Here is a 54,209-nt window from a genome sequence, read left to right as displayed (position 1 = left end):
TGATGACGATGGCCCCGATGCTCGTCGCCACGGAGCCGTTGAGAGCCAAGGTGCCGCTTGTGGCGACAGGGTTTCTGCGATTGATCGGCGCTTGTGCGGTAACGCTGAATGATGCAGCGCAAAGTGTGCGCGCCGGTTTTCGCGGCACGGAACTTTCACAATCGTGGCAACTGTCAGGTGGAACGCCCGTGATGGAGGGCCGCAGAGGCCTGTTTACGCAAGGTTTTGTCGGCGCCAGCATGCCCGACACGAAATGATGCACGACGCAATTGTCATCGGTGCCGGTCCTGCCGGAAGTTCCACCGCCATTGCACTCGCCCAACATGGTTGGTCGGTGGCAATGGTGGAGAAGGTGGTATTTCCTCGCCGCAAGGTCTGCGGCGAATTCATGTCGGGCACCAGCCTTGCCTTGCTCGATCAGCTGGGCGTCGGCGAGAGCTGGCGCGCGGAAGCCGGCCCCGAGATAAGGCGCGTCGGGTTCTTTTCGGGCGATGTCTCGGCGCAGGCGCGAATGCCGAGCGCCAAGACGAGTCTCGGCCGCGCGCTCGGCCGCGATCGTCTGGACACCATCCTGCTGCAGGCTGCCGAACGTGCGGGTGTCGAGATTCTCCAGCCTTGCAAGGCAGTCGCCATCTGCCGGCGCGATGACTTGCAATTTCTGACTGTGGAATCCGACCAGCAACAGAAGCTGCTCAGCACACCCGTCATCATTGCCGCGCACGGATCCTGGGAAACCGGGAAACTTCCGAGCCAACTTGAAAGAACCAGCCAACCCTCCGACCTTTTCGGCTTCAAGGCGCATTTTACCGGCGCCGCGCTGGCGCCCGATCTGATGCCGCTGCTGGTATTCCCAGGCGGATATGGCGGGATGGTAACTGCGGACAATGGTCGGGTTTCAATCTCCTGCTGTATCCGCCGCGATGTTCTATCCGGGCTGCGCCGGCGCTTAGGGAATATTGCGGCGGCGGATGCGGTGTCGCGCCACGTCCTGGCCTCGTGCCGAGGCGTGCGAACTGCGCTGGCAGGTGCCGAATTGGATGGCCCATGGCTGGCTGCGGGACCGATTCATCCGGGCATCCGGGCCGGTTACGATCAGGGCATCTTCCGTGTCGGCAACATCGCGGGCGAGTCGCATCCTGTCATCGCCGAAGGGATTTCGATGGCGCTGCAATCGGGCTGGCTGCTTGCGCGAGAACTGATCGTATCGGGCAAACGTCGCGAGGACCGCGACGCCGCCGGGCATCGCTACGAACGCGAATGGCGTCGGCAATTCTCGACCCGTCTGCGTGCCGCGGCCTTGATTGCCAAAATAGCGCTTGGGCCAGGTGGCGCGTCGGCCATGCGCGCCGTGATCAAGAATTTTCCGGCCGCTTTGACGCTTGGCGCTCGGCTGAGTGGAAAGGTCCAGCCGGTTCCAGGCTTTTGACGTCTAGCGCGTTCACCGTTTCACGGAAACGGCGAAACGCCCTATCTCCTTGTTTTTTACGCAATTTCGGACGGAAAACCGCTCACACTTTTCCTGGAATTGCTCTAAATCGCAGCGACAAAACCTTTCCAAGGCCCGGCATCGAAACATCGTTTCGCGCCGGGATAGCCGCGATCGGCTGTGACCGCCGGTCAGCTCAGCTTGTATGCGCGACCAGCCTGTTCACCGTCTCGGGAAAGAAATCGGGCGCCGAGAGCCGCTTGCCGAACATCATGTCGTATTGGATGAGTCGGAAATCGTTGATCTTCGGATCGATCTGCTTCTGCCTCGCCCAATCCGGCGTTGCTTCGCCCACGGGCGACAGGAGCAGGTTGCGGTCGACCACCCGGTAGTGTTCGCGCAGCGCGCCGAGGAAGCCGGTGTAATAGGGGTGGCTGATGCCTGCCGTGGTCAGGATATGATAGGGCAGGAAGGCCGGGCTCACCGAGCCGATGTTCTCGACCGGACCGGAGCGGTTCGACCAGATAACCAAAGGCGTATCGTGGTGTTCGAGCGCGGCGACCGCCGGCTCCTTGCGCGGCGCGACATTGTCCTTGAGGAAGCCGGTCTCGACATAGACGGGTCCGAGCGGCGGCAGATGGTCGCCGAAGAAGGCGATGATGGTCGGCCGCTGGCGGGCCTTCGCCCAGTCGATCAGGCGCTGCAGGCCGCGGTCGGCGTCGGCCGACCCCTCGGCATAGGAAAGCAGCGATTCCCGCGCCCAGGAACTGATCGGCGCGTCGATCGAATGCGTCGGGTTGTAGTAGCGGTAGGGCTCGTAAGGACCGTGGTTCTGCAGGCTGACGGCGAACAGGAACACCGGATCGTCGCTGGTGTCGGCCTCGCGGATGATCTCGTCGGTCATCGCCGCGTCGGAAGCCAGCGGCCCGCGCTTTTCCATCGGCGGCAGCGTCTCTTCGGAGCGGAAGTCGTTGAAGCCGAAATCGGCATAGACGGCGCCGCGGTTCCAGAACCAGTTGGTGCCGGGATGGATGGCGCGCGCCCGGTAACCCTGGCTCTTCAGGAAGGTCGCCAGCGACGGGGTCGGGGTGCGCACATATTGCTGATAGGGGATCGAGCCGGCCGGCAGGAAGGCGTTGGAAAAGCCGGTCAGCGCCTCGAACTCAATATTGGCGGTCATGCCGCCGAACTCGGGCGAGAACATCGAGCCGGAGCGCAACGCCCTGACCGTCGGGATCGGGTCGGGCTTGATGGTGACGCCGGGCAGGTGCGTCGGATCCCAGAAGGATTCGCTCATCACCACCACGATATCCGGCTTCTCGTCCGGCATGGAAGCGGCGACGTCGGGGCGCTGGATCGCGGCCATCGTCTTCTCGGAATAGCCGGGCGGCGCCGCGACATGCGCCATCGGCACGTTCATCGCGAAGGCCAGCGCAAAGCCGTTGGAGGCGTAGTTCTCCTTCTGGTCCCACATAATCGGGATGATCTGCAGCCGGTCGCGCGTCCACGAGAAGGTGGCGTAGTCCATGATCGAGACGAAGAAGGCGAGCAGCGGCACGGCAAGCGCCAGCCGCGCCAGGCGGCCCTTGCGGCTGAGGATGGGTACTCGCCGGCGCCAGGTCCGCCAGCCGTAGACGAGCAGCGTCAGACCGCCGACGATGCCGACCGCCAGCATGACGGCCGTCCACGGGCGCTCGCGCACCAGGAGCGGCATCAGCGCCATGATCTGGCGGGCGAACAGGAAATCCGTGGGATAGAGCGGGTCGCCGAGGTAACGCGATTTCTGGTGGCCGACAAAGGCCAGCGCCAGCGTCAGCGGCGCCACGATCATCAGGCTCTGGTGGCTTCGGCCGAGTATGGCGTCCAGCCCGAGCAGCACCAGGGCGAAGACGATGATGGTGGTCCAGCCGGGCTTGAAGGGCTGCATAAAGAAATCGACTGTGCCGAAGAAATCGCCGCGTACGATCAGCTCGATCGCGAAGACGAGCAGGGCTGAGGCAAGAAGCGTCGACAGGCCGTAGCGTACGGTCGGCCAGGCTCGTCCCGGCAGATAGCCGGTGGACGGATCGTCTTCCAAAAATTGCGGCGCGGGTTTGGCCGCGCCTTTCCTGATCCTTGCCACTTTACTTCCCCGGCCCTTGTCACGCGTCTTCCACCCGCGTCACGCCACTGTCATCGAAATGTCACGCAAAGCTAGCGCCTGTGGCGGAAATAAGAAGAGCCAGCAAACTAAACGTGAGCGGTTTTCATCAGGTGTGATCAAGTAAAAGGCCTTTTGGAACAGGCAGTCAGCAGGATTTCCGACCGAAATGCAGGCCGAAGAGACGCCTGCGGGCTTGACTTGGCTGTCCGCCTTGCGCCAGAGGCAGACAAAACCAGCCTCTGGAGAGACCTCAAAATGGCCGTCGCATTCACCTTTCCGGGACAGGGCAGCCAAGCCGTCGGCATGGGCAAGGACCTCGCCGATGCATTCCCCGAAGCGCGTCGCGTCTTCGAGGAAGTGGACGCAGCGCTCGGCGAAAAACTGTCGAAACGCATCTGGGAAGGGCCGGAAGAGACGCTGACGCTGACCGCCAATGCCCAGCCGGCGCTGATGGCGGTGTCGCTGGCGGCGATGCGCGCGCTCGAAGCGCGCGGCTTCTCGCTGAAGGACAAGGTGGCTTATGTCGCCGGCCATTCGCTTGGTGAATATTCCGCGCTTGCTGCGGCCGGCTTCGTTTCGGTCGGCGACGCGGCGCGGCTGCTTCGGACCCGCGGCAACGCCATGCAGGCGGCGGTGCCGGCCGGCGAGGGCGCCATGGCCGCGATCATCGGGCTGGAACAGGCCGACGTCGAGGCCGCTTGCGCCGAGGCAGCTCGCGAGGTCGGCAACGGCTCCGTCTGCCAGGTCGCCAACGACAATGGCGGCGGCCAGCTGGTGATCTCCGGCGCCAGGCCGGCGGTCGAGCTGGCGGCGAAGCTGTGCACCGAAAAAGGCGCCAAGCGGGCGCTGATGCTGCAGGTTTCCGCCCCCTTTCATTCGGCGCTGATGACGCCTGCCGCCGACATAATGCGCGAGGCGCTGGCCGGTGTCGCGAAATCCGCGCCGGTGGTTCCGATCGTCTCGAACGTCACCGTAACCCCGACCAGCGACCCCGATGAGATCGTCCGCCGCCTGGTCGAGCAGGTGGTCGCCCGCGTACGTTGGCGAGAGACGGTGGAATGGTTTGGCGCCAACGGCGTCGCGAGCCTCTATGAAGTCGGCGCAGGCAAGGTGCTGTCGGGCCTGGCGCGCCGCATCAACCGCGACATCGCCACCGGCGCCGTGGGCACGGCGGCGGAAGTCGAGGCCGCGCTGGCGGCTTTGGGGTGAGGCCCCGTTTTCGTCATTCTAGGGCGGAGCAAGGAGCGAAGCGACGCAGCGCAGACCCTAGAATCCATGCCGTGACTTGGAAGTGCCGCCGCGGTGCAGAATTCTGCTCCGTTGCATCCTTCGGCCAATGTCACGGCATGGATCCTCGGGTCTACGCGTCCGCTTCGCTCCCGCTCCGCCCGTGGATGACGACGGGAAGGAGGCCTTCGCCAATGTCCGACGCTTGTCTAGCGTGACTTGGACGATATGACGTATACGGAACGCGACTGCTTGCAGCCGTCTGGAAAAATGAGGTTGAAGATATGTTCGAACTGACCGGCCGGAAGGCGCTCGTCACCGGCGCATCGGGAGGCATCGGCGAGGCGATCGCCAGGGTGCTGCACAGCCAGGGCGCGATCGTCGGCCTGCACGGAACCCGTGTGGAGAAGCTGGAAGCCTTGGCGGGCGAATTGGGCGACCGCGTAAAACTGTTTCCGGCGGACCTGACGAACCGCGACGCGGTCAAGGCGCTCGGCCAGAAAGCGGAGGCCGATCTCGAAGGCGTCGACATCCTGGTCAACAATGCCGGCATCACCAAGGACGGCCTGTTCGTGCGCATGTCGGACGCCGACTGGGATTCGGTGATCGAGGTCAACCTCACTGCCGTGTTCCGGCTGACCCGCGAGCTGACGCATCCGATGATGCGCCGCCGCCATGGCCGCATCATCAACATCACCTCGGTGGTCGGCGTCACCGGCAATCCCGGCCAGACCAATTACTGCGCCTCCAAGGCAGGCATGATCGGCTTTTCCAAGTCGCTGGCGCAGGAGATCGCCACCCGCAACATCACCGTCAACTGCGTCGCCCCGGGCTTCATCGAATCGGCCATGACCGACAAGCTCAACGACAAGCAGAAAGAGACGATCATGGCCGCGATCCCGACCCGGCGCATGGGCACCAGCGTTGAAGTGGCGTCCGCCGTCGCTTATCTCGCCTCCAACGAGGCGGCCTATGTCACCGGCCAGACCATTCACGTCAACGGCGGCATGGCAATGATCTGAGGCAGGGCGGGCGCCTGTGAAAACAGCCATTTCGGCTTGGACGCCCGTCATTTTTCGTGTAATGCGGCCCGCAACCCGGCGGTTCGGGCAAAAACCGGTCCTGTGGCGTTGCGTTGCCCGCAAGACCATCTTTCAGCTTGATTAGCGGCATTCCGCCCGCTAACGAAGATAGACAACCTAAGACGAGGATTGCCCCAAATGAGTGACACCGCAGAGCGCGTCAAGAAGATCGTCATCGAGCATCTCGGCGTCGATGCCGACAAGGTGACGGAGCAGGCGAGCTTCATCGACGATCTGGGCGCGGACAGCCTCGACACGGTTGAACTCGTCATGGCGTTCGAAGAAGAGTTCGGCGTCGAGATTCCGGACGATGCGGCCGAGACCATCCTCACCGTCGGCGACGCCGTCAAGTATATCGACAAGGCCTCGGCCTGAGTTCTTTCGCAGGCATAACCGGGGAGGACCTGCGATGAGGCGTGTCGTCGTCACGGGCCTTGGCCTGCTTTCGCCGTTCGGCATGGGCGTCGAGCATAGCTGGCGGGAATTGCTCTCCGGCCGCAGCGCCTGCCGGCGTGTCACCGAATTCGAGGTGGACGATCTTGCCTGCAAGATCGCCCACATCATTCCGCGCGGCGACGGCTCGAACGGCACCTTCAATCCGGAGGCTGTGCTCGAGCCGAAGGAACTGCGCAAGATCGGCGAATTCATTCTCTATGGCATCGCCGCCGCCGACGAGGCGCTGGCCGATTCCGGCTGGAAGCCTGAGACACATGAGGACCAGTGCGCCACCGGCGTTCTGATCGGCTCCGGCATCGGCGGCATCGACGGCATCGCCGAGAACGCGATGATCCTGAAGGAACGCGGCCCGCGCCGCATCAGCCCCTTCTTCATCCCCGGACAGATCATCAATCTGGTCTCGGGCCAGGTTTCCATCCGCCACGGCCTGAAGGGCCCGAACCATGCGGTGGTCACTGCCTGCTCGACCGGCGCGCACGCCATTGGCGACGCCGCCCGGCTGATCATGTGGGGCGATGCCGATGTGATGCTGGCCGGCGGCGCCGAGGCGCCGGTGACCCGGCTGTCGATTGCCGGCTTCGCGGCCTGCCGGGCGCTGTCCACCGAGCGCAATGACAGCCCCGAAACAGCGTCGCGTCCTTATGATCGCGACCGCGACGGCTTCGTCATGGGCGAGGGCGCGGGCGTCGTCGTCCTGGAAGAGCTGGAGCACGCCAAGGCCCGCGGTGCCAAGATTTATGCCGAGGTCACCGGCTATGGCCTGACCGGCGATGCCCACCATATCACCGCGCCGGCCGAAGATGGCGATGGCGCCTTCCGCTGCATGATGGCGGCGCTGAACCGGGCAAAACTCTCGCCGGCCGACGTCGACTACATCAACGCGCACGGCACCTCGACCATGGCCGATACGATCGAGCTCGGCGCCGTCGAGCGGCTGGTCGGCAATGCCGCCTCGAAGATCTCGATGTCGTCGACCAAGTCGTCGATCGGCCATCTGCTGGGCGCCGCGGGTGCCGCGGAAGCGATTTTCTCGATCCTCGCCATCCGCGACAACGTCGCGCCGGCAACCATCAATCTCGACAATCCGGAACGCGAGACGGCGATCGATCTCGTGCCGAACAAGCCGCGCCAGCGTCAGATCGATGTCGCGCTGTCGAATTCCTTCGGCTTCGGCGGCACCAACGCCTCGCTCGTGTTCCAGCGCTACAATGGCTGAAAGGTCAACGGGCGCAATCCCGGAAAGAGTGCTCAGCGCTTTCCGCCCCGGGATTGCTCAGAAAAAGACAACCAGCCGGCAGTCCCGCCACCTGCCGTCATTTTTGCCAAATTCTCCCCTAGTTTGTAGCTAGGGGATTCGTTGCAAGATCAGACGGTAGGGCGCCATGAGCACAAATCCTGGGAGCACAAATCCGGGCGGCGACGGGGATTTCGCACGGCAGGGCACAAAGGTGCCGATCATGCCGAAGACTGCGGCCGAGGCGTTGCGCCCGGAAGCCGGCACGCCGCCGCCGTCGAAGCGCTCGCGCGCTTCGCGCAGCCAGTTCGTCGTGTTCCTGAACTTCTTCCTCTCCATGGTTATCCTTGCGGTCATCGCCTCGGGTGCCGCGCTCTATTTCGGCATGCAGGCTTTCGTCGAGCCCGGCCCATCCACCAATGGCGACACCTTCATGATCAAGCCGAACACCGGCGTGCAGGAGATCGCGGACCAGCTGGAACGCCGCAGCCTGATCAGCGATGCCCGCATCTTCCGGCTCGGCGTGCGCGCCACGGGCAATGAATCGGCGCTTAAGGCCGGCGAATATGCCATCAAGCCGCGCGCCTCGATGCGCGACATCATGGAGCTCTTCAAGAGCGGCAAGTCGGTGATGTACTCGCTTACCATTCCTGAAGGGCTGACGGTCGAGCAGGCGCTGCAGCGCGTCGCCGATCAGGAGGCGCTCACCGGCGACATGCCGCCGACCTTGCCGCCGGAAGGTACCATCGCCACCGACACGCTGCGCTTCACCCGCGGCGCCACCAGGCAGCAAATGGTCGACAAGCTGGTTGCCGACCAGAAGAAGCTGGTCGAGGATGTCTGGTCGCATCGCGCGGCCGACCTGCCGATCGCCAACATCGACGACTTCGTCACGCTCGCCTCGATCGTCGAGAAGGAAACGGGCAGGAGCGACGAGCGCTCCCGCGTCGCCGCGGTGTTCCTCAACCGCCTGGCCAAGGGCATGCGGCTGCAGTCCGACCCGACCATCATCTACGGCCTGTTCGGCGGCAAAGGAAAGCCGGCGGATCGGCCGATCTACCAGTCCGACCTCGACAAGCAGACGCCCTACAACACCTACATGATCAAGGGCCTGCCGCCGACGCCGATCGCCAATCCGGGCCGAGCGGCGCTTGAAGCGGTCGCCAATCCGTCCAAGACCGACGACCTCTATTTCGTCGCTGACGGCAATGGCGGCCATGTCTTTGCAGCGACGCTGGAAGAGCACAACCAGAACGTCGCCCGTTACCGGGCGCTGCAGAAGAAGCAGGCTGATGCCGCCGCCAAGGCCTCGGGCCAGACGACGGCGCCGGCAGCCCCCGATGACAAGGCCGACAGCAGCGACGCCGGGGCCAATGGCGAGAATGGCGACGCCGGCGGCGACGACGCGCAATAGGCGCAATGCATTCGCCCAAAAGTGCGCCAGCGGTTTTGGGAAACGACATGCACCACGCAGAAGATCGCGTCCTTTGACGCGAGGCCATATTCATGTTTTGAGGGGACGCCGGCCGATCATCCGGCGATTTTTGGGCGCGCAGCGCTGGGCAACGCATGCCTTGGCTGCGACAGGGGGACGACAGGGCAATGAGCCTGCAAAGCATGACCGGTTTTGCGCGGTGCGCCGCTGAAAGCGAGGGCACCTCGATAGCCTGGGAGGTGAAATCGGTGAACGGCAAGAGCGCCGAGGTGAGGCTGAGATTGCCGCAGGGTTTCGACCGGCTGGAGACGGCCGTCCGGCAGACCGTTCAGAAGCGTTTCGCGCGCGGCAATTTCCAGGCGACGTTGACCGTCGGCCGCGCCGCCGCAAGGCAAATCCAGCCGGTGGTCAACGAGGCGTTCCTCAAGGACCTGGCAGGGCTGGCCAGGCGTTTGCAAGAGCAGTTCGGCACCGAGCCCGCCACGGCCGACGGCCTGCTCTCCCTGCGCGGTGTGCTCGACATTCCCGAAGCCGTGGAGACGGAGGAGGAGCGGGCCGCTCTCGACGCCGCGATTCTGTCTGCGCTCGAGATGGCGCTCGCCGGGCTGGAGCAGGCGCGCCGCAGCGAAGGCGCGGCGCTGGGCGCGCTTCTTGCCGGCCATGTCGATATCATCGAGGCGCTGACGCTGAAGGCCGAGGCCGACCCGTCGCGCGAGCCCGCGGCAATCCGCGAGCGTATCGCCGAGCAGGTGCGCCTCTTGACGGATGCTTCGGCCAATCTCGACGCCATCCGGCTGCATCAAGAAGCGGCCTTCCTCGCCAGCAAGGCCGACATCCGCGAAGAGATCGACAGGCTGAAGACGCATGTCGCTTCGGCGCGCGCGTTGCTCAAAAGCGGCGCCGCCGTTGGCCGCAAGCTCGATTTTCTGGCACAGGAATTCAATCGCGAATCGAATACCTTATGCTCCAAGTCGAACGCTGCCGCGGTTACCGCAATCGGGCTGGAGCTCAAGGCGGTGGTCGACCAGTTTCGCGAGCAGGTCCAGAATCTGGAGTGACGGGATGGTTGCCAAGGAGCCGACGGCCGCCAGGGATCTGGGGTCCCGCATCCGCCGCCGCGGATTGATGCTGGTGCTGTCGTCGCCGTCGGGCGCCGGCAAGTCGACCATCGCGCGCAATCTTCTCGAAAGCGATGGAAGTCTCGAGCTTTCGGTCTCCGTCACGACAAGGCCGCGCCGCGGCTCGGAGATCGAAGGCGTCCACTATCACTTCCGCACCATGCGCGAGTTCGAGCGGCTGCGCGATTCCGATGCGCTGCTCGAATGGGCCGAAGTGCACGGCAATTGCTATGCGACGCCGCGCGAGCCCGCTGAAATCGCGCTGGCCGAAGGCCGCGACATGCTGTTCGATATCGACTGGCAGGGCGCCCAGCAGCTCAAGGAGAAGATGCGCGCCGACATCGTCTCGATCTTCATCCTGCCGCCGTCGATGAAGGAATTGAAGGCGCGCCTGAAGCGCCGCGCCGAGGACCAGGAATCGGTCATCGAGACCAGGCTGAAGAACGCCCGCCTCGAGATCGAGCATTGGAAGGAATACGACTTCGTCATCGTCAACGACGATCTCGACCGCGCCTTCGCCGAGGTCCGTGCCATCGTCACGGCGGAGCGGCTGCGGCGCGATCGGCGGCCGGGGCTGTTCGACTTCATTTCGGGATTGCTGGACGAGAAGACGGGGTGACTCTTCCTTCTCGCCGCTTACGAGGGGAAGGTGGCCCGAAGGTCGGATGAGGGGCAGCGCCGGCCTGCGGCGGTACAAAAAGCAAAAGTGAACCAGACCTCTATTTGCGACCCGTTGCCCCCCGTTTCTCGGCAAAAAGCGCCTCAGCTTGATCGTGCGCGGCCGTTTTCGGGCAATTCGCCGCGTCACGAACTGATCCCGTCGATCAGAATGAGGTTGCGGCTAAGCGCAGCGTCGCGAACCTCAAGTGCGGCCGCGTAATCGCCGGAGTGATACCAGCGCTGCGCGGTCTCGATGTCGGGAAACTCGACGACGATGAGCGGCCCGGGTTTCCAACTCCCCTCCAGTGTCTCCACCTCGCCGCCACGAACGAGATAGCGTCCGCCATGCGCGGCGATGGAGGCGGCGGCGCGAGTTCGATAGGTTTCGAACGCCTCCCTGTCGCGGATAGTGACATCGGAAATGACATAGGCAGGCATTGCAGGCTCCGGCTGGTTTCGCCTGACTATCTATGGCGCCGGGTTCTGGATTCCAGTGACGCTGGCGGTCAAACCGCGTTGGTCAGCCTTACAAACTCTTCCACGCTGAGTGTCTCGGCCCGCCGCGTCGGGTCAATCCCGGCCCGCGTCAGCAACGCCTCGCCGCCAAGGCTCTTCACGCTTTGCCTGAGCATCTTGCGGCGCTGGCCGAAGGCGGCCTCGGTGACGCGGCCCAGCTTTCTGGCGTCCACGGGCAGGGGAGATAAGCGCGGCACCAGATGCACCACCGATGAGGTGACCTTCGGCGGCGGCGTGAATGCCTGCGGCGGCACGTCGAAGGCGATCTTCGCCTCGGTGCGCCAGCCGGCCAGGATGCCGAGCCGGCCATAGGCGTCGCTGTCCGGGACCGCTGTGATGCGCTCCGCCACCTCGCGCTGGAACATCAGCGTCATCGATTGGTAGAAGGGCGGCCAATCGGCCACCGTCAGCCAGCGGATCAGAAGCTCGGTGCCGATATTGTAGGGCAGGTTGGCAACGATCTTCACCGGCCCGCCGTTCGCCGCGCCGGCAAGCGCGGCAAAATCCGTCTTCAACGCATCGCCGGGAATGACCTCCAGGCGACCGGGATAGTGGCTGGAGACCTCGGCCAGCGCTTCGAGGCAGCGCTCGTCGCGCTCGATGGCGATCACGCGCCGCGCGCCGTTGAAGAGAAGCGCCCGCGTCAATCCGCCCGGGCCTGGGCCGACCTCGATCACCGTCGCCTCGCCGAGATCGCCGGCGGCGCGCGCGATCTTGCCTGTCAGGTTGAGGTCGAGCAGAAAATTCTGCCCGAGCGCCTTCTTGGCCTGCAGGCCATGCCGCTCGATCACCTCGCGCAACGGCGGCAACCCGTCGATTGTGGTGCGCCCGCTCAATGGATCCTCACGCGGCGGTGGCCTGCCGTCCGCTGTCGGCCAGCCGGCGCGCCAGCCTTAGCGCGGCGATCAGGCTGTCGGCGCGCGCAATACCCTTGCCGGCAATGCCGAAAGCGGTGCCGTGATCGGGCGAGGTTCGGATAAAGGGCAGGCCCAGCGTCACGTTCACCGCCTCGTCGAAGGCTAAAGTCTTGGCCGGGATCAGCGCCTGGTCGTGATACATGCAGAGCGCCGCGTCATAGGAAGCGCGCGCGCGCGGATGAAACATCGTGTCAGCCGGCAGCGGTCCGATCGCGTCGATCCCTTCCGCTTTGAGCATCTCGACGGCCGGGGTCACGATCGCAGCATCCTCCAGGCCCATGGCGCCGCCTTCGCCGGCATGCGGGTTGAGTCCGGCGATCGCAAGCTTCGGCCGCGCAATGCCGAAGCGGCTCTCGAGATCGGCGGCGGTGATGCGCGCGGTCGCGACGATCAGCTCCGTCGTGAGCAGCTTCGGCACTTCGGCCAAAGCGATGTGGATGGTCACCGGAACGGTGCGCAGATCCGGTCCCGCCAGCAACATCACCGGCGTCACATCCCTGCCGGTGTGGCGCGAAGCCAGGTGTGCCAGATATTCGGTGTGGCCGGGAAAGCCAAATCCGGCATCATAAAGCGGCTTTTTGGAGATCGGGCAGGTGACTATCGCCGCGGCGTGGCCGGCGAGACAGTCGGCGACGGCGCGGTCGATGGCCTCGATGGTGCCGGCGGCGTTGGCCGGGTTCGGCTGTCCCGGGCTGTCGAAATGACGCGCATCGAGCGGAACGACAGGCAGAGCCCGGGCAAAGTGGTGCGCCGCCTGTCCGGGCAAGGTCTCGGCGATCGTCACATTCGCGCCGACCAGGTGGGCACGGGCTTCGATCAAAGCGGGGTCGGCAAGCAGATAGAAGGGCGGCACACCGGCGCTGTCGCCAGCTTGCCAGGCGGCGATGGCGATCTCGGGCCCGATGCCCGAGGGATCGCCGACACTGAGCGCCAGCGGCGCGTGGGTCTTCTGCGTGCTCATGCGGTCGGCTGGCTGCGGCATCGCACGCTTGTCGCTCAGAGCATGATGCCGAAAAGTGTGCAGCGGTTTTCGGACGACATCATGCTCTATCTCTTTGATTTAGAGGCGGATTCAGATTTCAGGTCGACTCGACCTGAAATCATCCGGCTCTAGCGTTCGACGATCTTGGCCTTCTGGCGCAGCTCGGCGACATATTTCTTGCTGAGCTCGTCGGCGTCCTTGTCGTTGCTGCCTTCAGCCTGGAACACCATCTGCGCGGCCTTGTCGTCGGAAACCTCGCGCGAGGAGCAGATGCCGATGAACTCGACGCCGCGCTCGGTCTCGCGCGTCGGCGTCGCGGCGCCGACCTTGGTCGCCTTGATCTGCTCGGCCCAGTCGGACGGCAATTGCGGCGCCAGCACGCGGCCGAGGTCGCGCACGGTGACGTCGATCAGGCCCTTGGCGAATTCCCGCGTAGTGTTGCAGCCGCTGAAGCGGGCGCGCATGGCGTCGGCCTCGCGCTTGCGCTTGGCGAGCGTGCCGGCGCGCTCCGATGCCGGAACCACGAAGATCACCTGCTGCAGCATGTATTCCGTCGCGGTCGGCTTGGCGCCGCCCTTGTCCAGCATGCGCCGCACGGCGTCCTGCTCGGTCACCGAGCCGCCTTCGCCGGAGCGGTAGCGCGAGCTGAGCGCCTGGTTCCAGGCCATCTGGGCACGGATGAATTCCTTGAAATGTTCCTTGGTGACGCCCGACTGCGCCATGATCGCGTCGAGTTTCGCCAGTGGCATCTTGTTGCCCGAGGCAAAGCGCTGGTAGGCGGCGTCGACCTGCTGGTCGGTGATGTGGATGCCGAGCCGCTTGGCCTCGGCCAGGCGCAGCGTCTGGTCGATCATCTCCTGCGCGGCATCGCCCTTCTTGTGCTGCAGCTTGAAGAAGGCGGCGCGGTGCGCGATGTCGCCGGTGGTGATCGGCATGTTGTTGACGACATACTTGATCTCAGCGGCGAAAGCAGGCCGTACGACAGCCGTGACCGAAATGGAGGCCGCCACCAGAAGCGCGAATCCCGCTGAAAACAGGTATTTCCTCATCTTACCTTCCTAATTTTTCCCCATCTCGAGTTTCCCGCCATCGCGGCGCCGCGCGTCCTCCGAACGCCTGCCGGATGCAGTCGACCCCATGCCCATCTTATGCGGCGAAACGATGTCGCCGCCGCATGGCCCTGGGAAACGCGCCCATTTTCGAAGGAACACGCTCCAAATCAAGACCAAAGCCCATCAGCGCCCCAGCCGGCGCACGGCTCGGAGACCGCGCGCCCGCCGCTTGATCACTGGATGGTATCGACCGCGCTTGTTGACGAACCGAAATCGCCGAGCGTGCGGAACGACAGGTTGAAACCGATGTTCTGCGACACTTCCTTGGTGACGGTGTCGCGCGTCTGCGAATACGTCATGATGTAAGTGAAGCAGCTATCGTTGTAGGCGAAGCCGACGCCGTCCTTGACCAGCACATTTGTCTCGATGTCGTAGGTGCCGGTGCCGAACAGCCGCCAGTTCTGCGCCAGATGGGTCGAAGCGCCGAGCGTGAGCTCGTGGCGGTCGGTGGTGAAGCCGTAGAGCGGTTGCGCCTCGATGAAGGCATATTTGGCGCTGAGCGATATCGGCAGGCTGGAATAGGCGGCCTTCACTTCGGCGCGCCTGACCTCGAATGTCTGCTCGTCGAAACGCCCGCTCAGCGAACCGGAGAAGCCGCTCGGGCTGTTGAAGCCGACAAGGCCGACATAATCCGAGGTCTGCTTGTCCAGGCCGGACTCGGCCCCGACATTGACGAGGTCGGGCGCGGCAAAGGAATTTTCGCCCGCAAGCTGGTAGGACTGGCCGAAAATTGCATTCGTGGCCCAGCCATTGTCATAGGCGCCTGAATACCGGAAGCCGACATTGGCGCGCGTGCCGCCTTCTATGCGGTCATAGCCCGAGAATTTGTCGCGTTCGAACAGCGTGGTGGCGTCGAAGACGAAGCTCTGCGCGTCTTCGTTCGGGACGGCCAGTCCGCCGACATATTGCTCGTTCGGGCGCACGAAGACCTGCGCCGTCGGCTCCAGCACATGGCTGGAGTTCGCCATCGAGAACAGGAGCGGCCAACGCGCCTCGAGGCCGAGAGTGGCCATGTAGCGGGCAAGCGAGGAACGCATGTCGTCGTCCTCGCCGAGATTCGTCCCCATCTGGTTGACGGCGGCGAGCGAAGCCGAATTGGCGTTGACGTAACCGGCATCGCCGCGGAAGGCGAGCAGCGGTGTCAATTGCAGGCCGCCATCCGTGGTGAAGGTGCGCTTCCACTCGGCTTCCGCCGTCAACCGGCTCGACTCGCCTTCGATGCCGCGCACATTGTTGATGGAAGTGCTGTCGATTGGATTGGCCAGCACAGCATCCAGCCGGTTGCGGCTGATCACGCGTGTATTGACGTTGAATGACAACTGGCCGCCGGCCACCGACGTGTCGGGAATATAGGCGTAGTCGAGCGACGGCAGCACCCAGGGCTGCTTGGCCGAGCGCGCCGTCAGGTCGCTGGAGAGCGTGTCTTCCTGCACCTCGAAGCGCATCGCGCGAACGTCGAAATGATTGCGGTCGCTCAAGCCCGTCAGATAGATCGACGACTGATGGACGAGGTCGTTGTAGCCTTCGATGTTGTAGGTGCGCGAGAAATTCTTGTCGGTCTGGAGCAGCACGTCCCAGCCGAAGTCCCAGCGCTCATTGATGGCGAATTGGCCCTTGGTGCCCATCATGCCGCGAAACTTGTTCGGATCGTTGGCAGGCCCCGAATTCACATTATGGCCGGCGGAATCGACAAATGCGCCGGGATCCTGCTGGTTGATGCCGGCAATCTTCAGCGTGTACTGGCCGTTGTTGAAGCGCTGGCGCCACTCGGCCTCGCCGAGGAAACCCTGCTTGGTATAGCCGCTGCCGGTGACGGTCAGGTCATAGGTCGGAGACAGAGCGAAATAATAAGGGACTTTGATGCCGACGCCGAGATGGTTGTTGTAGACGATACCGGGGATCAGGAAGCCGCTCTTGCGCTTCACCGTCGGGTCGGCGATCTCGAAGGCCGGCAGATAGGCGAGCGGGAAGCCGAAGAACTCGAAATTCGAGTTTTCGAAGCGGACCGTCTTCTTCTCGCCGTTCCAGATGATCTTTCGCGCCTTGATGCGCCAGGTCGGCGCTTTGTCCGGCTTGTCTTCGCAAGGCTCGCAGGCGGTGTAGACGCCGTTGTGGAAGGTGGTGAGCACGCCGCCCATGCGCTCCGCGCTCTCGGCGGCGAAATAGGCTTTGTCTATCGTCTCGACGCGCAGCGCGTTGACAAAGCCGTCGGCGAAGTCGTCGGTGATGTCGATATGGTCGGAATTGACCTTGGTGCCGTCGCTGTTGATCAACTCGACGGCGCCGCTGGCGACGAGGCGCTTGGTGTCGCGGTTATACACCACGCGCTGGGCGACCAGCTTGTTGCCGCCATAGTCGATCTGCACGCCGCCGACGGCCGTCACCGTGTGCTTGTCGTTGTCGTAGACAAGCGTGTCGGCGGCCAGCAGCATCTGCGTGCCGGAAGGGACGGACTTGGCAGTGATCTGCTGCGCCAGCGCGGATGCCGTCGGCACCGCGCAAGCGAACAGACACGCCAAGGCAGTCGCCCCATAGAGGCGTGCCAAACCGGCCTGCCTATGGCTGCGCAAAACCGCCTCCCTCACTAGCCGTCTTCCTTGTATAGCAGAAACGTCACCCCAAAGAACATAGCCACGACAACCGGAACCCATGCAGCCACTACAGTAGGCACGAATCCGGCTACACCGAATGCCTTGACCAGTACCGAAACGACATAAAGCAGAAAGCCGGCCACGACGCCACCCAGAATCATCGTTGCCGACTGTCCCATTCGTGCAAATCGCATTGAAACCGTTGCAGCAATCAGCGTCATGGCGACGAGAAGGAACGGCAAGGCAACCAGCGAATCAAACTGCATGGCGAAGGCATTCGCCTTGAGTCCGAAGGAACGGGCAACCTCGATCTTTCGCGGCAGCTCGTAGAAGGGGATGGTTTCCGGGCGCGCCAGGCGTTCCTGCACGAATTCCGGCTTGAGATTGGTCGGCACCCTGTCGGACGCCAGCGTCTGGATATTGCCTCCCTTGAAGACCTTTACGTCCTGCAATTCCCAATAGCCGTCGCGCAGGAGGGCTTTGGCCGCATCCTTGCGTTCGGCGATGTTGCCCTGCGGGTCGAGGATGAAAAACACCGCGTCCGCCATCTCCAGCCCCTGATTGAGGATGGCGCGGGCGCCGATGATGGTGTCGCCCGATTCGGTCTTCTGCCTGAGCCAGGGCGTGACGTTGGTCGTGACGGCATTCGATTTGCCGGCCCTGAGGTCGTTCTCCATCTGCTCGGACCAGGAAAAGCCATGCGCTGCGATCGGATTGATCACGGCGACCGACAGCACACCGAACATCAGCGCGCCGACGCAGCACGGAAACAGGAACTGCCAGGCCGAGACGCCGGCCGAGCGGGCGATCACCAGCTCGTAACGGCGGTTGAGCGACACCAGAGTTGCCATTGCCGAGAACAGTCCGACGAACGGCACCGTCTGCAGCATGATCATCGGCATCCTGAGCGCCGAAATGGCGAAGGCTGTGCCGTAGGTGAAGCCGGGCAGCCCGGTCGTGCGGCCGGAAAGCTCGGTAAAGTCGATCAGGAACACCAGGGCCAGCAGGCCGAGGAAGAACCAGAAGGTGATCGAGACGTAACGGAAAAAGAAATAGCGGCCCAGCGTCCAGCCCATGGTCAGGCTCCCTGGCCGGAAGTGCGCCGGACGAGCCAGAGCTTGAATGTTGTCCAGTTGTCGCCGGCACGCTTGGCGAGGCCCGTCAGCCAGTCTGCCCAACTGACCGGCAATTCCATGGTGCGCGACGATACGATGAACCAGATCGAAACCGCGGAGGCGATGAGCGGTATAGCGTAGAGCAGGTAGACATAGTACCAGACCCTGTCGGCCTTGCCTGCGGCGAAGAAGCCCAGCCACCGCACGAAAAGCGCTATCGCGATTGCCGTGATCAGCGGATTGATGCGCGCCTCCCGGTGCGAGCGCGCGTCGCCCGCAACGGCAAGCGCGATCAGCGCGAACACCAGCGAATAGGACCATTCGGCGAGACGCTGGTTGAGCTCCGCCCGGTAGCTGCCCGGTTCTCGCTGGAACATCTTGTCGTTGGGATCCGGGCTGAGCAGATATTGCGTCGTGCGGTCCTTGGGCAAAAGCGTGATGTCGTTCGCCGCCGACATGAACGCCGACATGTCGAAAGCATAGGAGGTGAAGCGGATGACGGAGAGGTCGCCTGTCACCGATTTGCGGTTGATGACGCCGTCATTCATCATCAGCACCTTCTCGTCGCCCTTTTCGACGATGCTGCCGGTCTTGGCGTAGTAGGTCAGGCTGGCGCCTTCCTCGCGTGAATCGGCCACGAAGATGCCGCCGAGCCGGTTGCCGGGAAGCCGCTCGCCAACCTGCAGGAACAGGCCTTCGTCGATCTTGCGGAACGTGCCTTCCTGGATGATCAGCGACAGAAGGTCGGCGCGCGATGCTGCCACCAGCTGGCGGTTCTTCTGCCTGGCATAGGGATCGATGGCGTTGTCGACGATGAAGGAAAACGCGCAAGCCGCTATCGCGAGCAGCAGGATCGGCCGCGCGATCGTCCAGCGTGAGGCGCCGGCGGCGCCGAGCACGGCCAGCTCCGAATCAGTGTTCATGGCGCTCAGCGTCTGCGCCACCGCCACCACCAGGGCGAACGGCACCACGATCGGGATGATCGAGGGGATGATGAGTGCCGCGACTTCGAAGAAAGTCAGCGCCGACTGGCCATTGTCGGTGACGAGGTCGATCTTGGCCAGCACCTGCGTGGTCCACACGATCGCCAACGTCCAGACCAGCGCCGCGAGGAACATCGTCAGCGCGCGGCGCATGATGTAGCGTTCAACGACCTTCATGAAGGCTTTTCTCGATTTTGCCGAACGGCATCATGCCCGCCGACAAGGTAGTGATCCGGCGGCGCCCGCACAACTGCGTCATGGGCGGCTCGCTCCGGTTTGTCGCCCCACGCCACGTGCCCCGGCGTGGCGGAGTCTCCGCGCCAATGAATAAGAAATGCGAAACATCGATGGTTAACAGCAGGTTGCGGCAGCAAGCTAAGGCCGTGCCGAGGCGAATCCTTTGTTTATGGTGGCGCCGATATAGACCGCGATTTCGGCCAAAGTCTTGCCAAATGGCGGAAAACGACCAAATGTCGCGCACTCTTGCCAAACCTCTCGCCCGTTGAAAATTACCTTTGCCGGCACCTTACGGCCATCCCCGAAAGCAGGACCTGATGACGTCGAGACCATCCATTTCCTTCGCCAAATTCGCCGCGCCCAAAAAGGGCAGCGTCTTCGTCTTGGCGGCCGATGACGGCGGGCTCAGCGAGGCGGCGAAGGCCTGCGATCCGGCTGGTGCATTGGCTCGCGCCTTTCCGGTCGCCGATTTCTCCGGCAAATTCGCAAGCTCGGCCGAGGTGCTGGCGCCGGAAGGAACGCCGGTCGACCGGCTGGTGGCGGTCGGCGCCGGCAAGGTCTCGAGCCTCGACGACTATGCCTGGCTGAAGCTCGGTGGCGCCGTTGCCGCTTCGCTGCGCAAGGCGACCGAGGTGGCCGTCATCCTCGATCTGCCGGAGTATCAGCCCGACGGTCGCCAGGCGGCGAGCCTTGCCGCCGGCATCCTGCTGCGCAGCTATTCCTTCGACAAATACAAGACCAGGAAAGACAAGGAAGACGGCCAATCCGACACGAAGTCGGGCAAGCCCGCCAGGGTAACCGTTCACTGCGCCGATCCCGCTGCCGCGAAGAAGGCTTTTGCCGGCGAGGAAGCGGTGGTCGACGGCGTGCTGCTTGCGCGCGATCTGGTCAACGAGCCGGCCAATGCGCTTGGGCCCGTCGAATTCGCCGAGCGCGTCAAGGCGCTGGAGCAGCTCGGCGTCGAGGTCGAGGTCCTGGCTGAAAAGGAGATGAAGAAGCTCGGCATGGGCTCGTTGCTTGGCGTCGCGCAAGGCTCGCCGCGCGGCGCGCGCCTGGCGGTGATGCGCTGGAACGGCGGCAAGGCCAAGGACGCGCCGCTCGCTTTCATCGGCAAGGGTGTCACCTTCGACACCGGCGGCAATTCGATGAAGCCGGCCTCGGGCATGGAGGACATGAAGGGCGACATGGGTGGCGCCGCCGCCGTCACCGGCCTTATGCGTGCGCTCGCGGCGCGCAAGGCGAAGGCCAATGTGGTCGGCGTCATCGGCCTGGTCGAGAACGCCGTCGACGGCCATGCCCAGCGTCCCGGCGACATCGTCACCTCGATGTCGGGCCAGACGATCGAGGTGCTCAACACCGATGCGGAAGGCCGCCTCGTTCTGGCCGATGCGCTCTGGTACGCCAACGACCGTTTCAAGCCGAAGTTCATGATCAACCTGGCGACGCTTACCGGCGCCGTCATGGTGGCGCTAGGCCAGCACTATGCCGGCCTTTTCTCCAACAATGACGAGCTTGCCGGCCGGCTTTTCGGCGCCGGCCAGGCATCGCAGGAGCGGCTATGGCGCATGCCGCTCGGACCCGAATACGACAAGCTGATCGATTCCAAGAACGCCGACATGAAGAACATCGGCGGCCGCTATGGCGGCGCCATCATCGCCGCGCAGTTCCTGCAGCGCTTCGTCAAGGACACGCCCTGGGCGCATCTCGACATCGCCGGCACCGCGATGGGCGCGCCGTCGAGCGAGATCAACCAGTCCTGGGGCTCGGGCTTTGGCGTGCGCTTGCTCGACCGCCTGGTCCGCGATCACTATGAGGGTTAGGTTTCCGGGATGACCGACATCCTGTTCTACCATTTGACCGAATCGACGCTCGAGGAGGCGCTGCCGGGCCTGCTCGAGCGCAGCGTCGAGCGCGGCTGGCGCGCGGTGGTGCAGACCGGCACGGAAGATCGCCGCGACGCGCTTGATCAGCATCTGTGGATTTTTCGCGACGATTCCTTCCTGGCCCATGCCACCGACCGCGAAGCCTATCCGGCCGAGCAGCCGATCCTGCTCACCACGGGCGAGGGCAACCAGAATGCCGCGCAGATCCGTTTCCTGGTCGACGGCGCGACGCCTCCCGACTTGTCCGGCTACGAGCGCGCCGTCTTCCTGTTCGACGGCCATGACGCGGCACAGCTCGAAGCCGCCCGCGGCCACTGGAAGACGATGAAGGAAGCCGGCCACGCCGTGACCTACTGGCAGCAGACCGCCGACCGGCGGTGGGAGCGCAAGGCTTAGCTCGCAAGTCCGGCACTATCCTGAAGATGCCGCCACAACGCCTCGGCCACAGGTCCGTGCGGCTTGTCGCGTCGCCGCACCGCGGCGACGGTTTCGGTGCGGCCGGGAATGTGCCGGCCGGCAATCGAGATCAGCCGTCCCTCGCGCAAGTCGTCCTCGATCAACCAGTCGGGCAGGTGGCCCCAGGCAAGCCCGTGCAGGATCAGCTCCTTCTTCATCATATGGTCGGGCACCGAGCAGGAATGCGCGCCGTCGATAACGAAGAAGTTTTCGGATGAGGGGCGCCGCGCCGTGTCTCGGATCACGCATTGGGTGAAGGGCCGCATCGCTTCTGGCGTGACGTCATTCCTCGGGTCGAACGGCAGGAAGCCAGGCGCCACCACCGGCACGAAGGCGACTTCGCACAGGTTGATTCTCTCAAGATGCGGATCGGACGAGTTAGCGCGGTGGAAGACGAGGTCCGCTTCGCCGTCCATCAATCGCTCGACCGGCCCGCCGATTGCTTCATAGTCGAGATGCAGGCGCGTGCGCGGCCGCTCGGCGAAGAAGCAGCTGAGCAGGCCGAGTATTCTGGGCCGAGGGCAGACGTCGCCCATGACGAGGCGCAGCATGGTTTCCTCGCCGCTCGCCAGCTGGCCGGCATAGGTCCGAAGATGCTCGAACTCGCGGATCGTCAGTTGCGCCCGCGCATGGAACAGGCGGCCCTCGTCGGTCAAGCTCACCCGGTAGCCGCTGCGGTCCAGCAGCCTCAGGCCAAGTTGCTCTTCGAGCCGGGCGACGGCCGCGAACACCGAGGGATGCGTCCGGTGCAAGGCCTGTGCCGCGGCCTGGAAGCTGCCTCGGCGGGCGACGGCATCGAAGCATCTGAGATCGTGAAGTTTCACGCCATCCATAGTCGACAGATCCTACAAAGATTGTCACATCATAGTAATTTTCTTCGATGGTTACGATGCTTACTTTGCCTCATCGAAAGCCTTCCAAAAGCGCCGAAAGGATGAGGATCCAAAATGACCGACACGCTGCACTTCACTGCGGGCGATGGCGCCCGCATCGGCTATAGGCTGGACGGTCCGGAAGACCGTCCGGTGCTGATGCTCTCCAACTCCATCGCCACGACGTTCCACATGTGGGACGGCCAGGTTCCGGAATTTGCCAAATCCTTCCGCGTGCTGCGCTATGATTTTCGCGGCCATGGCGGCTCCGACGCGCCGGCCGGCGCCTATTCGCTCGACCGTCTCGGCCGCGACGTGCTGGAACTGCTCGATTTCCTCGGGCTTGCCCGCGTGCATTTCCTCGGCCTGTCGCTGGGCGGTTTCGTGGGCCAGTGGCTGGGCATCCACGCGCCGGAGCGCATCGAGCGCCTGATCCTCTCCAACACCTCGCCGCATCTCGGGCCGGCATCCTATTTCGACGAGCAGATACGCAACGTGCTTGCGGCCGACGACCTGTCGGCGACGTCGGACATGTTCATGCGCAACTGGTTCCCGGCCGCCATGCTTGCCGGTCAAAACGAGACCGTCGACAAATTCCATGCTGCGATCCTCGCTATGTCGCCGCAAGGCCTAGCGGGATGCTTCGCCGCGGTCCGCGACGCCGACCTGCGCCGCCCGATTTCCCTGATCACCGCGCCGACGCTGGTCATCGGCGGCGAGGACGACAAGGTGACGCTGGCAAGCCACAGCGAGGTGATCGCGGCGGCGATCCCCGGCGCGGAACTCCTGCTTTTGCCCGGCGTCCACCTGCTCAATGTCGAACGCCCAGCGGAGTTCATGGAGGCGGTGACGGGTTTCCTCCCGAAGCGATGACCTGGCAGTGCCGCATGAGCGTGGAAACGTCGCTATCGGTCGCTTTTTGCGCTAGATAAGGCCAAGCTCATGCGGCGGGGGGAGAATGCGGATCAGGATCGTCGGAACCGGCAGGACGGTACCGGCTGAGCGCGTCACGACGCGGACGCTGGAGAAGCGGCTTGGCCTCGGCGAGGGCGCGCTAGAAACCGCGACCGGTGTCGTCGAGCGCTATGTCTGCGAGGGCGAATCGCAAATCGATCTAGCTTGCGCCGCGGCGACGCTGGCGCTTGAGGATGCCGGCCTCGATCCCGGCGCCGTCGACCTGATCATCGGCGGCTGCGGCGTGCCTTACCAGCCGCTGCCGGCGACCGCGCCCTTGGTCATGCAGCGCCTTGGGCTGGCCGACGGCTCGGCCGCCGCCTTCGACGTCAACAGCACATGCCTGGGCTTCCTCACCGCCTTCGAGACCGCCGGCCGCATGATCGAGGCTGGGCAATGCGAGACAGCGCTGGTGTTTTCCTCCGAGATCGCCTCGCGCGCCTTGCCGTGGCAGGATGCGCCAGAGATCGCCGCGCTCTTCGGCGACGGCGCCGCGGCCGCCGTGCTGCGCAAAGGCGGCCAAGGCGAGGGCAAGGTGGCGGCCAGCCTGATGCGCACTTATCCGTCGGGCTGGGAAGCCTGCGGCATCGGTTCGGGCGGCACGCGCTTCGATTTCCGCAAGGAGCAGGAAGCGTTCGCCGCGCACAGCCTGTTCCACATGGACGGCAAGGAATTGTTCAGGCTCACCGCGCGCCATTTCAACGGCTTCGTCGCCGCTCTGCTCGAGCGCGCCGGCTGGCGGCATGGCGATGTCGATCTCGTCGTGCCGCACCAGGCGAGCCCGTTCGCGCTTGCCCATATGGCGCGCCAGACCGGCTTTGCGCCGGAAAAGCTCGTCGACATCTCCGCCCGCTTCGGCAACCAGATCGCGGCTTCCATTCCCTTCGCGCTGGACGTCGCGCGCCGCGAGGGCCGCGTGGCGCCGGGCATGAAGCTGCTCATCCTCGGCACGTCGGCCGGCGTCTCCTTCGGCGGCATGGCGCTGGAGGTCTGAGGATGGCCGTGCTCGTCACCGGCGCCAGCGGTTTCTTGGGCTCGCATGTGCTAGAGCGGCTGGCTGCGTCAGGCACGCTGGCGCTCGGGCTCGGCCGCGATGAAGCGTGCTGCGCCGCGCTGGAGGCCGCCGGCCATCGCATCGTCCGCCACGATCTCGCGCAGCCGCTCGACGCCGCGCTCGATCCGAGGCTTGGCAGGGTCGAACGGATCATCCATTGCGCGGCGCTCTCTTCGCCTTTCGGACGCCTCGCGGATTTCGAGGCGGCCAATGTCACGGCAACGCGCAACCTTGTCGATTTCGCACAGCGGCAAGGCGTCAGCCGCTTCGTCCACATCTCCACCCCGTCCGTCTGCTTTGCCTTCCGCGACCAGCTTGGGCTCAGCGAGGACGTGGCCTTGCCGGAGCCCGTCAATCACTATGCCCGCACCAAGCGCGAGGCCGAAAAGATCGTGCTCGGCCAGCCCGCCATCCATCCGCTGGCGCTGCGGCCGCGCGGCATCTACGGTAAAGGCGACCACGCGCTGCTGCCGCGCCTGATCAAGGCGGCAAAAAGCCGGCCGCTGCCGCTGTTTCGCAATGGCCGGGCGGCCATCGACCTCACTTATGTCGACGACGTCGTCGACGCGGTGATGGCGGCGCTTGCCGCGACCGTGGAAGCGGAGTGCCAAATCTTCAACATCTCCGGCGGCGAGGTGCTGCCGGTCCGCCGCATTGCCGACGAGGCCTGCGCCCGCGCCGGTCTCGAGGCGCGCTGGCGGCCGACGCCGCTCATGTCGGCGATGCTGGCGGCGGGCCTGATGGAAGCAGTGGCGCTCCGGTTGCCTGGCAGCCCCGAGCCGCCGGTCACCCGCTATGGGCTCGGCCTCTTCGCTTATGCGCAAAGCCTCGATATTTCCAAGGCGAAGCGGATGCTTGGCTGGGCACCGAAGATCTCGTTCGAGCAAGGGCTTGACCGCACGTTTTCCGGTGATGCGCAGGCATGAGGATCGTCTTCGCCAACAGCGCCTGGGTAAGCGCCGCCGAACGGCTGATCCTGCGCGGCGGCCGCTGGCAAAGTGTCAGGCTGCGTGTCCGCTATGGGCTGATCTTTCACCCAACTGCCGGGCCTGTGCTCATCGACACCGGCTACACATCTGAGGCGCTGAGCGGTGAGCAGCGTAGCCGCACGCTTCGGCTCTACGGTGCGCTGCTGAAACCCGAGCTCAACGCCGCCGAGCAGGTCCTGCCGGTGCTGCGGCGTTTCGGTCTGTCGCCGGACGACATCCGCACAATCATCGTCACCCACTTTCATGCTGACCACATTTCGGGCCTGTCGCTGTTCCGCAACGCGCACTTCATCGCCAGCGATGCGGCCTGGGCTCGGGTCAAGGCGCGAGGCCCGGAGCGGAATCTGCGGCATGGCGTCTTCACCGAACTCTTCCCGCCGGATTTCGAGGCGCGGCTGGAGGCGTTGTCCGCTAAGCGGCGAGTCGAGGCGCGCGAAGGCGCGCCAGGCGGCGCCGATCTCTTCGGCGACGGCAGCGTCATCGCGGTCGATCTTCCAGGACATGCCGACGGCCAGTTCGGCCTGCTGTTTACCGAACCGGCCCGGCCGCTGCTCTACGCCGTCGATGCGCAATGGCTGCTCGCCGCATTGACCGAGAGCCGCACGCCAGGTTTCCCGGCCACGTTGATCGCCGAGGATGCCGCGGCGATCGAGCCGACCAGCGCTATGCTGCGTCGCTTCCTCGCCTCAGGCGGCGAAGTGATGCTCTGCCATGATCCCGCTCCGACATCTTACGACCTCGCACCGGAGGCCGCATGAACGGGCTGGCGGAAGCGGCAGGCTCCTTCGCCTTGACGCGCTGGGTCTCGCGGAAGAGCCGCGCGGATTTCGAGCGCTGGCAGGCGGCGGCCTTGCGGCGCTTCCTGAACGGCGACCTGCCGCGCGCGCCCTTTTACGGCAAGGCGCCGGCGCGCCTCATCGATTTGCCGGTCACCGACAAGGCGCTGCTGATGGCGCGCTTCGACGATTTCAACATCCACCGTCTCACCGCCGCGCAAGCCTGGGCGGCCCTGGCGGGCGAGGGCCGCGCCGGACCGCTCACTATCGGCGCCAGCACCGGAACATCGGGCAATCGCGGCCTGTTCGTGATTTCCGAGGCCGAAAAATACCGCTGGCTGGGCGCGATCCTGGCCAAGGCGGCGCCCGATCTTCTATGGCGCGGCATGCGCGTCGCCGTCATCCTGCCGCAGAACACCGGGCTTTACGACAGCGCCCGCAAATCGCGGCTGATAAGGCTCGCCTTCTTCGATCTGATCTCGGGCCCGGAAAGCTGGCGCTCCGCGCTCGAAGCCTTCGATCCGACGGTGATTATCGCGCCGCCGAAAATCCTGCGGCATTTCGCAAGCGAGGGTTTCCGTCTGCGTCCGAAGCGTGTCTTCTCGGCGGCTGAAACGCTGGATCCGGTTGACCGTCCGGTTATAGAGGATTTCTTCCGGCTGCCGCTCGATCAGATCTACATGGCGACCGAAGGCTTGTTCGCGGTCACCTGCCGGCAGGGCGGACTGCATCTTGCCGAAGACGCCGTATTCTTCGAATTCGAGCCGGCGGGCGAGGGGCTGGTGACGCCGTTGGTGACAACCTTTCGCCGCCGGACACAGATCATGGCGCGCTACAGGATGAACGACCTGCTGCGCTTGTCCAAAGCACCTTGCCGATGTGGTTCGCCGCTGCGCTGCCTCGACGAGATCGTCGGCCGCATGGATGATGTGTTCCGGCTCATGTCGCCGGACGGTCCGGTGCTCGTCACGCCGGATGTGCTTCGCAACGCCGTGCTCAAGGCCGATCGCCGCATCGACGATTTTCGTCTTGTCCAGACCGGGCCGGACAGGGTCGAGCTCAGCCTTCCGCCAACGTTCGCGGATGATGCGGCGGCGGCCGCGCATCAAGCGGTGCAAGCGTTGCTGGATGCGCGAAAGGCGCTCGCCACCGTCACGCTTGTCCGCGCGCCGCTGCCGCTGGAGATAGGCCGCAAGCTGCGTCGCGTCGAAGCCCGCCTGGAGCGCGCGCGATGAGCTGCGCGGCGATGGCGCAAAGGCTTGTGCAGCAGGCCGACCGGGTCGAGAACAAGCCGGCAAAGGTCGAGGCTTTTGTAAGGTTCTTCAACGAGATGCCGGTGCGCCATCTCATCGCCAATCTGGACACGAAAGTCGAGACGCTCGAAATCGCCGGAGGCATTTTTCCGCTGACGTTGAACGACGGGAGTGAAGCGCACAACTGCTATATCTGCTGCCCGACCAGCGCCTATATCGACTACGCGATGGATGAGACGCGCAACTTCGCCGCCCATCCTCTGTTGCGGCGCGCGCTGAGTACCTTGATTGGAGCCTGCGCGCCGCTGGTCAGGGCGAGCGGCCTCGACCGTCAGGCGCAGGTCAACAATTGGCTCTATTCGACCAATCCGATGCCGCTGCTCGACCGGCCGGCGATCGCGTCGCTGCGCGCGGCCTTGACCGCGCGTTTCCCCGATCGCGCCATCGTCATCCGCTCGTTGAACGATATTGCCGATCCGGCGACCATGGCCGCCTTGAGGGCCGAGGGGTTCCGCATGCTGGCGGCGCGCCAGATCTACATCTTCGCCGACCGCAGCTCGGCGCCCGCAATGACGCGCGACATGAAGCGCGATCGCGCCTGCCTGCGCAAAACGCCGTTCGAGCGAGTGGGCACTGAAGATTTCACCGAGGCCGATTATGCGCGCGCCGCGCAGCTCTACACCTTGCTCTATCTCGACAAATACACGCCGCTCAATCCTCACTACACGGCACGCTACATCGCCGAAATGCACAGGCGCGGCATCATCAGCCTGGCGGGATTGCGCCGGCCGCGGCGAGCTGGTTGCCGTCACCGGCCTGTTCGAGAATGGCGGCACGCTGACCCAGCCCATCGTCGGCTATGACGCCAGCCTGCCGGTCGCCGACGGGCTTTATCGCATGATGATGGCGGTAGCGCAGGACCACGCGACTTCGCGCGGCCTGTTCTTCAACATGAGCGCGGGCGCCGCCGATTTCAAACGCCGGCGCGGCGCGGTCGCGGCGATCGAATACAACGCCGTCTATGCCGGGCATCTTGCGCTTCGCCGACGCATGGCGATCCGCGTCATGGAGGCCGTGCTGGCATGGGTCGGCATCCCCCTGCTCAGGAGGTTCGAACTGTGAGCGAGCGCGGCGGGGAAGCCCATTGGCAGGCGGTGGCGTTGTCGACCGACCTCGGCAGGCGGCCGAAGCGCATCCTGTTCGACGGCGCGCCCGTGGTGCTGTTCCGCTCGGCGCAAGGCATTGCGGCACTTTTCGATCGTTGCCCGCACCGGCTGGTCGAGCTGTCGACCGGCAGGATCGTCGGCGGGGAGATCGAATGCCCCTATCATGGCTGGCGTTATGACGGCGAGGGACGCTGCACCGCGATCCCCGGCCATGTCGGCGCCATGCCGCATTACCGGGTCCGCCGCTACGCCGCGATCGAGCGCGACGGCGTCGTCTTCATTTCTTCCGGCTCGCCGACGAGCGAGCCCTACCTGCACTGCATGCAGGGCAAGGATGTCATCGTGCGGCGGGTGCGCTCATCGACGCAGTCGACGGTCATCGATGCGGCGGAAAACATCCTCGATGCCACCCATACCCATTTCACCCATAAAGGCCTGCTGCGCGGCCTGACCTCGAAGCGCCATCTGGTGCGGGTCGAGGTGACCGGCGGCGAGGGCTGGGTCGAGGCCTGCTATACCGGCGAGGACCGTCAGCAGGGCCTGATCAGCCGGCTTTTGGAAGGCGAGCGTGCGAAGACCATCGGCCGCTTCCGCCATCCCGGCATCGCCGAGCTCGAATATTGGGGCAGGGACGGGCTGGTCTTAGCCACCACCTTCCATCTGCGCCAGGCCGACGAGCGCACCGTCGAGGGCGTCGGCTGGCTGATCGGACGGCGCCAAGGCCTGCTCGGCGAGCTGAAGGCGCTGGCCTTCAGGCCGCTTTTCAACATCGCGCTGCACCAAGATCGCCGGGTGCTGAAATCGGCGAGCGACAATGCCCGGCTACCGCCCCAAGCCCTGCCGGTGATCGGCCCGCTCGATTTCCTGCGCCGCGACATCGCCGCGATCATGGATGGGAAGATGCCAGCGGCTGCGAGTGAGACAAGGGTGCATGAGATTGAGCTGTGATTGTTTGCCGATAAGGCGGCAGGTCGCGTTCCTTCGCGCCCCCGTCTGGCCTGCCGGCCATCTCCCCCACGAGGGGGGAGATTGGATGTCGCGCCGGCTTTGCCAATCGCCGGCATGGCAGAAGGAGCGAGGCGCCCGAGCTGCTGATCTCCCCCCAAGTGGGGGAGATGTCCGGCAGGACAGAGGGGGGCGCTGTCCCGCCAGCTTCTACAATATGCATGCTTAGCCCGGCCCATTCCATTCGATATCCCGCGTCGAAGCCGACTGCAGGGTGAACCGCTCGCGCAATGCCACACGCGCGATCTCCGCCAGCGCTGGCCATTGAGCCCGGACAGGGGCGGGGTCGCGCGGCCAATCGAGCAACTCATCGCCCTCGCGCATCGCCCTTCGGAATCCGCCAAGCCCGCCCGAACGCAGCGCCACCGGCAATCCGTAAATCCACATCGCAAGCCGCACCGTTTGCGGGGCGATAACGTCGGGCGTGACTTCCTGACCGTCGCCGAGCACGGCATCCACGAAGCGCGCGGGGTCGCGAAAGAAATGGAGGCCGCTCACCGCGCGCGGATTGCATTCGAGCGGCAGCACACGGCCGCCCGGCTCCCGCATCAGGTCGAAGGAAATCTGCCCGGTCCACGTGGTGCCGGCCACGATCCGCTCGACCAGCTCGCGCGCGGCCTCGTTCGCGACCCGCTCGAAGAAGATGCCTGCTCCCTTTCCGGCACGATAGAGCGAGCGGTAGAGCGCGAGCGCCTTGAGCCTGCCCTGGCGCGCCACCGCATAGGCGCTGATCTCCTCGCCCTCGACAAAATGCTGTGCCACCCAGGGCATGGCGGCCGAGGGCGCGATCGAATCGAGCGCTTCGGGCGGCGGACGCAGCAGCGTATGGCTGGCAAAGCGCGACCAGACCGGTTTGAACGCCAGCTCGCGAGAGCGGCCGCGCACGACCTCCATATTGCTACGCGAGCTGAGCAGCGTCGTTTCCGGCACCTCCAGCCCGAGCCGTTCGGCGAGCCGGATGAAGCTGTGCTTGTTGTGGACCTCCGCCAGCAGCTCGATATCGGATGCGAACAGAGGCGCCGGCATGCTCCTGCCGCGCCAGGCAAGCGCAAGGTGAAAGACCTCCTCGCAGGTCGGGACGACGAGGCCGATGCCCTCGGCCCGGATCAGCTCCTCAATCGCATCGGCATAGGCCCGCGGCTCGAAGCGCGGCGGCGGCAATCGATGATAACGCGCGCAGGCTTTGCTCGCCGCCGCGATCGGCCGTGCCGGCGTGTCGGCCAGGATCACCCTATGGCCCGCGCCATGGAGAAGGCGCGCCAGATGCAGCGCAACCGGCGCCCGCGCCCCGGTAATCAGGATGGATCCGTCAGCCCCCGGCATCGCTCATTCGCGTAGTTCCCATCGCGAAAAATCGTTGCGCGAAATCGGCGTGATTGGCAACGCGGGCAGCGATCGATGCCGGAGCGGCAAGATCATTTCTTACGCGGCTTCGCCTTCTCGGTCGCCGGCTTGCGCGGCCAGTGCCAGCCTTCGCCCTCGCCATGCGCGGCCTGCGGCCGCGCCACATAGGCAAGCGCGCCATTGGCCTCGAGATAGACGCGCGACAGCATCTCGGCGAGCACGCCCGACGTCACCGCCTGCAGCCCGGCGATCACCAGGAAGAAGCCGGTGATCAGCATCGGCCTTGTGCCGATATCCTGCCCCCAGAAAACCTTGATAGCGAGGAGATAGGCAAGGATCAGCGAGCCGAGCACGCCGAACACGATGCCGATGCCGCCGAAGAAATGGCCGGGCCGCGTGCGGTAGCGCAGGAAGAAGAACATGAAGACGAGGTCCAGCACTACGCGGAAGGTGCGCGAGATGCCGTATTTCGACTGGCCGTGGATGCGGGCGTGATGCGTCACCACCTCCTCGGCGATGCGGCGCGGCGTCGTCACCGTCGCGAGCCAGGCCGGGATGAAGCGATGCATCTCACCATAGAGCCGCACGCTGCGGATGACGCTGCCGCGGAACACTTTCAGGCTGCAGCCATAGTCCTTGAGCTGCACCCCGGTGACGCGGGCGATCAGCCTGTTGGCGATGCGCGAGGGCAGGCGGCGCATCCAGAAACCTTCCTTGCGGTCCTTGCGCCAGCCGGCGACGAGGTCGAGATCCTCGGTCAGCAGGCGGTAGACCATGCGCGGAATGTCGAACGGGTCGTTCTGCAGATCGCCGTCGAGCGTCGCGATGACGTCGCCGCGCGCGGCGTCGAGGCCGGCCTGCATGGCGGCGGTCTGCTTGTAGTTGCGCACCAGTTCCACGCCATGCACATGCGGCCCGTATTGGGCCGCCAGCCGGCGGATCTCGGCGGGCGTGGCGTCGGTGCTGCCGTCGTCGACCAGCACCACTTCCCAGGGCTGGCTGTAATTTTCCATCGCCTGATGGATGCGGACCAGCAGCGGCTCGACATTGTCGGCTTCGTTGTACATTGGGACGACGATGGAGAGCTTGTGCTCGGGCATGATGGCGCCCTCGGGCAATCCGGAAGCCGGAATGGGAAGCACGTTCATGGCGGTCATTTCCTTGCCGGCCCCGCCGCCGGGGTTTCCGGCAGCGTCGATTTCGAGGGGAACAGCCAGGCGATCGCACCGGTTGCGACCGCCGAGCACAGGATGAAGAGATGCAGCGCGAGCGCGGCCTGCAGGCCGTCCTTCATGGCGATGCCGGAATAGAGCAGTGCGGCGGCCGCGCCCGCTTCATAGGTGCCGAAGCCGGCGACACCCTGCACCGGCAGGATGGCGGCCGCCTCCGCGCCGACCGCGCCGGGAAAGGCGGTCTGGAACGAGGTGTCAAGCAGCATGGCGAGCAGCCAGCCCTGCACGCCGAGCTTCAGCGCCCAGTTGGCCATCGTCCACCACCAGCCGTAGCGCGAGCGTCCCGTCGCTTCGGTGAAGATGTCGCGCAATTTGCCGAGCTTCGAGACGATCCTGCCGCCCGCCGCCCAGTTGTGCGGCGCGCGCGCCCAGCGCGGCAGGTACCATGCGGCGGCGATCAGCGCCGCGATGCCGGCGGCCCGCAGCGCCGGATGCAGGCCCGGCCAGACGAGGCAAGCCAGCACGCCGACGACGAAGGCGTCCTGCAGTCTGAACCACAGTAGCGAAGCGCTGGCGCGCACGATCGGCACGCCGAACACCTGGCGCAAAAGGATCGGAAACGCCGTCTCGCCGCCGCGGAACGGCACGATGTTGATCATCGCATTGTGGATCAGGATAACGCGAAGCACGGCGCCGAAGCGGCCGTTCACGTCGCCGCGGAACTCGTCGCAGACACGCAGCGCCCTGAGCACATAGGTGACGAACAGCGCCCCCGCGACCGCTGCAAAGGCGCCCGGCGTGATGGAGGCGAAGGCATCGCCGACCATCTTCCAGCGCTGGTCGCTGGCAAGCCATGCCAGCAGCGCCAGAGTGACGATTATCGATATCGCTCGCTTCAAACAGGTCTCCAACGGGCCGCCGGTCGGGGCGGAAGCGCCATTCGAGGGCCTGCAAAGGGGGCGCTCTCGAATGTCGGCCTGGCCGGCGCCGGTCCGATATCGGATCCGTGCCGGCTTTTTCAAGGCGCTGTTCCTATAGAGCAATTTCAGGAAAAGTGTGAGCGGTTTTCCGTCCGGAATTGCGTCAAAACAAAGAGATAGAGCGGTTCGCCGTTTCCGTGAAACGGTGAAACGCTCTGGCGCAGCGGCGGCGGCGAATCCACAAGCTTGGTTGGAGCAGCGATTGGGGCGGCGAAAAGCGGGCGGACATCGCGTCCGCCCGATATGCCGATTAAGCCTTACTCTCCGCCCGTCTCTTTCTTGAACTGATCGAAATCGACCTGCATGCCATTGAAGATGGTGCTCCAATGGCGCGTCAGCGCCGCCATGGTCACGGCCTCCTGGATCTCCTCGTCGGTGGCGCCGGCGTGCTTGGCGTTCTGGGTGTCCGACCAGATGCAGTAGCTGCAGGGGATCTGCGCCGCGACCGCCAGCGAGATCAGCGACTTCTCCTTCGGCGTCAGCGCCGTCTTGTCGCTGAGCTCGATGGCCTTGACCTCGGCCCAGGCGCCGGGCAGACCGGCCTTGGGGAATTGTTTGATGAAGCTCGGCACACCGCCCATGGTCGACTGGATGTCCTTCAGCGCCGCGTCATAGTCATCGGCGCGGGCCGGCGCGGAGGCGAGCAATGCGGCAGACACGCCCGCCGCGGCGATCAGCGAGGCGAAGCTAAGGCAGGAATGCGCGGTTGAGATGATGCGAATGACTGACATGATATTCTCCTCTGGTTTTTGTTAGCCTTACGATGTAAGGTGTGTGGAAGATGAACCTTACAGTGTAAGTTGTCAAGCGCCATGGATGCACCGAGCAGAAAAAAGCGACCCCGCGGAAAACTCTCCCGCGAGATGATCGAGGACGCCGCCTTCGAGGTGATCGAGCGGGAAGGGCTTTCCGGCTTTTCGATGCGCAAGCTCGCCGCCAGGCTCGGCTGCGAAGCGATGAGCATCTATCACCACTTCCCCTCGCAGGCGCATCTCTACGAGGCGCTGGTTGACCGCCAGATGAGCGGGCTTGTAATCCCCGACGATAGGCTGCCCTGGCGCGAGCGGGCCCGCATCGGCATGCAGGAATTCCGGCGCGTCGCCACCGAGCACCCGGCCTTTGCGCCGTTCATCGTCGTCTACCGAATGAACTCGCCGCCCTGCCTCGCCAAGCTCAACGCCATCATCGGCCTGTTCGAGGATGGCGGCTTCGGCCCCGAGCTCAGCGCCCGCCTGTTCCGCGCCGCCGGCTACTATCTGATGGGCGCGATCCTCGACGAGACGGCCGGCTATGCCAAGGGGCCTTCGGCGGTCACCACCGTCAGCGACGAGGAGCTGGCGCGCGACTATCCGAGCGTCGTGAAGGCCGGCGCCTATTTCGGCGCCGCCGGCTTCGACAAGACTTTTGAGCTTGGCCTGGAAATGTTTCTGGACGAGATGGAGCGGGTCCGCGAAGCTGCGCGAAACGAACCCGCCAAAAAATAGCAGCGATCTCGCTCAGAAACCAAGGCTCTGAATGCGCTTCCTGTGTGTCCTTCTCCTCATCGCCGGTGCCGCCATCGGCATCTTCTATCCCTGGGCGATGAGCAATTTTTCCGGCCACCCCATCGGCACGTATCACGTCTATGAGGGCGGCCGCTTCCGGCCCGCCACCGTGCAACTTGCCGCAAGCGACGCTCCGGTAAGGGTGCTGGTCGACCTGACCGCGCGGGCCGAGCGCGTCGCGGGCCAGCAGCGCACGGTGCTGACGCTGACCGCAGCGCATGGCGGCCGTACGGTGCTGGCCTCGGCGCTCTCCTTCAACCACACGGACAATCCGCGCCAGGCCAGCCCGCAACTGCCCGACAAGATCTTTCGCGACGAGGCCGGCGTCATCGATAAGGTCGTGCCCGGTCCTTACCTCTTCACCGTCGGACCCGGCGATGCCGACGGCATCGCCATGCGCGCGGTCGATCTCATCCTGCGCGCGGACACCGGCTCGATCGACGAACGCGCGCGGCCGGCCGGCTATACGCTGATGGGCGTCGGCCTTGCCGGACTGGCGGTTTCGCTGGTCTTCGGGCGCCGCGGCGGCGGCCCGCAAAATCCCAATTCGCAACCGCCACCGCCGCGCTGGGGCCGCAACGGTTCGCCACGAGCATGATGGCTAAAAGTGTGAAGCGGTTCTCGCTCGACATCATGCTCTCTGAAGGTAAGCGCGCATGAACTATCGCCACGCCTACCACGCCGGCAATTTCGCCGATGTCGTCAAGCATGCCGTGCTCGCGCGCCTCGTCGAATATCTCAAGCAGAAGGACAAGGCTTTTCGCGTCATCGACACCCATGCCGGGATCGGCCGCTACAATCTTGCCTCGGTCGAGGCCGGCAAGACCGGCGAATGGCAGACCGGCATCGGCCGGCTGGTCGAGTCCGCGCTCGAGCCGCAAGCGGCGGCGCTGCTTCAGCCCTATCTGGAAGCGGTACGCGCGCGAAATCCCGACGGCGGCCTCAAGCATTATCCCGGCTCGCCGCTGATCGTGCGCCATCTCCTGCGCAGCCAGGACCGGCTGACGGCGATCGAGCTGCATCCCGAGGATGCCGCGCGGCTGAAATCGGTCTTTGCCGGCGATTTCCAGACAAGGGTGATCGAGCTCGACGGCTGGCTGGCGCTCGGCGCGCAACTGCCGCCGAAGGAAAAGCGCGGCCTCGTCCTCATCGATCCGCCCTTCGAGGAGGAGGGCGAGTTCTCCAGGCTCGTCGAAGGCCTGCAGAAGGCGCATCGGCGCTGGCCGGGCGGCATCTACGCGCTCTGGTACCCGATCAAGGACCGCAAGGCAGTTACCGCTTTCCGCACGGCGTTGACGGAGACCGGCATTCCGAAGCTGCTCGACATCGCCTTCGAGATCCGGCCCGCCTCGAACGAGCCCAGCCTCGACGGCAGCGGGCTGGTGGTGGCCAATCCGCCCTATACGCTGGAGAGCGAATTGAAGGTGCTGTTGCCGGCCCTCCACAAAGCGCTCGCCCTCCGGCAACCGTCGCGCTGGTCGCTCGAGTGGCTGGCGGGCGAGTAAGGCGACCGCATCGCCTAAGCCAGCGCCGTAGGCGTCACGCCGGTCAGCCGCCGGCTTTCGCGGATCAGATGCGCCTGGTCGGCGTAGCCGGCCTCGATGGCGAGCAGCGCGGTCGAGGCGTCGCCTTGCTGTCGTTGCAAGCGCCGGTACCGATGGAAGCGCAGGATGCGGTCGAGCGTCTTGGGGCCATAACCGAAGGCGTCCTCGAAGCGGCGTCGCAGCGTCCGTTCGCTCATATGCAGCTGGCGCTGCAGGAAGGGAACCAGCGGCGTTTCCGGCGGCAAACCTTTGTGAATGACGTCGAAGGCCCGGCCCATCTGCGGGTCGAGCGCATCGCGGCCTTCGGTGCGTATGCCGACCGTCTCTTCCAACTGCCGCAGCATGGCCGGCAGATCGCTCGCAGCCTTGATGCGATCCGACAGTTCGCGGGCACGCGTACCCCATAATTTCTGGAGATCGAGCCGCCCGCCGACGATTTCGCTGGCCGGCACGCCCAGCCAACCGGCGGCGGCGCCGGGCCGGAAGCGGAAGCCGACGATCACCGCGCCCGCGGCAGGCCGCTCGATCTGCGGCTCCTTGTCGGGGCCGGCCACGCGGAAGCGGCCGTCGATCCATTGCAGGTCGATCGTCGCATCCGGCGTGATGACGATGGGCGGAACGGCGCGGTTGTCCATGCGGTGGACCCAGACCGCGCAGAAGGCAGCGGCAAGGCCGCCAGCGACGGGCCGCTCGCGAAAGAAGCCGGTGGTCTGCGCCAGGACCGGTTCCATTCTCTCTCCGATCTGCTCCAGCGGGAGTTGCCGGATCGGTGTGACGGTCATTTTGGCCGAAATCTTCAAGGCCGGCCACGTCATCCATGGCAAAACGGACGCAACTTCACCGCGCTTCACGCGCTCTCAGACCGCATCCGTTTGCGGCTGTGGTCACGAATATAGAAAGGAGTGAGAGAAATGAAAGCTCGCATCACCGTATTGACGCTCGGCGTCGACGATCTGGAAGTGTCGCTCAAATTCTATCGCGACGGCCTCGGCCTGCCGACGGAAGGCATCATCGGCCGGGAATTCGAGCATGGCGCCGTCGCTTTCTTCGAACTCGCCGGCGGCTTGAAGTTCGCCATCTTCGAACGGTCCAGCATCGCCCATGACGCGACGGTGCCGCAGAGCGGCCGCAGCCCCACCGAGCTCACCATCGGCCACAATGTCGGCAGCGAGGCCGAGGTCGATGCCGTGATGGCCGAGGCCGTCAAGGCCGGCGCACGCGTGGTCAAGCCGGCGCAAAAGACTTTCTGGGGCGGCTATGCCGGCTATTTCCAGGATCCCGACGATCATCTGTGGGAGGTCGTCTACAACCCGGCCTTCATTCCGCTGGATTGAGCAAAGCGAAGCGCGTCGTCGAGAGAGGAGGCCATCATGCCCGTTCAATCCGTTCAAGCGCTTGGCGCTCTCCTCATCGGCGGCGTGTTCGTCTTCGCCGGCATCGAGCATTTCCTGAAATTCGGCGCGATGCGCGACTATCTGGCCGCGCAGAAATTTCCGGCTCCGGCCGTGATGCTGGCCGTCGGTTCGACGGTCGAGGTCGCTGCCGGTTTCCTGCTTGCCGTTGGCATAACTCGGCCCTTTGCCGCCGGTGCGCTCGCCACCTTCACGCTGGCGACGAACGTCATGCTGCTACGCTTCTGGGCCGTGGAGGAGCCCGCGAGGCAGGTCCTGCGCAACGCATTCCTGATCAACATTGCCGTCATCGGCGGGCTGCTGCTTGCCGGCACAGTTTAGGTTGGATGGGGTTTCAGGTCAGGCCGGCTGACCTGAATCTCCATGCAACCCAATTAGCCGGTGAAGTCTGGAACGAAGTTTTACGGAAACCATTGTTTTCGCAACCGCTTGACCGGCGCCAAGTGCTCCCGCACAGTGTGCGGAACCGACCTTGAGAGGCTGTCATGACTCGCTTCGCCAATTCCGCCCTTGCCGCGCTGATTTCGCTATGCACCCCGTTGGCCACATCGCTGGGCTTCAGCCAGGCAGCGCATGCCGCCGACCTATCCATCTACACCGAGGATGACGGCAGCGTCTGCGGCGAGGCCTGGGTGCTGAACAAGATCACCGACCGCTTCTCTTATCAGGTGCATCACGTGCCGCATCTGCCGGACGTCGCGATCACTGATTTCCGCAACATCCGCCAGCATCGTTATGAGCCGGCGAGCGATGAATGGCCGATCGGCCGCCACTATTGCCGCGCCACCGTCAACCTGACGGACGGCCGCGACCGTTCGATCTTCTACCTGATCGAGGAAGGCCAGGGCTTTGCCTCGATCGGCGACAATGTCGAATTCTGCGTCTCCGGCTTCGACCGGTGGCTGGTGTATAACGGCCGCTGCCGCGTGCTGCGATAATATTTTGCGGGCTGGTAGACATTGAGGTCGGCGCTCTACGGCGCCCCCCTCTGGCCTGCCGGCCTCTCCCCCACAAGAGGGGAGATTAGCGGCTTCGGCGTCCAGCTGCATTCTGCAGCCTTGGTGATTGGCGAAAGCCGGCGCGCCATCTGATTTCCCCCCTTGTGGGGAGATGGGGCGCTGTCCCGCCGACCTGTCGGAAGTTGGCTTCTGGTTTTCAGAGGTCGCCGCCGGAGCCATGCAAGCAGCTCCCGCTCACAGCCAGCTCCGCTGCCGATCACTCAGGCTGCCTTGTGGCCCGATACGTAAGCCTCGATCAGCTCGACCAGTTGCTTCTGCAATTCCGGCGCGTCGAGCATGTTGCGCCGTGCCGCGTTGTGGATCACGCCCTCGATCGCCGAGGAGAGCACGCGCGCCATCGTCTCGGTATCCTTGCGGCGCTTGCGATACTGCGCGACGGCAGCCGCATAATGTTCGAGATAGCGCGCCTGGAACGAGGCATGGGCGGCGCGCGAGCCGCGGTCGCCGGGCGCCTCGTCCAGCAGCACCTGGTGCAGCGTCGGATGGATCGAGTGCGCGCCGATCATGCCGCGCACCAGCTCGCGCGCGAATTGCCTGAGCGGCTTCTCGTCGGCCGCCGCTTCGCGAATCACCGACAGCACATGATCAAAGTGGCGGCGCCGAATCGCTTCGACCAGGGCGAGCTTGTCGGGGAAATATTGATAGAGCGAGCCGATGCTGACGCCCGCGGCCTCTGCCACCTTGTTGGTGGAAAAGCCTGCCCAGCCGAGCTCGCTCAAAACGTGAGCACCGGCTTCGATGATCGCCTCGACGGTGGCGATCGAACGCGCCTGGCGCGGCTGCTTGCGCATGCGTGCAGCCGGCTTTGCAACGCGAGTAGACATGCTGGCCCGTCTCCCGAGAATATAGACAGGATACTCACATTCAATTCACCAACGCAAATGGAGCGGCAAAGATGAGTGCCAAGACCTTGCTGAAGGACATGCTCGCCTACCAGGCCCGGGCGAACGACGAGCAGGTGGAGAAGCTTGCCGGGATGGATCCGTCTCGCGACGCCGGGGAACGCCATGCCGCGATCCGCCTGATGAACCATATCCATGTCGTGGCGCGGATTTTTGCCGCGCATCTGAAGGGCGTCGCCCATGGCTATGCGAGCGACAATACGCCGGACACGCCCGAGCCGCGCGCATTGCGCGCCGCCTTGGCCGAGATCGACGGCTGGTATCTCGACTATCTCGAAGCCGTTTCGGAGCAAAGGCTTGCCGATCCTGTCGCTTTCACCTTCACTGACGGCGACAGGGGCTGCATGACGAGGCAGGAGATGCTGATCCATATCGTATTGCACGGCAGCTACCATCGCGGCGAAATCGGCCGCATGCTGGCCGCCATCGCGCTCTCGCCGCCCTGGGACACCTACGCCGTCCATCTGCACCAGGCCGAGCCGGCGCGCCGCCTGCGGCGCGGACGCCACCCGGCGGGCGTTTGAATGCGGCGCGTGAATATGAGCTTTAAGCTCACTTTTAAGCGCCCAAGCTTTGGTCGTCGCATCTGGCCGGTTCGTCTGTAGATGTTTCTGCTGGACAAGATGAAGTCGACGTTCGGCGGCCTCTTGTCTATTATGAGCACTCTGCTCACATTGTGATGCAAGGTTATGCCGCTGGTCGATGGAGGATCGGGCGATAGAAGCCGCGCGAAAATCTGTGCGCCGGGCCGTCACTTCGAAAGTGATAGATTCGCTCACAATTTTTCCAGGAGATGCATCTTAAAGCGTTTTGTGTAACCAAAATTCAATAACTGAAAATCATTGTGTTGCTTCGCTGGCTAGACAGTCGCGAGTCAGATATGCATAGACACGCCGGGTCACTCACGACCATTGGCAAAACGCAAGGGGCATCGCATGGCAAAGACGACAACCAAGGCGCCGGCGGCGAAAGCGCCGGCAAAGAAGCCGGCAGCTAAGGCTGCCGCGAAACCTGCAGCAGTGAAGAAGGCAGCCGCACCGAAGGCAGCCGCCAAGGCCCCGGCCAAGGCAGCAGCGAAGCCGGCAGCGAAAGCTGCGGCCAAGCCCGCCGCCAAGAAGCCGGCAGCGAAGGCCGCGGCCAAGCCCGCCGTCAAGGCAGCGGCAAAGCCGGCGGCCAAGCCCGCCGCCAAGAAGCCGGCAGCGAAGGCTGCAGCCAAGCCCGCCGCCAAGGCTCCGATGAAGGCCGCCGCCGCCAAGGCACCGGCAGCCGTGAAGAAGGCAGCTCCGGCCAAGAAGCCGGCCGCCAAAAAGTAATCGCGCAGCTTCGCTCGCGAACCGCAACAGGTGAGGGCGGGTGCCACTCAGGCACCCCTCTCGCCAATTCGGTGTCACGGCGAGCGGAGTCGGAGCGCACGCTCCTCCTAAAGCTCTCGGAAATTTTGCTGCCAGGCAAAACTTCCGGGAGCTTTTTTGTTGCCGCGCCCGCTCGCCAAAACGCATTGGCCAAGCTGGATTGGCCTTGCTGGGCCGTTGCCCTGGAGATCCGTTCGGTCGACAGTGCCGCAGACAAACTGGAAAACCGATCATGCCGAAGCTGCTTTACGCGCCCACGTCTCCTTACAGTTCGAAGGTCCGCATGGCGGCTGCCTATGCCGGCATCGCTATCGATCTCGTGCCGGTCAAGACGGAGGACAAGCCGGCCGAGCTGATCTCGGCCAATCCGCTCGGCAAGATCCCGGTGCTGGTGCTGGAGGACGGCCGGTCGATCCATGACAGCCGCGCCATCACGCAACATCTCAACCGGCTGTCGAAGAATGCGCTGTTCCCCCGCAATCCCGACAAGCGGCTCGAAGCGGAAGTTCTCGAGGCGCTGGCCGACGGCATCTGCGACTGCGCGCTGTCGATGGTCTACGAACGGCGCACGCGTCCGGAAACGATGGTCTACCAGCCCTGGCTCGATCGCCAGTGGGCGAAGGTCACCGCCGCGCTCGACCTCATCAACGCCAACCCGCCGAAGCTGCCGAAGAAGATCACCGCCGGCCATATGGCGCTGCGCGCCTGCCTCGGCTACCTGGCGCTGCGCTTTCCCGGCCAATGGGAGAAGGGCCGCAGCCGGCTCGTGCGCTGGGCCGCGAGGTTTGATGAGAAGTTTCCGGAGCTGAAGGGCAGCGTGCCGGGGTGACGGCGGCGCCTCCTTCTCCCCTTGTGGGAGAAGGTGGATCGGCGCGCAGCGCCGAGACGGATGAGGGGTGTTGGACGGAGTGGGACTCTGGCGAACCCGGTGCCGTCCATCGCTGATGAATGCGTCAAGCTGGAGCACCCCTCATCCGTCCGAGCTTCGCTCGGCCACCTTCTCCCACAAGGGGAGAAGGGGAAGACCACCTTGAATCCCATTCTCTTCCATGCTTGCCTGACACCGCCCAAGTCGGAGTGGTGACATGGCAAAGCCCTCAACCAGCCTCGCGCCCGACCCTATGGTCGAGCGTCTGCGTGCGGCGCTCGACCGGCGCGCCTTCACCGAGCAGAAAATGTTCGGCGGCACCTGCTTCATGATCGACGGCAACATGCTGATCGGCACGTCGAAGCGCGGCTTGCTGGTGCGTGTAGGCAAGGCCGCGCATGCGGCCGCAGTCGCACGGCCCCATGCAAGCCCGATGGAAATGGGCGGCCGCTCGATGGAAGGTTATGTCCATGTCGCGCCGGAAGGCACAGCCACGGAGGCGGATCTCCGTGGCTGGCTCGGCCTTGCGCTGGCATTCGTCGAAACTTTGCCGCCGAAACCCGCCAAGGTCGCAAAGAAACGCGCGTAAGCCGCTCGTCGCATCGGCCTTGCGGACCGCGATTTGTCAGTGTTGTTGAGCTGGCCTCGAGGAACGCACGGCCAGGGGAGGAAGCAATGGCACTCAATGGGCATTGCATGTGCGGTGCTGTGGCCTGGACCTATTCAGGCGAGATCACGCGCAACCTGGTCTGTCACTGTACCGATTGTCAGCGGGCGACATCCGCCCCCTTCACGGCCTTTCTGGGAATGAGGCCGGACAGGCTGAGCTGGAGCGGCGACATCAGGCACTATGAAAGCAGCCCGAATACTTTTCGCGGTTTTTGCCCGTCCTGCGGCGCGAGGCTCTACTTCCGCTCCGACCGATGGCCTGCCGAGATCCATGTCCACGCCGCCACGCTGGACGATCCGGGCGAGTACCATGCGGATGCGCAAGTCATGATGCGCTCAAGAGCAAAATGGCTCGACCGGCTGCAGTCGATTCCAGTCCATGAGGATTTCCAGCAGGCGCCGTCGACCGTGACTCCCTGAAATGTGGGCGATACGGCTCGCGTGAAGTTTGTTGCCTGCTCGCTCAAACTTCTCGAAACCGGCAAGCTCCCGACAAGGGCAGGAGACAGGCTTGCAAACACAAAAAAAGCCGGGCTCAAGGCCCGGCTTTTTCGTGTCGTGGCTTCTACGACTTAGAACTTCATACCGACGCCGAAGGTGACGCGGTTGTCCTTCGACTTGACGTTGCCGAAGCCGTCAAAGTCCTTGTCGCCGTAGTCGGTGTAGCGGTACTCGACGCGACCGAACACGTTGTCCGTGATCTTGATGTCGGTGCCGACGCCGGCCGTCCAGCCGAGCATGGCCTTGCTGTCGCTAACTCCGGGAGCTTCCACCTTCTGGTTCTTGGCAGCGAGACCGCCAGTGCCATAGAGCAGGATTTCCGGGGTCACTGCATAGCCGAGGCGGGCGCGCAGCGAACCGTCGACACCGCCCTTGGCGCGGATGCCGGCGCTGTCGCCCTTGACGCCGTTGTAGCCGAGATCGGCTTCAGCACCGTAGACGAAGTTATCCTGCTGCCAGTTGTAGCCGCCGAACACGCCGCCGACGAAGCCCTTGGTCTTGACATCCGGACCGCCGGAGCGGAAGTCGGCATGCCCGCCGAAGCCGTAGCCCAGGCTGATACCGGCATAGGGGCCGGCCCAGGAAGCGACCGGAAGCTCCGCAACCGGGGCGGGAGCCGGCGGCTCTTCGGAAACGACGTCGGCCGCAAAGGCGGTGCCAGCAAAGGCGAACAGCCCGAGCGCAGCGGCAAGCGGCGCGAATTTGAGATTGGTCTTCATTGTTATACTCTCCTTAAGCCACAAGACACTTAGGCTTTTTTGTTCATGAAACGCCCCGGCCCGTCCGGGGGGATAAACGGGCTTGGCGCTCAACGGTTCCGAATGTCGTGCTGAAATGCGGCTGAAGCGAACCTGAACTTGGGTCATTCCCCGGCGCGAATAAGGCCGAAAGTTGACGTTGCATCTTCGCAACAGCGAATGTCAGCAGGCTAATCATGTTGCGCTGCACACCGCTTGGTTCAAGGGGTCCGGCGACATATATTGCCGTGAACGGCGCCCCGAATCCGATGGGGCGGAGGCGCGTCCGGGCCGCTTCGCCACATTCCTGCCCCAGGTGGAAATGGCATTTAACGCTTGGCCCGTCACATTGTGCCGGCTTCCCGGAATCGTGAAGCCGATTGAGGATTGACACCATGAGACAAGCCACGACCGTCGCGCTGGTGACGGGTGGAGCAAGGCGGATCGGCAAGGCGATCGTCGAGGATCTGGCCGCCAATGGCTTTGCGGTCGCCATCCACGCCAATCGCTCCGGCGACGAGGCCGAGGCGCTGGCGAAGAAGATCGTGGCCGATGGCGGCCGCGCTGCCGTTGTCGCCGCCGATCTCACCGACATGGATGCCGTGGGTGATCTTGTCGGTCGCGCGCAGGCGGCGCTCGGACCCGTCACGCTGCTGGTCAACAACGCTTCCTTGTTCGTCGACGATCGCGTCGAGGATTTCGACTGGCAGGCCTGGGATCGCCACTTCGCCATCCATGTGAAGGCGCCGGCGCTTTTGGCGCAGACCTTTGCACGCGCCCTGCCGCAAGGCGAGGAGGGGCTGATCGTCAACATCATCGACCAGCGCGTCTGGCGGCCGACGCCGCGCTATTTCTCCTATGCGCTGTCGAAATCAGCGCTGTGGACGCAAACCCAAATGCTTGCACAGGCGCTCGCACCGCGCATCCGCGTCAACGCCATAGGCCCCGGCCCGACACTGAAGAACAAGCGCCAGGACGACGACGATTTCGAAAGCCAGGTCGAGGGCCTGATCCTGAAGCGCGGCCCGCAATTGCCCGAATTCGGCGCCACGATCCGCTATCTGTGGCAGGCACGCTCGGTGACCGGCCAGATGATCGCGCTCGATGGCGGCCAGCATCTTGCGTGGCAGACGCCCGATGTGACAGGCATGGTGGAATGAGTCCCGTAGCCCAAAGAGACAAACGAAACGGCGCCGCCGACGATCTGCCGCCCAATATCGACCCCGAGATGGACGTTGAGGACGAGGCGACGGAGGAGATCGTCGAGGCCGAGCCTTTGCCGTCCGGCCCCGAGGTCGCCTTCACGGCCATCGACTGGACGCCGCATGCCGGCGACGCCGACGGCATGGTCGGCGCAGAGGTGATCCAGACCCTGGTCAAGCGGCTGCCCAACCAGCCCGGCGTCTATCGCATGATGAACGCCGCCGGCGACGTTCTCTATGTCGGCAAGGCGCGCAGCCTGAAGAAGCGCGTCACCAATTACGCGCAGGGGCGCTTCCACACCGCCCGCATCGGCCGCATGGTGCGCGAGACAGCGACAATGGAATTCGTCGTCACCCGCACCGAGATCGAGGCGCTGCTGCTCGAGGCCAACCTCATCAAGCGGCTGCGGCCCCGTTTCAACGTGCTGATGCGGGACGACAAGTCCTTCCCCTACATCCTGCTCACCGGCGACCATGTCTCGCCCGGCATCTACAAGCATCGCGGTGCGCGCTCGCGAAAAGGCGACTATTTCGGCCCCTTCGCTTCCGCCGGCGCCGTCGGGCGCACCATCAATTCGCTGCAGCGCGCCTTCCTGCTTCGAAGCTGCACCAACTCTTTCTACGAGAACCGCACAAGGCCGTGCCTGCTCTACCAGATCAAGCGCTGCGCCGGGCCTTGCACCGGCGAGGTCTCGCATCAGGGCTATGCCGAGCTGGTCGCCGAGGCCAAGGACTTTCTCTCCGGTCGCAGCCAGAAGGTGAAGACCGAAATCTCGGCCGCCATGCAGCAGGCCTCCGAAGAGCTCGATTTCGAGCGCGCCGCCATCTACCGCGACCGGCTTGCGGCGCTCTCGCATGTGCAGGCACATCAGGGCATCAACCCGCAGACGGTCGAGGAGGCCGACGTCTTCGCCATCCACCAGGAGGGCGGCCAGACCTGTATCCAGGTATTCTTCTTCCGCACCGGTCAGAATTGGGGCAACCGCGCCTATTTCCCCAAGGCCGATCCGGCGCTGGAGCCGGCGGAGGTGCTGGGCTCGTTCCTGGCGCAATTCTATGACGACAAACTGCCGGCGCGCACGCTGCTGCTTTCCCAGGCCGCGCAGGAACAGGAACTGCTCGCTGAGGCGCTCTCCACTCATGCCGGCCGCAAGATTACGATTTCGGTGCCGCAGCGCGGCGAGAAGAAGGAACTGACAGACCACGCGCTGCAGAACGCGCGCGAGGCGCTTGGCCGCAGGTTGGCCGAGACCTCGACGCAGGCGCGACTGCTCGCCGGTTTCGCCGAGACTTTCGGCCTGGCAAAGCCGCCGGTGCGCATCGAGGTCTACGACAACTCGCACATCATGGGTACCAACGCGGTCGGCGCCATGGTCGTCGCCGGACCGGAAGGTTTCGTGAAGAACCAGTACCGGAAATTCAACATCCGCTCCACCGAGATCACGCCGGGCGACGATTTCGGCATGATGCGCGAAGTGATGCAGCGGCGCTTTTCGCGGCTGCTCAAGGAGCATGGCGACGTCCAGCCCGGCTCGGCCGTCGAGGACGAAGCCGGCGAGGAGGATCTGGTCGCCGGCAATGGCGGCTTCCCGGCCTGGCCGGATGTTATCCTGATCGACGGCGGCCAGGGCCAGATGACGGCCGTGCGCCAGATTCTTGCCGATCTCGGCGTCGAGGACAGGGTGGTGGCCATCGGTATCGCCAAGGGTCCGGACCGCGACGCCGGCCGCGAGCGCTTCTTCGTCAAGGGCAGGGACTCTTTCATGCTGCCGGTGCGCGATCCGGTGCTCTATTTCGTCCAACGCCTGCGCGACGAGGTGCACCGTTTCGCCATCGGCTCCCACCGCGCCCGCCGCAAGAAGGAGATGGTCAAAAGCCCGCTTGACGAGATCGCCGGCATCGGTCCCGGCCGTAAGCGCGCGCTGCTCCACGCCTTCGGCACCGCCAAGGCGGTCAGCCGCGCCGCGGTCGAGGACCTTGTCAAGGTCGACGGCATTTCCGAGCACGTGGCGAAGCTGGTCTACAATCACTTCCACGAGAGCTGAGGGCTGGTCGCGAGCATTGAAAGGTTGACCAAGGCGTCGGTGTGGTGAGGGATGTTGCACCTTGGCGATTAGCTCAAACGCCCACCACGTCGTCATTCCAGGGCGGAGCAAGGAGCGCAGCGACGCGGCGCAGACCCTGGAATCCATTCCGTTACCTCTACGCGTTGCAGCGGTTCAGAAAACCTCCGTTCTGCTCCGTTGCAGTCCGCGCGAGGTCACGGAATGGATCCTCGGGTCTGCGCGTCCGCTTCGCTCCCGCTCCGCCCGTGGATGACGAAGTTGCTTAGGCTTCGCCAATCCCAACGTTGCAAGAAGAGTATACATCGAAGTTGCCAATCTCTGCCTCTGACGTGGAATGCCCAGACCAGAGCGGGTGCTTCACGCCGACCTTCACGCCATTTTTCCCTGGTCAATCGAATCTCGGCTGTTGACCCCCTACATTGGCTTCTGATTTGAGTACGTCTGGCGGTGGAGATTTCCCGAGACGACATGGCACAGCGCGCGTTCAACCTGCCGAACATCCTTACCTATGCCCGCATCATCGCGGTGCCGCTGGTCGTGCTGTGCTTTTTTCTTGAAGGCCACCTGAAGTCGTCCGACTTCGCCCGCTGGTCGGCGCTGGTCATTTTCCTGCTTGCCTCGATCACCGATTACTTTGACGGCTATTTCGCGCGCGCCTGGCAGCAGACCTCCAACATCGGCAAGATGCTCGACCCGATAGCCGACAAATTGCTGGTCGCCACCTGCCTGCTCCTGCTTGCCGCCGACACCGACCGCCATGGCGGCATCGCCGGCTGGTCGCTATGGGCGGCAATCATCATCCTGTGCCGCGAGATCCTGGTTTCGGGCCTGCGCGAATATCTGGCCGCCTTGAAGGTGTCGGTGCCGGTGACCCAGCTCGCCAAATGGAAGACCACCATACAGATGGTCGCCATCGCCTTCCTGCTGGTCGGCCCGGCCGGCGACAAGATCTTTCCGCTGACCACGCAGATCGGCCTCGTGCTGCTGTGGGTCGCGGCACTTGTCACGCTCTACACCGGCTACGACTATTTCCGCGCCGGCCTCAAGCACATCATGGACGAGTAGGAAGCGTGGATGTCGACGAAACTCATCTATTTCGCCTGGGTGCGCGAGCGGATCGGCAAGCCGGAAGAGGACGTCGACTTGCCTGCCGGCATCGAGACGGTCGCCGATCTGCTGCGCTGGCTGAAGTCGCGCGGCGAGGAGTATGAGAACGCGCTGCAATACCCTGACGTCATCCGCGTCGCCATCAACCAGGAGCATGTCGGCCATCGCGAGAAGATCGAAGGCGCGCGCGAGATCGCCCTGTTTCCGCCGATGACCGGGGGCTGACATGGCCGGCGCGGTCGTGCCTGCCATCCGCATCCAGCGCGAGGACTTCGACGTCGCCGCCGAGATCGCCGGCCTGGCCAAAGGCCGGACCGATATCGGCGCCGTGGTCACTTTTTCCGGCCTTTGCCGTGACGAACAGGGCGCGCTCTCGGCGCTCGAGCTCGAGCACTATCCCGGCATGGCGGAGGCCGAGATCGGCCGCATCGCCGCCGAGGCCGCCGGGCGCTGGCCCCTGCAGGGGCTCACCGTCATCCACCGCCACGGCAAGATAGCGCCGGGCGAGAATATCGTGCTGGTGGTCGCGGCCTCGTCGCACCGCCAGGCCGCCTTCGAGGCGGCGAATTTCCTGATGGACTACCTGAAATCGCGTGCCCCCTTCTGGAAGAAGGAACACCGCGCCGACGGCTCCGAGGGCGGTTGGGTCGAGGCCAAGGAAGCCGACGATCAAGCTGCGGAGCGCTGGAAGAAACAGGGCGAATAATGCATGTCGCCCAGAACTGTGCAGCGGTTCTGGGGCAACGACATGCATCAGAAAAAACTCCCGTTCGGCCATCGAACGACCGCAATCCTTCCCAAGCCTGCCGGGTGGTTTGATTTGCTTGGCGGGAGCAATCTCATGCTGGACCGCATCGCGGAATTCTTCATCTTCGGGCTGGTGCCGCTGGTGGTCGGCGTGCTTGCCGTGCCGGAAGCGACCAAGGCCGGCGAAAGGACGATCGCGGGCGAGGTGACCTACCGCGAGCGCATCGCGCTGCCGCCCGACGCCGTGCTCGTGGTCGAGCTTGCCGATGTCTCGCTGGCCGATGCACCGGCAACCGTGGTCGCTAGGCGCAGGATAGCGCCCACCGGCCAAGTGCCGATCAGGTTCGACATCGGTTTCGATCCCAAGGCGATCCAGAAGGGCCGGACCTATACGCTGCAGGCGCGTATTACCGTTGGCGAACGGCTGATGTTCACCGCTACAAGTCATCAGGTCGATCCGCTGGCGGGTAAGCCTCAGACGGTTCTGCTGAAAATGGCGCGCTGACGTCGCGCGCCGACCCCGACCGCGCAACTTTTGCGCCTGGACACCGTTTTCTCCGGAATAAACCAGCAACGCCGGGCGTTGACTTATGCAGATGGCGGGCAGGCAAGGGGACAATGTCCCTTCACTTAAGCCGCCAGACCGAATGCGCGGGCTCGATCTGGCCACTCAAAGGAGACCAGACATGAAAAAGCGCACGCTTATCCTCGCAGCCGCGGGTGTATCGCTGATTGCCCTTGCCGGCGTTGCCCGGGCGGACGATCATCTGTTCAATGCCGAGCAGCATGGCCTCAGCCCAGACAGCCAGCCGTTCCAGACCAACAAGGCCGGCCACAGCGGCGACCTTGCGCCTGGACAGGGCAGTCCGTTCACCGGTGAGGAGACGAAGACGCCGTCTACCGATACCGAGGCAGCGAACGCCCATGCGAATGTGAAAGACCGTCAGGCCAAATGACGTCTGCCCGCCGGGGGCCGGCGGGTTTAAGAGCAAGCCGCCCCAACCTCGTCATTCTATGGCGGAGCAAGGAGCGAAGCGACGCGCGCAGACCATAGAATCCATTCCGTGACTTGGCAGCGCCGCCACGGTGCAGAATTCTGTTCCGTTGCGATCCTTGGCGAAGGTGACGGCATGGATTCCAGGGTCTTCGCGACGGAGCTTCGCTCCTGCTCCGCCCTGGAATGACGATCGCGATGGGCGTCTCGGCCAATCTCCAACGCATGCCGCCTGCCAACGCAAACAGAGCCGACCGGTCAAAATCCCTGTGCAGTGCCACTAGCATTCCGGACCGTCTCAACCGTTCTGTCCGTCATTTAAGCACGTCGCAATTGACCGCGCTGTTGCGACCGCCTAGGTTCCCTCGAAAATGGGGATGGGGTTCCCCCGAAACCGCCCTTATGGGCTGATGACTCCTGCCAGGCGTGCTCTCGCGCGGCAGGATTTGTTTTTCCGCTTCGCTTCGTGCCTGTTCTTATGAAGTGATTCCGGCTTGGGATCGCGTTTGGAAAGGCTTTGAAGCGATGACCCTTGCGGCTTGCGCCCTGGTCCTGATCGGCGGTTTCTTCGGCGGCATTTCCCGCTTTTTCCTCTCCGGCGTGGTCGGCCGTTCCATCGGCGAGACCTTTCCCTGGGGTACATTGTTGGTCAATGTTTCCGGCGCCCTGGCCATCGGCGCCTTCGCCGGCGCGGCACGCTCGGTCGGCGGCGTCTTCGCCAGCGATCTCGTGCGCGACCTGATCGTCGTCGGCCTGTTCGGCGGCTACACCACGGTGTCGTCCTTCTGCCTACAGACGGTCAACCTTGCGGTCGACGGTGAGGGGCGGCTCGCCGCCTTCAACGTCGTCGCTTCGTCGGTGCTGTGCGTGCTGTTCGTCGCGCTCGGCTTTTGGGCGGTGGTCTGGGTGGCTGAGTCAGCCACCTGGGTAGTTGGCTCAACCACCGGGGCTATGGGCTGAGCGATGGTGGACAGACAGATGGCAATGCGACTTTATCTGGCGGTCGGCTGCGGCGCGGCGATCGGCTCGCTGGCCCGCTTCCTGTCGGGCTATGTCATCGTCTCGCTGCTCGGTCTGAACGCGCTGTGGTCGACCGCTTTCGTCAATGTCGTCGGCTCGTGGATCATCGTGGTTTTCGCCACGCTCACCGGGCCGGACGGCCGCATGATGGTCGGTCCCGCCAGTCGCAATTTCGTCATGGCGGGCTTCTGCGGTGGCCTCACCACCTTTTCAGCGATGAGCCTCGACACCTTCACTATGCTGTTCGAGGGCGACTTGCCGCTGGCCGCGACCTATCTCATCAGTGTGGTCGGCCTGTCGCTCGCCGCCGCGTGGCTGGGCTATCTCATGGCGTCCAGGCTCAACCGCCTGCCGGTCGACAGGCAGTCGGCCAATAGGTGATGGGCCAACACAGGTGACCAGGGAGAAGAGAACATGGAACTTCCCGCGCAATGCGCGCTGCTCAGGATATTCTTCGGCGAGGATGACAGGGCGGCCGACGGCAAGCCGCTGCATGAAGCAATCGTCATCAAGGCGCGCGAGACCGGCATGGCCGGCGCCACGGTGCTGAGGGGCCCACTCGGCTTCGGCCGCTCCAGCGTGCTGCACACCGCCAAGATTCTGCGCCTGTCGCAGGATTTGCCCATCGTCGTCGAGATCGTCGACGTGCCGGAGAAAATCGAGGCGCTGATCCCCGAGATCAAGGCACTGACCAGGACGAAGAGCTGCCTGATCACCCGGGAGAAGGTGGAAGTCATCCGCTACGGCGACGGGGACTGAACTCCCCGGCTCTCCACGTCACCGCCTCGGAGACGGCGGCCGATGGCCACTTCATCGAAGACACCGGCGGAAAACAGTCTCATCGCCTCTATCGCCAGGTCCGACGCCTCGGGACTGCCTAAGACGATGCCGCGCTCCTCGCAGACCTCGTCATAGATACGCTTCAACAGGACAAGATCGTCCGGATAGGCAAGGCCACTTTCAGAAACATGAGGCTTGATCATGCCTCCCTCCCTCGGTTCGGCGGAAGCGCGGCTCACAGCCGTCGACGCCCAGCGCTACTTTTGCCAATTTCGCTGAACCTAGGGCAGGCGGCGGATGTGACCACCCGTTGCAAACAAAAACGGCCCGCTGGAGCGGGCCGTTCCGTGAAACTCGAGCTTGCGCCTCAGCCGACGATCTCAGTGTCCGAGAACCAGTACTTGATCTCCTGCGCGGCGGTTTCGGGCGCGTCCGAGCCATGCACCGAATTCTCGCCGATCGACAGTGCATGGACCTTGCGGATGGTGCCCTCGGCGGCGTTCGCCGGATTGGTGGCGCCCATCACTTCGCGGTTCTTGGCGATGGCGTTCTCGCCCTCCAGCACCTGCACGATGGTCGGCGCCGACGACATGAATTCCACCAGCTCGCCGAAGAACGGGCGATCCTTGTGGACGGCGTAGAACCCTTCCGCCTCGCGGCGGCTCATCCACACGCGGCGCGATGCGATGACGCGCAGGCCGGCGTCTTCCAGCATTTTGGTGATGGCGCCCGTCAGGTTGCGCCTGGTCGCGTCCGGCTTGATCATGGAGAAGGTGCGTTCGATCGCCATAGGGTCGTCCTTGTTGTGGGAATGGAAATTGGAGTGGCGGGCTCTATACAAGCCGCCCGGCGGCTTGCCAAGGGGAGGCGGCTTCTGGTCAAGGCGAGCGCTTTGCGGGATAATTGGACGGCTGCGAACGCGCTGGACGCAGCTTGGAGCTGAGGCGATGAACTGGCCCTACCTCAGTCGCGGCGACATGGCGGGCATTGTCTTAGTGGCCGTGGTTCTTGCCTTGGCTGTCTTCGCCCTGCTGTTCTTTCCGCAGCGCGCGGAGCAGAATTTCGGCTTCGGCCCGGAATGGCAGTGCGTGCGCATGGAACAGGGCGATCCGATCTGCGTGAGGCTGGCCGACGGCAATGCGCCGAATGGGGACGCGCACGACAAGGACACGTCAAAGTAGACGCGAATGGCACTGCATAGGGATTTTGACCGGTCGGCTTCAGTCGGCTCTGATCTAAAGCTCGACCTCAATGGTCAGCGTCGGCGAATCCCCTGCCTTGAGACCTTCGCGCTGGCGCACCGAGGCCTTGACGGGCAACAGAAGGCTGCCGGACGCCTTGTCGGGAAAGAGCGATGTTTGCCACCTGGTCTTGCCGATCGCCGCCGTGATGCCGAGCGAGCCCCAAGGGCGCGCCAGCCCCGCCATCGCCGCCTTGATCCGTGCCGCGAACTCCACCGGTAGTGTCACGAAATGCCAGCCGCCCTTGCCCGGGTAGACCCAAATCTCGGCTCGCATCTCATAGCGCAACATGCCAGCCCCCAACACTCGCAGACTTCACGCCGCCGCCGCGACCTGCCGGCCGAGCCCGCCATGCAGGTCGAGACAGCGCTCGAACCAGCGGGCGATGCTGTCGCCGTCGTCGAGCAACCGGAAAGGCGAGGCGATGCGGCCCCATTGCAGCGCCCCGAACACGATGTAATCGGCAAACAGCGGCGCCTCGCCGCCGATGAAAGGCTGGTAGGCGAGGGTCGAGCGCAGCGGCTCCAGCGCAGCGCGGAAGGCCGGGAGCCCGGCATCGCGGTTGGCCACGACGTCTTCCAGGCGCTTGCCATAGCGCTGCTCGCGATTCTCGCGGAAATAGGCAGCGTTCGGTTCGTCCTGCATCGCATGCAGATCGGTCAGCGCCACCGTCGCGATGTAGGGGTGTATGGTGAGCTGCGACCAGCGCTCGATGAAGCGTGCCATCGCCTTGCCGCCTTCGCCGGAAAACAGCGTCGGCCGTTCCGGATAGGCTTCGTCGAGATAGAGCGCGATGGCGAAGGAATCGGCGACAACCCGCTCGCCGTCGCGGATCACCGGCACCGTCTTCGACACGCCGCCTTCGACTTTCGGCACCTCCAGGAAGCGCGTCGGCACGTCGGTGGCGGCAAGTCCCTTATGCGCCAGTGCCATCTTGGTCTTCCAGCAATGCGGGCTGAACGGGCGGGCGACGTCATGGCCGACGAGGTCATAGAGCAGAATGGTCATTGGCGGGTCCGTTGCTGCGGGTTACGAAGGGCCCGGATTCGGGTCAAGCCGGGTGGGAAGAATGAAGCAGCATTTCATGATGTTTGCGGCCTACAATCAATGGGCCAATGGCCGTCTCTATGATGCCGCCGCCGATCTTGCCGAAGAAGAGCTCGGTCGCGACGTCGGCGCCGTCTTCGGCTCGATGCTCGGCACGCTCAACCATCTGCTCGCAGTCGACCGCGTATGGATGAAGCGCTTCACCGGCGAGGGCGACGCGCCTTCGAACACCGCCGCCATGCTCTACCACGCCTTGCCGGCCCTGAGGCTGGCGCGCGAGGCCGAGGACAGGAGGATCGTCGACTGGGTGGGCGGGATG

At 64.5% G+C, this 54,209-nt stretch carries 62 protein-coding genes and 1 riboswitch (1 of these 63 running past the window's edge); of the genes, 42 read left to right on the top strand and 20 right to left on the bottom strand.

The annotated features are described in order from the left end of the window. Both LB515_RS23170 and LB515_RS23165 read left to right on the top strand, forming a co-directional pair. A protein-coding gene (locus tag LB515_RS23170) for a class I SAM-dependent methyltransferase (protein ID WP_224709076.1) crosses the window boundary here: on the top strand, window positions 1-257 show its 3' portion. 448 nt of this gene lie to the left of the window's left edge; only the last 257 of its 705 coding nucleotides appear in the window; its start codon lies beyond the left edge, outside the window; it ends in the stop codon at window positions 255-257. Further along, window positions 254-1,426, top strand: a complete 1,173-nt coding sequence (locus LB515_RS23165) for an NAD(P)/FAD-dependent oxidoreductase (protein WP_224709075.1) — start codon at window positions 254-256, stop codon at window positions 1,424-1,426. Before LB515_RS23170 ends, LB515_RS23165 begins: the two co-directional genes overlap by 4 nt. Before the next feature lie 196 nt (window positions 1,427-1,622). Here LB515_RS23165 and LB515_RS23160 read toward each other — a convergent pair whose 3' ends face one another. Continuing rightward, window positions 1,623-3,548, bottom strand: a complete 1,926-nt coding sequence (locus LB515_RS23160; protein ID WP_224633138.1) for an LTA synthase family protein — start codon at window positions 3,546-3,548, stop codon at window positions 1,623-1,625. Between the two features lie 276 nt (window positions 3,549-3,824). Here LB515_RS23160 and fabD point away from each other — a divergent pair, with 276 nt between their 5' ends. The 7 genes from fabD (at window position 3,825) to gmk (ending at window position 10,740) form a co-directional block, all read left to right on the top strand. Further along, window positions 3,825-4,778, top strand: a complete 954-nt coding sequence (fabD, locus tag LB515_RS23155; protein ID WP_224709074.1) for an ACP S-malonyltransferase — start codon at window positions 3,825-3,827, stop codon at window positions 4,776-4,778. A gap of 302 nt (window positions 4,779-5,080) precedes the next feature. Continuing rightward, window positions 5,081-5,818 (top strand): 3-oxoacyl-[acyl-carrier-protein] reductase, encoded by a 738-nt coding sequence (gene fabG / locus LB515_RS23150; RefSeq protein ID WP_140783695.1) that lies wholly within the window; start codon window positions 5,081-5,083, stop codon window positions 5,816-5,818. 198 nt (window positions 5,819-6,016) lie between these two features. Beyond that, entirely contained in the window at window positions 6,017-6,253 is a 237-nt protein-coding gene (locus tag LB515_RS23145; protein ID WP_006203723.1) for an acyl carrier protein, read from the top strand. 34 nt (window positions 6,254-6,287) lie between these two features. Continuing rightward, the gene (gene fabF, locus LB515_RS23140; protein ID WP_095767010.1) at window positions 6,288-7,550 is read left to right on the top strand and encodes a beta-ketoacyl-ACP synthase II; all 1,263 of its coding nucleotides are present in this window, start codon (window positions 6,288-6,290) and stop codon (window positions 7,548-7,550) included. 241 nt (window positions 7,551-7,791) lie between these two features. After that, entirely contained in the window at window positions 7,792-8,982 is a 1,191-nt protein-coding gene (mltG, locus tag LB515_RS23135; RefSeq protein ID WP_224709073.1) for an endolytic transglycosylase MltG, read from the top strand. Window positions 8,983-9,170: 188 nt separating this feature from the next. After that, window positions 9,171-10,061, top strand: a complete 891-nt coding sequence (locus LB515_RS23130; protein WP_224605580.1) for a YicC/YloC family endoribonuclease — start codon at window positions 9,171-9,173, stop codon at window positions 10,059-10,061. Window positions 10,062-10,065: 4 nt separating this feature from the next. Next, a complete protein-coding gene (gmk, locus tag LB515_RS23125) occupies window positions 10,066-10,740 on the top strand; it encodes a guanylate kinase (protein WP_095767013.1) in 675 nt (224 codons plus the stop codon). A 185-nt stretch (window positions 10,741-10,925) separates the two neighbouring features. Here the strand turns inward: gmk and LB515_RS23120 are convergent, their stop codons facing one another. The 7 genes from LB515_RS23120 to lptF form a co-directional block, all read right to left on the bottom strand. Continuing rightward, entirely contained in the window at window positions 10,926-11,219 is a 294-nt protein-coding gene (locus LB515_RS23120; RefSeq protein ID WP_224709072.1) for a DUF1330 domain-containing protein, read from the bottom strand. A gap of 68 nt (window positions 11,220-11,287) precedes the next feature. Then, a complete protein-coding gene (gene rsmA / locus LB515_RS23115) occupies window positions 11,288-12,133 on the bottom strand; it encodes a 16S rRNA (adenine(1518)-N(6)/adenine(1519)-N(6))-dimethyltransferase RsmA (protein WP_224709071.1) in 846 nt (281 codons plus the stop codon). 7 nt (window positions 12,134-12,140) lie between these two features. Then, on the bottom strand, window positions 12,141-13,175 hold the full coding sequence (pdxA, locus tag LB515_RS23110; protein ID WP_224709070.1) for a 4-hydroxythreonine-4-phosphate dehydrogenase PdxA: 1,035 nt from the start codon (window positions 13,173-13,175) through the stop codon (window positions 12,141-12,143). Between the two features lie 149 nt (window positions 13,176-13,324). Next, complete coding sequence (locus LB515_RS23105; RefSeq protein WP_095767016.1) at window positions 13,325-14,245, bottom strand: SurA N-terminal domain-containing protein; 921 nt, start codon at window positions 14,243-14,245, stop codon at window positions 13,325-13,327. Window positions 14,246-14,481: 236 nt separating this feature from the next. Then, the gene (locus LB515_RS23100) at window positions 14,482-16,893 is read right to left on the bottom strand and encodes an LPS-assembly protein LptD (protein ID WP_224709069.1); all 2,412 of its coding nucleotides are present in this window, start codon (window positions 16,891-16,893) and stop codon (window positions 14,482-14,484) included. Then, the gene (gene lptG, locus LB515_RS23095; protein WP_224633143.1) at window positions 16,893-17,975 is read right to left on the bottom strand and encodes an LPS export ABC transporter permease LptG; all 1,083 of its coding nucleotides are present in this window, start codon (window positions 17,973-17,975) and stop codon (window positions 16,893-16,895) included. The genes LB515_RS23100 and lptG overlap by 1 nt, the downstream gene beginning before the upstream one ends. A 2-nt stretch (window positions 17,976-17,977) precedes the next feature. After that, a complete protein-coding gene (gene lptF, locus LB515_RS23090; protein ID WP_095767018.1) occupies window positions 17,978-19,174 on the bottom strand; it encodes an LPS export ABC transporter permease LptF in 1,197 nt (398 codons plus the stop codon). A 377-nt stretch (window positions 19,175-19,551) separates the two neighbouring features. On the opposite strand from lptF, the gene LB515_RS23085 reads away from it, so the two are divergent. Continuing rightward, window positions 19,552-21,054, top strand: a complete 1,503-nt coding sequence (locus tag LB515_RS23085) for a leucyl aminopeptidase (protein WP_224709068.1) — start codon at window positions 19,552-19,554, stop codon at window positions 21,052-21,054. Window positions 21,055-21,063: 9 nt separating this feature from the next. Beyond that, a complete protein-coding gene (locus tag LB515_RS23080; protein WP_140842343.1) occupies window positions 21,064-21,513 on the top strand; it encodes a DNA polymerase III subunit chi in 450 nt (149 codons plus the stop codon). On the opposite strand, the gene LB515_RS23075 is transcribed toward LB515_RS23080, so the two are convergent. Next, on the bottom strand, window positions 21,510-22,406 hold the full coding sequence (locus LB515_RS23075; protein WP_140842341.1) for a LysR family transcriptional regulator: 897 nt from the start codon (window positions 22,404-22,406) through the stop codon (window positions 21,510-21,512). The two genes, LB515_RS23080 and LB515_RS23075, sit on opposite strands and share 4 nt — an antisense overlap. 114 nt (window positions 22,407-22,520) lie before the next feature. Here LB515_RS23075 and LB515_RS23070 point away from each other — a divergent pair, with 114 nt between their 5' ends. The 8 genes from LB515_RS23070 (at window position 22,521) to LB515_RS23035 (ending at window position 29,585) form a co-directional block, all read left to right on the top strand. After that, on the top strand, window positions 22,521-23,318 hold the full coding sequence (locus tag LB515_RS23070) for an alpha/beta fold hydrolase (protein ID WP_224709067.1): 798 nt from the start codon (window positions 22,521-22,523) through the stop codon (window positions 23,316-23,318). A gap of 85 nt (window positions 23,319-23,403) precedes the next feature. Further along, window positions 23,404-24,393, top strand: a complete 990-nt coding sequence (locus LB515_RS23065; protein WP_224709066.1) for a 3-oxoacyl-ACP synthase III family protein — start codon at window positions 23,404-23,406, stop codon at window positions 24,391-24,393. A 2-nt stretch (window positions 24,394-24,395) separates the two neighbouring features. Then, window positions 24,396-25,379 carry an NAD-dependent epimerase/dehydratase family protein gene (locus LB515_RS23060; protein WP_224709065.1) on the top strand — a complete coding sequence of 328 codons (984 nt, stop codon included), beginning with the start codon at window positions 24,396-24,398 and terminating at the stop codon, window positions 25,377-25,379. After that, window positions 25,376-26,200 (top strand): MBL fold metallo-hydrolase, encoded by an 825-nt coding sequence (locus tag LB515_RS23055; protein ID WP_224709064.1) that lies wholly within the window; start codon window positions 25,376-25,378, stop codon window positions 26,198-26,200. Before LB515_RS23060 ends, LB515_RS23055 begins: the two co-directional genes overlap by 4 nt. Continuing rightward, complete coding sequence (locus LB515_RS23050) at window positions 26,197-27,453, top strand: F390 synthetase-related protein (RefSeq protein WP_224709063.1); 1,257 nt, start codon at window positions 26,197-26,199, stop codon at window positions 27,451-27,453. The genes LB515_RS23055 and LB515_RS23050 overlap by 4 nt, the downstream gene beginning before the upstream one ends. Continuing rightward, entirely contained in the window at window positions 27,450-28,334 is an 885-nt protein-coding gene (locus LB515_RS23045; protein WP_224709062.1) for a hypothetical protein, read from the top strand. The genes LB515_RS23050 and LB515_RS23045 overlap by 4 nt, the downstream gene beginning before the upstream one ends. Window positions 28,335-28,368: 34 nt before the next feature. Further along, window positions 28,369-28,593, top strand: a complete 225-nt coding sequence (locus LB515_RS23040) for a hypothetical protein (RefSeq protein WP_224709061.1) — start codon at window positions 28,369-28,371, stop codon at window positions 28,591-28,593. Next, complete coding sequence (locus LB515_RS23035) at window positions 28,590-29,585, top strand: Rieske 2Fe-2S domain-containing protein (RefSeq protein ID WP_224709060.1); 996 nt, start codon at window positions 28,590-28,592, stop codon at window positions 29,583-29,585. Before LB515_RS23040 ends, LB515_RS23035 begins: the two co-directional genes overlap by 4 nt. Before the next feature lie 222 nt (window positions 29,586-29,807). Here LB515_RS23035 and LB515_RS23030 read toward each other — a convergent pair whose 3' ends face one another. From LB515_RS23030 to LB515_RS23015, 4 genes are all read right to left on the bottom strand, one after another. Continuing rightward, a complete protein-coding gene (locus LB515_RS23030; RefSeq protein ID WP_224709059.1) occupies window positions 29,808-30,872 on the bottom strand; it encodes a hypothetical protein in 1,065 nt (354 codons plus the stop codon). Between the two features lie 185 nt (window positions 30,873-31,057). Continuing rightward, the gene (locus LB515_RS23025) at window positions 31,058-32,134 is read right to left on the bottom strand and encodes a glycosyltransferase family 2 protein (RefSeq protein WP_224605632.1); all 1,077 of its coding nucleotides are present in this window, start codon (window positions 32,132-32,134) and stop codon (window positions 31,058-31,060) included. A 5-nt stretch (window positions 32,135-32,139) separates the two neighbouring features. Beyond that, window positions 32,140-33,057: a lysylphosphatidylglycerol synthase domain-containing protein gene (locus LB515_RS23020; RefSeq protein WP_140842321.1), complete on the bottom strand. Its 918-nt coding sequence runs from the start codon at window positions 33,055-33,057 to the stop codon at window positions 32,140-32,142. 338 nt (window positions 33,058-33,395) lie between these two features. Next, entirely contained in the window at window positions 33,396-33,869 is a 474-nt protein-coding gene (locus LB515_RS23015) for a carboxymuconolactone decarboxylase family protein (protein ID WP_224709058.1), read from the bottom strand. A 132-nt stretch (window positions 33,870-34,001) separates the two neighbouring features. On the opposite strand from LB515_RS23015, the gene LB515_RS23010 reads away from it, so the two are divergent. The 3 genes from LB515_RS23010 to LB515_RS23000 are packed head-to-tail and all read left to right on the top strand — an operon-like array spanning window position 34,002 to window position 36,187. Further along, on the top strand, window positions 34,002-34,622 hold the full coding sequence (locus tag LB515_RS23010) for a TetR/AcrR family transcriptional regulator (RefSeq protein WP_224605650.1): 621 nt from the start codon (window positions 34,002-34,004) through the stop codon (window positions 34,620-34,622). A 31-nt stretch (window positions 34,623-34,653) separates the two neighbouring features. Further along, window positions 34,654-35,280 (top strand): hypothetical protein, encoded by a 627-nt coding sequence (locus LB515_RS23005; protein WP_224709057.1) that lies wholly within the window; start codon window positions 34,654-34,656, stop codon window positions 35,278-35,280. A 58-nt stretch (window positions 35,281-35,338) separates the two neighbouring features. Then, window positions 35,339-36,187: a 23S rRNA (adenine(2030)-N(6))-methyltransferase RlmJ gene (locus tag LB515_RS23000; RefSeq protein WP_224709056.1), complete on the top strand. Its 849-nt coding sequence runs from the start codon at window positions 35,339-35,341 to the stop codon at window positions 36,185-36,187. A 14-nt stretch (window positions 36,188-36,201) separates the two neighbouring features. Here LB515_RS23000 and LB515_RS22995 read toward each other — a convergent pair whose 3' ends face one another. Beyond that, entirely contained in the window at window positions 36,202-36,957 is a 756-nt protein-coding gene (locus LB515_RS22995; RefSeq protein WP_224709055.1) for a helix-turn-helix domain-containing protein, read from the bottom strand. A 180-nt stretch (window positions 36,958-37,137) separates the two neighbouring features. Between LB515_RS22995 and LB515_RS22990 the strand changes: the two genes are divergently transcribed. From LB515_RS22990 to LB515_RS22980, 3 genes are all read left to right on the top strand, one after another. After that, entirely contained in the window at window positions 37,138-37,560 is a 423-nt protein-coding gene (locus tag LB515_RS22990; protein WP_140842309.1) for a VOC family protein, read from the top strand. Window positions 37,561-37,596: 36 nt separating this feature from the next. Continuing rightward, window positions 37,597-37,959, top strand: a complete 363-nt coding sequence (locus tag LB515_RS22985) for a DoxX family protein (RefSeq protein ID WP_224709054.1) — start codon at window positions 37,597-37,599, stop codon at window positions 37,957-37,959. Window positions 37,960-38,123: 164 nt separating this feature from the next. After that, window positions 38,124-38,576, top strand: a complete 453-nt coding sequence (locus LB515_RS22980) for a hypothetical protein (protein ID WP_224709053.1) — start codon at window positions 38,124-38,126, stop codon at window positions 38,574-38,576. A gap of 281 nt (window positions 38,577-38,857) precedes the next feature. Here the strand turns inward: LB515_RS22980 and LB515_RS22975 are convergent, their stop codons facing one another. Further along, a complete protein-coding gene (locus LB515_RS22975; protein ID WP_095767038.1) occupies window positions 38,858-39,448 on the bottom strand; it encodes a TetR/AcrR family transcriptional regulator in 591 nt (196 codons plus the stop codon). Window positions 39,449-39,552: 104 nt separating this feature from the next. On the opposite strand from LB515_RS22975, the gene LB515_RS22970 reads away from it, so the two are divergent. From LB515_RS22970 to LB515_RS22950, 5 genes are all read left to right on the top strand, one after another. Continuing rightward, window positions 39,553-40,083, top strand: a complete 531-nt coding sequence (locus LB515_RS22970) for a DinB family protein (RefSeq protein ID WP_224709052.1) — start codon at window positions 39,553-39,555, stop codon at window positions 40,081-40,083. Between the two features lie 411 nt (window positions 40,084-40,494). Next, window positions 40,495-40,872 carry a hypothetical protein gene (locus LB515_RS22965; protein ID WP_181174787.1) on the top strand — a complete coding sequence of 126 codons (378 nt, stop codon included), beginning with the start codon at window positions 40,495-40,497 and terminating at the stop codon, window positions 40,870-40,872. 271 nt (window positions 40,873-41,143) lie between these two features. Beyond that, on the top strand, window positions 41,144-41,740 hold the full coding sequence (locus tag LB515_RS22960; protein ID WP_224709051.1) for a glutathione S-transferase: 597 nt from the start codon (window positions 41,144-41,146) through the stop codon (window positions 41,738-41,740). 256 nt (window positions 41,741-41,996) lie between these two features. Beyond that, a complete protein-coding gene (locus LB515_RS22955) occupies window positions 41,997-42,368 on the top strand; it encodes a TfoX/Sxy family protein (protein ID WP_224524943.1) in 372 nt (123 codons plus the stop codon). Between the two features lie 86 nt (window positions 42,369-42,454). Continuing rightward, window positions 42,455-42,868 carry a GFA family protein gene (locus tag LB515_RS22950; RefSeq protein WP_224709050.1) on the top strand — a complete coding sequence of 138 codons (414 nt, stop codon included), beginning with the start codon at window positions 42,455-42,457 and terminating at the stop codon, window positions 42,866-42,868. Window positions 42,869-43,020: 152 nt separating this feature from the next. Here LB515_RS22950 and LB515_RS22945 read toward each other — a convergent pair whose 3' ends face one another. Then, window positions 43,021-43,668 carry an outer membrane protein gene (locus LB515_RS22945; protein ID WP_224524939.1) on the bottom strand — a complete coding sequence of 216 codons (648 nt, stop codon included), beginning with the start codon at window positions 43,666-43,668 and terminating at the stop codon, window positions 43,021-43,023. A gap of 413 nt (window positions 43,669-44,081) precedes the next feature. Here LB515_RS22945 and LB515_RS22940 point away from each other — a divergent pair, with 413 nt between their 5' ends. From LB515_RS22940 to LB515_RS22895, 10 genes are all read left to right on the top strand, one after another. Continuing rightward, a complete protein-coding gene (locus tag LB515_RS22940; protein WP_224709049.1) occupies window positions 44,082-44,846 on the top strand; it encodes an SDR family oxidoreductase in 765 nt (254 codons plus the stop codon). After that, window positions 44,843-46,933 carry an excinuclease ABC subunit UvrC gene (gene uvrC / locus LB515_RS22935; RefSeq protein ID WP_224709048.1) on the top strand — a complete coding sequence of 697 codons (2,091 nt, stop codon included), beginning with the start codon at window positions 44,843-44,845 and terminating at the stop codon, window positions 46,931-46,933. The genes LB515_RS22940 and uvrC overlap by 4 nt, the downstream gene beginning before the upstream one ends. A gap of 489 nt (window positions 46,934-47,422) precedes the next feature. After that, on the top strand, window positions 47,423-48,019 hold the full coding sequence (gene pgsA / locus LB515_RS22930; protein ID WP_095767046.1) for a CDP-diacylglycerol--glycerol-3-phosphate 3-phosphatidyltransferase: 597 nt from the start codon (window positions 47,423-47,425) through the stop codon (window positions 48,017-48,019). Between the two features lie 9 nt (window positions 48,020-48,028). Beyond that, on the top strand, window positions 48,029-48,286 hold the full coding sequence (gene moaD / locus LB515_RS22925; RefSeq protein WP_095767047.1) for a molybdopterin converting factor subunit 1: 258 nt from the start codon (window positions 48,029-48,031) through the stop codon (window positions 48,284-48,286). Window position 48,287: 1 nt separating this feature from the next. Next, window positions 48,288-48,767 (top strand): molybdenum cofactor biosynthesis protein MoaE, encoded by a 480-nt coding sequence (locus tag LB515_RS22920; protein ID WP_095767048.1) that lies wholly within the window; start codon window positions 48,288-48,290, stop codon window positions 48,765-48,767. Window positions 48,768-48,902: 135 nt separating this feature from the next. Beyond that, window positions 48,903-49,313 carry a YbaY family lipoprotein gene (locus LB515_RS22915; protein ID WP_224709047.1) on the top strand — a complete coding sequence of 137 codons (411 nt, stop codon included), beginning with the start codon at window positions 48,903-48,905 and terminating at the stop codon, window positions 49,311-49,313. Window positions 49,314-49,494: 181 nt separating this feature from the next. Continuing rightward, the gene (locus LB515_RS22910) at window positions 49,495-49,764 is read left to right on the top strand and encodes a hypothetical protein (RefSeq protein WP_224709046.1); all 270 of its coding nucleotides are present in this window, start codon (window positions 49,495-49,497) and stop codon (window positions 49,762-49,764) included. A 402-nt stretch (window positions 49,765-50,166) separates the two neighbouring features. Then, window positions 50,167-50,229: riboswitch (Fluoride riboswitch) on the top strand. 98 nt (window positions 50,230-50,327) lie between these two features. Continuing rightward, window positions 50,328-50,762, top strand: coding sequence for a fluoride efflux transporter CrcB (gene crcB / locus LB515_RS22905; protein WP_224606993.1), 435 nt, complete (start codon window positions 50,328-50,330; stop codon window positions 50,760-50,762). A gap of 18 nt (window positions 50,763-50,780) precedes the next feature. Next, on the top strand, window positions 50,781-51,203 hold the full coding sequence (gene crcB, locus LB515_RS22900) for a fluoride efflux transporter CrcB (protein WP_224638324.1): 423 nt from the start codon (window positions 50,781-50,783) through the stop codon (window positions 51,201-51,203). A 33-nt stretch (window positions 51,204-51,236) separates the two neighbouring features. Beyond that, window positions 51,237-51,581, top strand: coding sequence for a DUF190 domain-containing protein (locus tag LB515_RS22895; RefSeq protein ID WP_224709045.1), 345 nt, complete (start codon window positions 51,237-51,239; stop codon window positions 51,579-51,581). Here the strand turns inward: LB515_RS22895 and LB515_RS22890 are convergent. Together LB515_RS22890 and ndk are read right to left on the bottom strand one after the other, a co-directional pair. Further along, the gene (locus LB515_RS22890; RefSeq protein ID WP_224605697.1) at window positions 51,563-51,805 is read right to left on the bottom strand and encodes a hypothetical protein; all 243 of its coding nucleotides are present in this window, start codon (window positions 51,803-51,805) and stop codon (window positions 51,563-51,565) included. The two genes, LB515_RS22895 and LB515_RS22890, sit on opposite strands and share 19 nt — an antisense overlap. A gap of 164 nt (window positions 51,806-51,969) precedes the next feature. After that, the gene (gene ndk, locus LB515_RS22885; RefSeq protein WP_027165590.1) at window positions 51,970-52,392 is read right to left on the bottom strand and encodes a nucleoside-diphosphate kinase; all 423 of its coding nucleotides are present in this window, start codon (window positions 52,390-52,392) and stop codon (window positions 51,970-51,972) included. Between the two features lie 157 nt (window positions 52,393-52,549). On the opposite strand from ndk, the gene LB515_RS22880 reads away from it, so the two are divergent. Further along, the gene (locus tag LB515_RS22880; protein ID WP_224709044.1) at window positions 52,550-52,783 is read left to right on the top strand and encodes a hypothetical protein; all 234 of its coding nucleotides are present in this window, start codon (window positions 52,550-52,552) and stop codon (window positions 52,781-52,783) included. Window positions 52,784-52,837: 54 nt separating this feature from the next. On the opposite strand, the gene LB515_RS22875 is transcribed toward LB515_RS22880, so the two are convergent. Continuing rightward, complete coding sequence (locus LB515_RS22875; RefSeq protein ID WP_140540923.1) at window positions 52,838-53,134, bottom strand: DUF1905 domain-containing protein; 297 nt, start codon at window positions 53,132-53,134, stop codon at window positions 52,838-52,840. A gap of 24 nt (window positions 53,135-53,158) precedes the next feature. Beyond that, window positions 53,159-53,851: a glutathione S-transferase family protein gene (locus LB515_RS22870; RefSeq protein ID WP_224709043.1), complete on the bottom strand. Its 693-nt coding sequence runs from the start codon at window positions 53,849-53,851 to the stop codon at window positions 53,159-53,161. 61 nt (window positions 53,852-53,912) lie between these two features. On the opposite strand from LB515_RS22870, the gene LB515_RS22865 reads away from it, so the two are divergent. Next, on the top strand, window positions 53,913-54,209 hold a 297-nt coding region (locus LB515_RS22865), incomplete at its 3' end, for a DinB family protein (RefSeq protein WP_224709042.1).

It is taken from the genome of Mesorhizobium sp. CA15 (assembly GCF_020165215.1).
Lineage (GTDB): Bacteria > Pseudomonadota > Alphaproteobacteria > Rhizobiales > Rhizobiaceae > Mesorhizobium.
The sequence above is the reverse complement of the archived record's forward strand: the minus strand, read 5'-3'. Positions and strand labels throughout refer to the sequence as shown.

Bases quoted from the DNA above. Each gene is read 5' to 3' on its own strand.
- LB515_RS23055 (WP_224709064.1), top strand. From the start codon at position 25,376: ATGAGGATCGTCTTCGCCAACAGCGCCTGGGTAAGCGCCGCCGAACGG.
- lptG (WP_224633143.1), bottom strand. From the start codon at position 17,975: ATGGGCTGGACGCTGGGCCGCTATTTCTTTTTCCGTTACGTCTCGATC.
- LB515_RS22960 (WP_224709051.1), top strand. From the start codon at position 41,144: ATGCCGAAGCTGCTTTACGCGCCCACGTCTCCTTACAGTTCGAAGGTC.
- crcB (WP_224638324.1), top strand. From the start codon at position 50,781: ATGGCAATGCGACTTTATCTGGCGGTCGGCTGCGGCGCGGCGATCGGC.
- LB515_RS23045 (WP_224709062.1), top strand. From the start codon at position 27,450: ATGAGCTGCGCGGCGATGGCGCAAAGGCTTGTGCAGCAGGCCGACCGG.
- LB515_RS22955 (WP_224524943.1), top strand. From the start codon at position 41,997: ATGGCAAAGCCCTCAACCAGCCTCGCGCCCGACCCTATGGTCGAGCGT.
- gmk (WP_095767013.1), top strand. From the start codon at position 10,066: ATGGTTGCCAAGGAGCCGACGGCCGCCAGGGATCTGGGGTCCCGCATC.
- LB515_RS22945 (WP_224524939.1), bottom strand. From the start codon at position 43,668: ATGAAGACCAATCTCAAATTCGCGCCGCTTGCCGCTGCGCTCGGGCTG.
- LB515_RS22875 (WP_140540923.1), bottom strand. From the start codon at position 53,134: ATGTTGCGCTATGAGATGCGAGCCGAGATTTGGGTCTACCCGGGCAAG.
- moaD (WP_095767047.1), top strand. From the start codon at position 48,029: ATGTCGACGAAACTCATCTATTTCGCCTGGGTGCGCGAGCGGATCGGC.
- LB515_RS22975 (WP_095767038.1), bottom strand. From the start codon at position 39,448: ATGCGCAAGCAGCCGCGCCAGGCGCGTTCGATCGCCACCGTCGAGGCG.
- LB515_RS22915 (WP_224709047.1), top strand. From the start codon at position 48,903: ATGCTGGACCGCATCGCGGAATTCTTCATCTTCGGGCTGGTGCCGCTG.
- LB515_RS23165 (WP_224709075.1), top strand. From the start codon at position 254: ATGATGCACGACGCAATTGTCATCGGTGCCGGTCCTGCCGGAAGTTCC.
- LB515_RS22965 (WP_181174787.1), top strand. From the start codon at position 40,495: ATGGCAAAGACGACAACCAAGGCGCCGGCGGCGAAAGCGCCGGCAAAG.
- LB515_RS22995 (WP_224709055.1), bottom strand. From the start codon at position 36,957: ATGGAACCGGTCCTGGCGCAGACCACCGGCTTCTTTCGCGAGCGGCCC.
- LB515_RS22920 (WP_095767048.1), top strand. From the start codon at position 48,288: ATGGCCGGCGCGGTCGTGCCTGCCATCCGCATCCAGCGCGAGGACTTC.
- LB515_RS23075 (WP_140842341.1), bottom strand. From the start codon at position 22,406: ATGGATGGCGTGAAACTTCACGATCTCAGATGCTTCGATGCCGTCGCC.
- LB515_RS22870 (WP_224709043.1), bottom strand. From the start codon at position 53,851: ATGACCATTCTGCTCTATGACCTCGTCGGCCATGACGTCGCCCGCCCG.
- LB515_RS22990 (WP_140842309.1), top strand. From the start codon at position 37,138: ATGAAAGCTCGCATCACCGTATTGACGCTCGGCGTCGACGATCTGGAA.
- fabG (WP_140783695.1), top strand. From the start codon at position 5,081: ATGTTCGAACTGACCGGCCGGAAGGCGCTCGTCACCGGCGCATCGGGA.
- LB515_RS22970 (WP_224709052.1), top strand. From the start codon at position 39,553: ATGAGTGCCAAGACCTTGCTGAAGGACATGCTCGCCTACCAGGCCCGG.
- LB515_RS23085 (WP_224709068.1), top strand. From the start codon at position 19,552: ATGACGTCGAGACCATCCATTTCCTTCGCCAAATTCGCCGCGCCCAAA.
- LB515_RS23010 (WP_224605650.1), top strand. From the start codon at position 34,002: ATGATCGAGGACGCCGCCTTCGAGGTGATCGAGCGGGAAGGGCTTTCC.
- fabF (WP_095767010.1), top strand. From the start codon at position 6,288: ATGAGGCGTGTCGTCGTCACGGGCCTTGGCCTGCTTTCGCCGTTCGGC.
- LB515_RS23040 (WP_224709061.1), top strand. From the start codon at position 28,369: ATGATGATGGCGGTAGCGCAGGACCACGCGACTTCGCGCGGCCTGTTC.
- LB515_RS23060 (WP_224709065.1), top strand. From the start codon at position 24,396: ATGGCCGTGCTCGTCACCGGCGCCAGCGGTTTCTTGGGCTCGCATGTG.
- ndk (WP_027165590.1), bottom strand. From the start codon at position 52,392: ATGGCGATCGAACGCACCTTCTCCATGATCAAGCCGGACGCGACCAGG.
- LB515_RS23145 (WP_006203723.1), top strand. From the start codon at position 6,017: ATGAGTGACACCGCAGAGCGCGTCAAGAAGATCGTCATCGAGCATCTC.
- LB515_RS23015 (WP_224709058.1), bottom strand. From the start codon at position 33,869: ATGTCAGTCATTCGCATCATCTCAACCGCGCATTCCTGCCTTAGCTTC.
- LB515_RS23120 (WP_224709072.1), bottom strand. From the start codon at position 11,219: ATGCCTGCCTATGTCATTTCCGATGTCACTATCCGCGACAGGGAGGCG.
- uvrC (WP_224709048.1), top strand. From the start codon at position 44,843: ATGAGTCCCGTAGCCCAAAGAGACAAACGAAACGGCGCCGCCGACGAT.
- LB515_RS23065 (WP_224709066.1), top strand. From the start codon at position 23,404: ATGCGGATCAGGATCGTCGGAACCGGCAGGACGGTACCGGCTGAGCGC.
- fabD (WP_224709074.1), top strand. From the start codon at position 3,825: ATGGCCGTCGCATTCACCTTTCCGGGACAGGGCAGCCAAGCCGTCGGC.
- LB515_RS22980 (WP_224709053.1), top strand. From the start codon at position 38,124: ATGACTCGCTTCGCCAATTCCGCCCTTGCCGCGCTGATTTCGCTATGC.
- pgsA (WP_095767046.1), top strand. From the start codon at position 47,423: ATGGCACAGCGCGCGTTCAACCTGCCGAACATCCTTACCTATGCCCGC.
- LB515_RS23000 (WP_224709056.1), top strand. From the start codon at position 35,339: ATGAACTATCGCCACGCCTACCACGCCGGCAATTTCGCCGATGTCGTC.
- LB515_RS22985 (WP_224709054.1), top strand. From the start codon at position 37,597: ATGCCCGTTCAATCCGTTCAAGCGCTTGGCGCTCTCCTCATCGGCGGC.
- LB515_RS22895 (WP_224709045.1), top strand. From the start codon at position 51,237: ATGGAACTTCCCGCGCAATGCGCGCTGCTCAGGATATTCTTCGGCGAG.
- LB515_RS23105 (WP_095767016.1), bottom strand. From the start codon at position 14,245: ATGAGGAAATACCTGTTTTCAGCGGGATTCGCGCTTCTGGTGGCGGCC.
- LB515_RS22880 (WP_224709044.1), top strand. From the start codon at position 52,550: ATGAACTGGCCCTACCTCAGTCGCGGCGACATGGCGGGCATTGTCTTA.
- LB515_RS23005 (WP_224709057.1), top strand. From the start codon at position 34,654: ATGCGCTTCCTGTGTGTCCTTCTCCTCATCGCCGGTGCCGCCATCGGC.
- LB515_RS23130 (WP_224605580.1), top strand. From the start codon at position 9,171: ATGAGCCTGCAAAGCATGACCGGTTTTGCGCGGTGCGCCGCTGAAAGC.
- LB515_RS22950 (WP_224709050.1), top strand. From the start codon at position 42,455: ATGGCACTCAATGGGCATTGCATGTGCGGTGCTGTGGCCTGGACCTAT.
- LB515_RS23080 (WP_140842343.1), top strand. From the start codon at position 21,064: ATGACCGACATCCTGTTCTACCATTTGACCGAATCGACGCTCGAGGAG.
- LB515_RS23050 (WP_224709063.1), top strand. From the start codon at position 26,197: ATGAACGGGCTGGCGGAAGCGGCAGGCTCCTTCGCCTTGACGCGCTGG.
- crcB (WP_224606993.1), top strand. From the start codon at position 50,328: ATGACCCTTGCGGCTTGCGCCCTGGTCCTGATCGGCGGTTTCTTCGGC.
- LB515_RS22910 (WP_224709046.1), top strand. From the start codon at position 49,495: ATGAAAAAGCGCACGCTTATCCTCGCAGCCGCGGGTGTATCGCTGATT.
- mltG (WP_224709073.1), top strand. From the start codon at position 7,792: ATGCCGAAGACTGCGGCCGAGGCGTTGCGCCCGGAAGCCGGCACGCCG.
- LB515_RS22890 (WP_224605697.1), bottom strand. From the start codon at position 51,805: ATGATCAAGCCTCATGTTTCTGAAAGTGGCCTTGCCTATCCGGACGAT.
- LB515_RS23070 (WP_224709067.1), top strand. From the start codon at position 22,521: ATGACCGACACGCTGCACTTCACTGCGGGCGATGGCGCCCGCATCGGC.
- lptF (WP_095767018.1), bottom strand. From the start codon at position 19,174: ATGAAGGTCGTTGAACGCTACATCATGCGCCGCGCGCTGACGATGTTC.
- LB515_RS23025 (WP_224605632.1), bottom strand. From the start codon at position 32,134: ATGAACGTGCTTCCCATTCCGGCTTCCGGATTGCCCGAGGGCGCCATC.
- pdxA (WP_224709070.1), bottom strand. From the start codon at position 13,175: ATGAGCACGCAGAAGACCCACGCGCCGCTGGCGCTCAGTGTCGGCGAT.
- LB515_RS22940 (WP_224709049.1), top strand. From the start codon at position 44,082: ATGAGACAAGCCACGACCGTCGCGCTGGTGACGGGTGGAGCAAGGCGG.